At 71.3% G+C, this 53534-nt stretch carries 63 protein-coding genes (1 of these 63 running past the window's edge); 24 read left to right on the forward strand and 39 right to left on the reverse strand.

Going from position 1 to position 53534, the window contains the following annotated elements; all coding sequences use genetic code 11:
• Positions 1 to 216 precede the first annotated feature (216 nt).
• The 25 genes from AB5J73_RS47635 to AB5J73_RS47755 all read right to left on the reverse strand — a co-directional run bounded on the left by AB5J73_RS47635 (position 217) and on the right by AB5J73_RS47755 (position 22552).
• On the reverse strand, positions 217 to 504 hold the full coding sequence (locus AB5J73_RS47635; protein ID WP_370973602.1) for a hypothetical protein: 288 nt from the start codon (positions 502 to 504) through the stop codon (positions 217 to 219).
• A 93-nt stretch (positions 505 to 597) separates the two neighbouring features.
• Positions 598 to 1230, reverse strand: a complete 633-nt coding sequence (locus tag AB5J73_RS47640) for a hypothetical protein (protein ID WP_370973603.1) — start codon at positions 1228 to 1230, stop codon at positions 598 to 600.
• Positions 1231 to 1616: 386 nt separating this feature from the next.
• Entirely contained in the window at positions 1617 to 1922 is a 306-nt protein-coding gene (locus AB5J73_RS47645) for a hypothetical protein (RefSeq protein WP_370973605.1), read from the reverse strand.
• Between the two features lie 207 nt (positions 1923 to 2129).
• Positions 2130 to 3206 carry an AAA family ATPase gene (locus tag AB5J73_RS47650; RefSeq protein ID WP_370973607.1) on the reverse strand — a complete coding sequence of 359 codons (1077 nt, stop codon included), beginning with the start codon at positions 3204 to 3206 and terminating at the stop codon, positions 2130 to 2132.
• 128 nt (positions 3207 to 3334) lie between these two features.
• Positions 3335 to 3985 carry a hypothetical protein gene (locus tag AB5J73_RS47655; protein WP_370973609.1) on the reverse strand — a complete coding sequence of 217 codons (651 nt, stop codon included), beginning with the start codon at positions 3983 to 3985 and terminating at the stop codon, positions 3335 to 3337.
• A gap of 28 nt (positions 3986 to 4013) precedes the next feature.
• The gene (locus AB5J73_RS47660) at positions 4014 to 4865 is read right to left on the reverse strand and encodes a hypothetical protein (protein ID WP_370973611.1); all 852 of its coding nucleotides are present in this window, start codon (positions 4863 to 4865) and stop codon (positions 4014 to 4016) included.
• 129 nt (positions 4866 to 4994) lie between these two features.
• Positions 4995 to 5732, reverse strand: a complete 738-nt coding sequence (locus AB5J73_RS47665; RefSeq protein ID WP_370973613.1) for a hypothetical protein — start codon at positions 5730 to 5732, stop codon at positions 4995 to 4997.
• 313 nt (positions 5733 to 6045) lie between these two features.
• Positions 6046 to 6375, reverse strand: coding sequence for a DUF4326 domain-containing protein (locus AB5J73_RS47670; RefSeq protein WP_370973615.1), 330 nt, complete (start codon positions 6373 to 6375; stop codon positions 6046 to 6048).
• A 272-nt stretch (positions 6376 to 6647) separates the two neighbouring features.
• A complete protein-coding gene (locus tag AB5J73_RS47675; protein WP_370973617.1) occupies positions 6648 to 7307 on the reverse strand; it encodes a hypothetical protein in 660 nt (219 codons plus the stop codon).
• Between the two features lie 229 nt (positions 7308 to 7536).
• Positions 7537 to 8091, reverse strand: coding sequence for a hypothetical protein (locus AB5J73_RS47680; RefSeq protein ID WP_370973619.1), 555 nt, complete (start codon positions 8089 to 8091; stop codon positions 7537 to 7539).
• The gene (locus AB5J73_RS47685; RefSeq protein WP_370973621.1) at positions 8091 to 9572 is read right to left on the reverse strand and encodes an ATP-binding protein; all 1482 of its coding nucleotides are present in this window, start codon (positions 9570 to 9572) and stop codon (positions 8091 to 8093) included. Before AB5J73_RS47685 ends, AB5J73_RS47680 begins: the two co-directional genes overlap by 1 nt.
• 52 nt (positions 9573 to 9624) lie before the next feature.
• Positions 9625 to 9939 (reverse strand): hypothetical protein, encoded by a 315-nt coding sequence (locus AB5J73_RS47690; protein WP_370973623.1) that lies wholly within the window; start codon positions 9937 to 9939, stop codon positions 9625 to 9627.
• Between the two features lie 89 nt (positions 9940 to 10028).
• Positions 10029 to 10421, reverse strand: coding sequence for a hypothetical protein (locus AB5J73_RS47695; RefSeq protein WP_370973625.1), 393 nt, complete (start codon positions 10419 to 10421; stop codon positions 10029 to 10031).
• Positions 10422 to 10625: 204 nt separating this feature from the next.
• On the reverse strand, positions 10626 to 11303 hold the full coding sequence (locus tag AB5J73_RS47700; protein ID WP_370973626.1) for a hypothetical protein: 678 nt from the start codon (positions 11301 to 11303) through the stop codon (positions 10626 to 10628).
• Between the two features lie 101 nt (positions 11304 to 11404).
• A complete protein-coding gene (locus tag AB5J73_RS47705) occupies positions 11405 to 13279 on the reverse strand; it encodes a hypothetical protein (protein WP_370973628.1) in 1875 nt (624 codons plus the stop codon).
• A 242-nt stretch (positions 13280 to 13521) separates the two neighbouring features.
• Entirely contained in the window at positions 13522 to 14415 is an 894-nt protein-coding gene (locus AB5J73_RS47710) for a hypothetical protein (RefSeq protein ID WP_370973630.1), read from the reverse strand.
• 98 nt (positions 14416 to 14513) lie between these two features.
• Positions 14514 to 15212 carry a DUF3145 family protein gene (locus AB5J73_RS47715; RefSeq protein ID WP_370973632.1) on the reverse strand — a complete coding sequence of 233 codons (699 nt, stop codon included), beginning with the start codon at positions 15210 to 15212 and terminating at the stop codon, positions 14514 to 14516.
• Positions 15213 to 15259: 47 nt separating this feature from the next.
• A complete protein-coding gene (locus AB5J73_RS47720; protein WP_370973633.1) occupies positions 15260 to 16663 on the reverse strand; it encodes a hypothetical protein in 1404 nt (467 codons plus the stop codon).
• Between the two features lie 176 nt (positions 16664 to 16839).
• Positions 16840 to 17721: a hypothetical protein gene (locus AB5J73_RS47725; protein WP_370973634.1), complete on the reverse strand. Its 882-nt coding sequence runs from the start codon at positions 17719 to 17721 to the stop codon at positions 16840 to 16842.
• Between the two features lie 136 nt (positions 17722 to 17857).
• On the reverse strand, positions 17858 to 18235 hold the full coding sequence (locus AB5J73_RS47730) for a hypothetical protein (RefSeq protein WP_370973636.1): 378 nt from the start codon (positions 18233 to 18235) through the stop codon (positions 17858 to 17860).
• Between the two features lie 107 nt (positions 18236 to 18342).
• A complete protein-coding gene (locus AB5J73_RS47735; RefSeq protein WP_370973637.1) occupies positions 18343 to 18771 on the reverse strand; it encodes a hypothetical protein in 429 nt (142 codons plus the stop codon).
• A 363-nt stretch (positions 18772 to 19134) separates the two neighbouring features.
• A complete protein-coding gene (locus tag AB5J73_RS47740) occupies positions 19135 to 20331 on the reverse strand; it encodes an MFS transporter (RefSeq protein WP_370973975.1) in 1197 nt (398 codons plus the stop codon).
• A 14-nt stretch (positions 20332 to 20345) separates the two neighbouring features.
• A complete protein-coding gene (locus AB5J73_RS47745; RefSeq protein ID WP_370973639.1) occupies positions 20346 to 21068 on the reverse strand; it encodes a L,D-transpeptidase family protein in 723 nt (240 codons plus the stop codon).
• Positions 21069 to 21134: 66 nt separating this feature from the next.
• Positions 21135 to 22295 (reverse strand): hypothetical protein, encoded by a 1161-nt coding sequence (locus AB5J73_RS47750; protein ID WP_370973641.1) that lies wholly within the window; start codon positions 22293 to 22295, stop codon positions 21135 to 21137.
• Positions 22296 to 22297: 2 nt separating this feature from the next.
• Positions 22298 to 22552, reverse strand: a complete 255-nt coding sequence (locus AB5J73_RS47755; RefSeq protein WP_370973642.1) for a hypothetical protein — start codon at positions 22550 to 22552, stop codon at positions 22298 to 22300.
• A 229-nt stretch (positions 22553 to 22781) separates the two neighbouring features.
• Between AB5J73_RS47755 and AB5J73_RS47760 the strand changes: the two genes are divergently transcribed.
• A complete protein-coding gene (locus AB5J73_RS47760) occupies positions 22782 to 23360 on the forward strand; it encodes a DUF3307 domain-containing protein (protein ID WP_370973644.1) in 579 nt (192 codons plus the stop codon).
• Here AB5J73_RS47760 and AB5J73_RS47765 read toward each other — a convergent pair.
• From AB5J73_RS47765 to AB5J73_RS47775, 3 genes are all read right to left on the reverse strand, one after another.
• Positions 23321 to 24514, reverse strand: coding sequence for a hypothetical protein (locus tag AB5J73_RS47765; protein WP_370973646.1), 1194 nt, complete (start codon positions 24512 to 24514; stop codon positions 23321 to 23323). The genes AB5J73_RS47760 and AB5J73_RS47765 overlap by 40 nt on opposite strands.
• 202 nt (positions 24515 to 24716) lie before the next feature.
• Positions 24717 to 25013 (reverse strand): hypothetical protein, encoded by a 297-nt coding sequence (locus tag AB5J73_RS47770; protein ID WP_370973648.1) that lies wholly within the window; start codon positions 25011 to 25013, stop codon positions 24717 to 24719.
• Complete coding sequence (locus AB5J73_RS47775) at positions 25010 to 25420, reverse strand: hypothetical protein (protein WP_370973649.1); 411 nt, start codon at positions 25418 to 25420, stop codon at positions 25010 to 25012. The genes AB5J73_RS47770 and AB5J73_RS47775 overlap by 4 nt, the downstream gene beginning before the upstream one ends.
• A gap of 299 nt (positions 25421 to 25719) precedes the next feature.
• On the opposite strand from AB5J73_RS47775, the gene AB5J73_RS47780 reads away from it, so the two are divergent.
• The 3 genes from AB5J73_RS47780 to AB5J73_RS47790 are packed head-to-tail and all read left to right on the forward strand — an operon-like array spanning position 25720 to position 27658.
• The gene (locus AB5J73_RS47780; protein WP_370973651.1) at positions 25720 to 26088 is read left to right on the forward strand and encodes a hypothetical protein; all 369 of its coding nucleotides are present in this window, start codon (positions 25720 to 25722) and stop codon (positions 26086 to 26088) included.
• Complete coding sequence (locus AB5J73_RS47785; protein WP_370973653.1) at positions 26085 to 26654, forward strand: bifunctional DNA primase/polymerase; 570 nt, start codon at positions 26085 to 26087, stop codon at positions 26652 to 26654. The genes AB5J73_RS47780 and AB5J73_RS47785 overlap by 4 nt, the downstream gene beginning before the upstream one ends.
• A complete protein-coding gene (locus AB5J73_RS47790; protein WP_370973655.1) occupies positions 26651 to 27658 on the forward strand; it encodes a hypothetical protein in 1008 nt (335 codons plus the stop codon). The genes AB5J73_RS47785 and AB5J73_RS47790 overlap by 4 nt, the downstream gene beginning before the upstream one ends.
• Before the next feature lie 45 nt (positions 27659 to 27703).
• Here AB5J73_RS47790 and AB5J73_RS47795 read toward each other — a convergent pair whose 3' ends face one another.
• The 3 genes from AB5J73_RS47795 to AB5J73_RS47805 all read right to left on the reverse strand — a co-directional run bounded on the left by AB5J73_RS47795 (position 27704) and on the right by AB5J73_RS47805 (position 29700).
• Positions 27704 to 28696, reverse strand: a complete 993-nt coding sequence (locus tag AB5J73_RS47795) for a helix-turn-helix domain-containing protein (protein WP_370973656.1) — start codon at positions 28694 to 28696, stop codon at positions 27704 to 27706.
• A 112-nt stretch (positions 28697 to 28808) separates the two neighbouring features.
• On the reverse strand, positions 28809 to 29117 hold the full coding sequence (locus AB5J73_RS47800; protein ID WP_370973658.1) for a hypothetical protein: 309 nt from the start codon (positions 29115 to 29117) through the stop codon (positions 28809 to 28811).
• Positions 29110 to 29700, reverse strand: coding sequence for a hypothetical protein (locus tag AB5J73_RS47805; protein WP_370973660.1), 591 nt, complete (start codon positions 29698 to 29700; stop codon positions 29110 to 29112). The genes AB5J73_RS47800 and AB5J73_RS47805 overlap by 8 nt, the downstream gene beginning before the upstream one ends.
• 260 nt (positions 29701 to 29960) lie before the next feature.
• On the opposite strand from AB5J73_RS47805, the gene AB5J73_RS47810 reads away from it, so the two are divergent.
• Positions 29961 to 31205, forward strand: a complete 1245-nt coding sequence (locus tag AB5J73_RS47810) for an MFS transporter (RefSeq protein WP_370973662.1) — start codon at positions 29961 to 29963, stop codon at positions 31203 to 31205.
• A 488-nt stretch (positions 31206 to 31693) separates the two neighbouring features.
• The gene (locus AB5J73_RS47815) at positions 31694 to 33034 is read left to right on the forward strand and encodes a GGDEF domain-containing protein (RefSeq protein WP_370973663.1); all 1341 of its coding nucleotides are present in this window, start codon (positions 31694 to 31696) and stop codon (positions 33032 to 33034) included.
• Between the two features lie 49 nt (positions 33035 to 33083).
• Here AB5J73_RS47815 and AB5J73_RS47820 read toward each other — a convergent pair whose 3' ends face one another.
• Both AB5J73_RS47820 and AB5J73_RS47825 read right to left on the reverse strand, forming a co-directional pair.
• The gene (locus tag AB5J73_RS47820) at positions 33084 to 34013 is read right to left on the reverse strand and encodes a replication protein RepA (RefSeq protein ID WP_370973665.1); all 930 of its coding nucleotides are present in this window, start codon (positions 34011 to 34013) and stop codon (positions 33084 to 33086) included.
• Positions 34014 to 34834: 821 nt separating this feature from the next.
• Complete coding sequence (locus tag AB5J73_RS47825; protein ID WP_370973667.1) at positions 34835 to 36025, reverse strand: amidohydrolase; 1191 nt, start codon at positions 36023 to 36025, stop codon at positions 34835 to 34837.
• Between the two features lie 168 nt (positions 36026 to 36193).
• On the opposite strand from AB5J73_RS47825, the gene AB5J73_RS47830 reads away from it, so the two are divergent.
• The 3 genes from AB5J73_RS47830 (at position 36194) to AB5J73_RS47840 (ending at position 38684) form a co-directional block, all read left to right on the forward strand.
• Positions 36194 to 37585 carry a hypothetical protein gene (locus AB5J73_RS47830; RefSeq protein ID WP_370973669.1) on the forward strand — a complete coding sequence of 464 codons (1392 nt, stop codon included), beginning with the start codon at positions 36194 to 36196 and terminating at the stop codon, positions 37583 to 37585.
• Positions 37585 to 37797 (forward strand): hypothetical protein, encoded by a 213-nt coding sequence (locus AB5J73_RS47835; protein WP_370973671.1) that lies wholly within the window; start codon positions 37585 to 37587, stop codon positions 37795 to 37797. The genes AB5J73_RS47830 and AB5J73_RS47835 overlap by 1 nt, the downstream gene beginning before the upstream one ends.
• 119 nt (positions 37798 to 37916) lie before the next feature.
• Positions 37917 to 38684, forward strand: a complete 768-nt coding sequence (locus tag AB5J73_RS47840) for a hypothetical protein (protein ID WP_370973673.1) — start codon at positions 37917 to 37919, stop codon at positions 38682 to 38684.
• Between the two features lie 25 nt (positions 38685 to 38709).
• Here the strand turns inward: AB5J73_RS47840 and AB5J73_RS47845 are convergent, their stop codons facing one another.
• From AB5J73_RS47845 to AB5J73_RS47870, 6 genes are all read right to left on the reverse strand, one after another.
• Positions 38710 to 38961, reverse strand: coding sequence for a hypothetical protein (locus AB5J73_RS47845; protein ID WP_370973675.1), 252 nt, complete (start codon positions 38959 to 38961; stop codon positions 38710 to 38712).
• Between the two features lie 56 nt (positions 38962 to 39017).
• The gene (locus AB5J73_RS47850) at positions 39018 to 39644 is read right to left on the reverse strand and encodes a hypothetical protein (RefSeq protein ID WP_370973677.1); all 627 of its coding nucleotides are present in this window, start codon (positions 39642 to 39644) and stop codon (positions 39018 to 39020) included.
• 114 nt (positions 39645 to 39758) lie between these two features.
• Positions 39759 to 40511 carry a hypothetical protein gene (locus tag AB5J73_RS47855; RefSeq protein WP_370973679.1) on the reverse strand — a complete coding sequence of 251 codons (753 nt, stop codon included), beginning with the start codon at positions 40509 to 40511 and terminating at the stop codon, positions 39759 to 39761.
• Entirely contained in the window at positions 40499 to 40702 is a 204-nt protein-coding gene (locus AB5J73_RS47860; protein WP_370973680.1) for a hypothetical protein, read from the reverse strand. Before AB5J73_RS47860 ends, AB5J73_RS47855 begins: the two co-directional genes overlap by 13 nt.
• A gap of 44 nt (positions 40703 to 40746) precedes the next feature.
• The gene (locus tag AB5J73_RS47865) at positions 40747 to 41061 is read right to left on the reverse strand and encodes a hypothetical protein (protein WP_370973682.1); all 315 of its coding nucleotides are present in this window, start codon (positions 41059 to 41061) and stop codon (positions 40747 to 40749) included.
• Between the two features lie 157 nt (positions 41062 to 41218).
• Positions 41219 to 42775: a hypothetical protein gene (locus AB5J73_RS47870; RefSeq protein ID WP_370973683.1), complete on the reverse strand. Its 1557-nt coding sequence runs from the start codon at positions 42773 to 42775 to the stop codon at positions 41219 to 41221.
• A 139-nt stretch (positions 42776 to 42914) separates the two neighbouring features.
• Between AB5J73_RS47870 and AB5J73_RS47875 the strand changes: the two genes are divergently transcribed.
• The 15 genes from AB5J73_RS47875 to AB5J73_RS47945 all read left to right on the forward strand — a co-directional run.
• Positions 42915 to 43259, forward strand: coding sequence for a hypothetical protein (locus tag AB5J73_RS47875; protein WP_370973684.1), 345 nt, complete (start codon positions 42915 to 42917; stop codon positions 43257 to 43259).
• On the forward strand, positions 43256 to 43615 hold the full coding sequence (locus AB5J73_RS47880) for a hypothetical protein (RefSeq protein WP_370973686.1): 360 nt from the start codon (positions 43256 to 43258) through the stop codon (positions 43613 to 43615). The genes AB5J73_RS47875 and AB5J73_RS47880 overlap by 4 nt, the downstream gene beginning before the upstream one ends.
• Entirely contained in the window at positions 43612 to 43881 is a 270-nt protein-coding gene (locus tag AB5J73_RS47885) for a hypothetical protein (RefSeq protein WP_370973687.1), read from the forward strand. The genes AB5J73_RS47880 and AB5J73_RS47885 overlap by 4 nt, the downstream gene beginning before the upstream one ends.
• A gap of 6 nt (positions 43882 to 43887) precedes the next feature.
• The gene (locus AB5J73_RS47890) at positions 43888 to 44238 is read left to right on the forward strand and encodes a hypothetical protein (protein ID WP_370973689.1); all 351 of its coding nucleotides are present in this window, start codon (positions 43888 to 43890) and stop codon (positions 44236 to 44238) included.
• A complete protein-coding gene (locus AB5J73_RS47895) occupies positions 44235 to 44981 on the forward strand; it encodes a hypothetical protein (RefSeq protein ID WP_370973690.1) in 747 nt (248 codons plus the stop codon). The genes AB5J73_RS47890 and AB5J73_RS47895 overlap by 4 nt, the downstream gene beginning before the upstream one ends.
• Before the next feature lie 94 nt (positions 44982 to 45075).
• The gene (locus AB5J73_RS47900; RefSeq protein WP_370973691.1) at positions 45076 to 45330 is read left to right on the forward strand and encodes a hypothetical protein; all 255 of its coding nucleotides are present in this window, start codon (positions 45076 to 45078) and stop codon (positions 45328 to 45330) included.
• 73 nt (positions 45331 to 45403) lie between these two features.
• Positions 45404 to 45850 (forward strand): hypothetical protein, encoded by a 447-nt coding sequence (locus AB5J73_RS47905; RefSeq protein ID WP_370973693.1) that lies wholly within the window; start codon positions 45404 to 45406, stop codon positions 45848 to 45850.
• Complete coding sequence (locus AB5J73_RS47910) at positions 45847 to 46293, forward strand: hypothetical protein (protein ID WP_370973694.1); 447 nt, start codon at positions 45847 to 45849, stop codon at positions 46291 to 46293. Before AB5J73_RS47905 ends, AB5J73_RS47910 begins: the two co-directional genes overlap by 4 nt.
• The gene (locus AB5J73_RS47915) at positions 46290 to 46928 is read left to right on the forward strand and encodes a hypothetical protein (protein WP_370973696.1); all 639 of its coding nucleotides are present in this window, start codon (positions 46290 to 46292) and stop codon (positions 46926 to 46928) included. Before AB5J73_RS47910 ends, AB5J73_RS47915 begins: the two co-directional genes overlap by 4 nt.
• The gene (locus AB5J73_RS47920; protein WP_370973697.1) at positions 46921 to 47223 is read left to right on the forward strand and encodes a hypothetical protein; all 303 of its coding nucleotides are present in this window, start codon (positions 46921 to 46923) and stop codon (positions 47221 to 47223) included. The genes AB5J73_RS47915 and AB5J73_RS47920 overlap by 8 nt, the downstream gene beginning before the upstream one ends.
• A gap of 35 nt (positions 47224 to 47258) precedes the next feature.
• Positions 47259 to 47489 (forward strand): hypothetical protein, encoded by a 231-nt coding sequence (locus AB5J73_RS47925; RefSeq protein WP_370973699.1) that lies wholly within the window; start codon positions 47259 to 47261, stop codon positions 47487 to 47489.
• Complete coding sequence (locus tag AB5J73_RS47930; protein WP_370973701.1) at positions 47486 to 48601, forward strand: tyrosine-type recombinase/integrase; 1116 nt, start codon at positions 47486 to 47488, stop codon at positions 48599 to 48601. Before AB5J73_RS47925 ends, AB5J73_RS47930 begins: the two co-directional genes overlap by 4 nt.
• A 291-nt stretch (positions 48602 to 48892) precedes the next feature.
• Positions 48893 to 50461 (forward strand): hypothetical protein, encoded by a 1569-nt coding sequence (locus tag AB5J73_RS47935; protein WP_370973703.1) that lies wholly within the window; start codon positions 48893 to 48895, stop codon positions 50459 to 50461.
• Positions 50462 to 51447: 986 nt separating this feature from the next.
• Positions 51448 to 52551, forward strand: coding sequence for a ParA family protein (locus AB5J73_RS47940; RefSeq protein WP_370973705.1), 1104 nt, complete (start codon positions 51448 to 51450; stop codon positions 52549 to 52551).
• On the forward strand, positions 52548 to 53534 hold the 5' portion of the coding sequence (locus tag AB5J73_RS47945; RefSeq protein ID WP_370973706.1) for a hypothetical protein. 105 nt of this gene lie beyond the right edge of the window; only the first 987 of its 1092 coding nucleotides appear in the window; the start codon lies at positions 52548 to 52550; its stop codon lies off the right edge, out of view. Before AB5J73_RS47940 ends, AB5J73_RS47945 begins: the two co-directional genes overlap by 4 nt.

Below are 53534 nucleotides of genomic sequence, written 5' to 3' on the forward strand. Positions count from 1 at the left end.
GGGCGGCGGCCAGCAGCTGCTCGGCCACGACGTTGTCCGGTTTGGCCTCGGCGAGCGCGGCCAGTGCGAGCCAGGCCCGGTCGGCCAGCACGCCCACTTGGCGGCGGAAGTCGGCGCGCGAGCGCGCCGACAGGGTCGTTGGAGGCATAGGTGCTCCCGTTCACTCGGTTTCGGTGGGCCGCGCACCGGGGGTGGTCAGTCCCCGGTGCGCGTGGATCACCGCCCGGCGGGCGGCCCGCAGTGCGTGCGTTCGGCGATGCGGTCGCCGATGCGGTCGCCGATGTGGTCGACGGCGTGGACGACGGCCTCGTTGACGTCGTGCTGCACCGCCCGGCCGACGTTGTTGAGGGCGGTGACCAGCACGAACGCCGCGGCGACGACGGCCGCGGACACGAGCACGGTCAGCAGGCCGGCGACGACGCGGCGGCGGCGCGGCGGCGGGGAGAACAGCTCCGGGTAGCGCGGCGGGTAGTGCGGCGTGTCGTCGCGGTCGGTTTCGGGCATGACGGCGTCCTTGTCGTGAGCTGGGACAGGGGAAGAGGCGGCGGGTGTGCCCGGCTGCGCGGGTTGCGGCCAGACCGGGCACACCCGCGGGGATCAGCCGAGAGAGACGACGGCGATGCGGTCCCGCAGCTCGGGCGGGAGACCGAGCGCGCGCACGACGGCCTCCGTCAGGGCCTCCGCCCTGATCTGGGCGAGTTGATCGAGCAGGTGGGTGAACCAGCTCTGGAAGTTCTCGCCCAGGGGCGCCGGCGTGTCGTCGTCGTCCGCGACGCCGGTGATCAGGCAATGACCGTGGATCTCCGGCAGGGTGCCGGCGGCGAGCAGGACGCGCGCGTGGTCGCGTTCGGTGTCGCTGGCGATGTAGTGGCCGTCGCGGACGTCGGCGAGCAGGTGGTGCAGGAACTTGGTCGCCCCGACGTTGAGCGGCTGGTGGGCGACGCTGTTGCCGCCGACCCAGAAGCTCACCCGGCGCAGGTGGCTGATCCGGTCGACGAACGGGTCGCCGATCCGATCGGCGATCGCGGTGTACGGGTCGGTGGCGCTGATCGCGATCGGGCCGGGACCGGTCATGGTCAGCTCGACCGCGGTCATGGCGCCGGGCGAGGGCTTGACCCACCAGGGGTGGGCGGGTTCGCCGGTGGCGCTCCAGCTGGCCGCGTCCGCGGTGAGGGCGTCGATCTGCTCGATGACGTCGTCGACGCGGTCGTGATGGCCGTGCTCGTTCATGCGGTGTCCCTCCGTGAGATCCCTGGCCAAGGCCGGGAATCGCCGTGAACTGGCTGCGCCCCTGCGGATCCCGGAGGTGGTGTCGTGCTCCGGGCGGGGCGCTTGCCGTTCGGCCGGCGCAGGTGGCCGGGTCAAACCGCGGTGGCGGGGACGGGCCGCTGCCCGACCGGAGGGAGGGGTGGCAGCGGCCCGTTCCCGCGCGGTTTGACGCGGACGCCGGAGTCGGCCAGCGTGCGCCCGCGCCGCCCGGTGCACGGCGCCCCGATCGACTCCTCTCTCGTCTCGACCCACCCGGATGTGGTGGTCGTTTCTGGCGCGGGACAACAAAAAACCCCGTGCCGCGAGCGCGACCGGGGACGTGGGGATGCTGTTGGACGGGCGAGAGGTCAGTCGTCGAGCAGGGAGCCCAGCACCGTGGCGGCGGCCTTGGCCTGGAGCAGCTGGCGCGAGAGCAGTCGCTTCGCGCGGAACTCCTCGGCGATCCACTCGGCGAACCGCTGTGGGCAGTGCTCGGCCGCGGCTTCCATCCAGCCGTAGCGGTCGCCGTCGCCGGTGGCGTCCTGGACTTCCTCGTGCAACAGCGCGTGGAACTGCGCCGGGTCGCCGTAGCTGCTCAGCGGCTGGCTCCAGCCGGTGATGCAGTCGGTGCAGCCGCAGCCGACCGGGTCGATGCGGTGCGGATTGCCGATCATCGACACATACCTCCTGACCTGCGAGGGGAGTAATCGGGAACTGAACCCGCACGGCGCGCGCGAGTAATCGGGAACTGAACTGCGGGGGCGGGGAGTAATCGGCGAGTGAACGCGGGCCGTGGGTTCAGCGGTGCCGCGTCGCGTTCGCCGCCGCAGCGAGCGGGCGGGAACGCCGGGGGCTCGCCCGGTGGCCGGGTGCCGGGGTGATCAGAAGTCGATCTGCGGTTTCCTGGCCCGGTTGAGCACGACGGAGGTGATGGCGGGCAGTTCGCCGTCCTGGGCTTTCTGGCTGTCGCTGCGCATGTCGACGACCTCGAACTTCTGGAGGCGGTAGCCGCCGCTGCTCGATACGGCATCCCGCATGTGGAAGCGGAGGCTCACGTCGAGGTCGTAGTCGTTGATCGCCTGCAAGCTGTCGCTGTCGAACAGGTCGACGGGACCGGTGATGACGTCGGCGTCGCCGTCCTCCCAGGTGATCCGGGCTTCGACGACGGAGTTGCGGCGGTCGGTGCGCTTGATGTTGAGGTCGCCGATGAACTGGGCGAACGGTTCTCCGCGACGTAGCTCGAACGCGATGCTCCTCAGGTGATCGAAGTTCAGGTCGTACTTCCTGGCGAACTCGATGACCTCGTCGACCTGGTCGTCGGCGATACCGGGCACCTGGTCGCGCAGGTAGGTGGCGACGGTCTCGGGGTCGGGGTAGGCGAATCGCATGTGGTAGTGGGCGCGGCCGGGACGGTTGAGCATGAACTCCGAGACCCGGTTCAAGTGGTTCACCGACAGGACGTAGAGCCGTTTGGTCGTGCTGGTTCCGTCGAACAGGGACAGGAACTGGTTCTGCGCGTCGTCGTCGCCGTTGTTGCCGAAGACCTTCTCGAACTCGTCGAACACGAGGAGGGCGCCGCCGAGTTCGTCCAGGAAGGACGCCAGCCCTGGCGTCGAGTGCTGGACGAGGACCGTCGGCAGCTCCAGCACCTCGCGGGCCTGTTCGGCGAGCATGCGGATCATCAACGACTTGCCCATGCCCTTGTCCCCGGACAAGATCACGCCCAGGGACCGGTCCATGTCCTTGTAGGCCCGCACGATGCGATCCACGCGCTGCGCGTGGGAGCCGTAGACGGTTTCCCCGCCGGAGGTGAGCGGAGCGACCTCGCGAAGGCTGTATCCGGACAGCTTGTCGAACACGATGGAGTAGGTCGCCACCGGCAACTCGGTGTAGGTCTGCACGGAGCTGCCGTAGAAGCGGAACTGGCCGCCCGAGGCGACGATGGTGGACGCGGGCATGGGGTGCTCACTTTCGCTGGAGTGGTGAACGGTTGGTGGTGCAGCGGAAACACCGCGACCCGGCCTCCGCCCGGCAGAACAGCGGACAGTGACCGGGTCGCGGACATGGGCGATCCGAGTGCCGGTAATCAGCTCGGCGCCGGGCCGGGAGCTGGGCGGCTGGCCGGTTCGGGCCAGCGGTAAGGGCGGCGGTGCGCGGAGTCGCGCCGGCACACCCAGCCGACCGGGGCCAGCCTCATCGGCCAGGCGCAGCAGGACGGCAGGTCGAAAGGGCCGGGGGACGGGCAGGACGGCCGCCGGTGCAACGAGTCGGCGGGGTGGGGTTCTCCGCTGGTCAGCGTGTCGGCCCAGTCCAGGCCGCGGGCGACGGTGATGGTCTGGCGGCCGCAGGCCGGGCAGGCGCAGCCGCGGCCGCAGCGGCAGGACGGCATCCGGGCGATGCCGCCGTTGCCGTCCGGCTCGGCGACGGCGGCGTACTGCGAGGGAAGCGGGTAGGGGCTCGGGTCGCGGGGCGGCAGCTGGTAGGTGTCGGCCCACAGCTGGCCGGTCGCTGGGGTGGTGAAGATCGACGCCTCGGTCAGCGCGACCGCGGGGACGGTGCGTCCGTCGAAGCGGTAGCGGGCGCCGTCCTCGTCGTAGATGAGCGCGCGCCGGTCGGCGGTGACCTCGACGGTGCGCAGCTTGCCGATCAGCGGCCGCAGCACGGGCCGGTCGCTGTAGCCGATCTCGACGGTCACCCGGTCTCCGGGCGTGATCGTCGTGCGGGTCCACGCGGGCATGGCGACGTCCTCCTCGATCGGTCGTGGGTCAGGGAATCGGCGGGAGCGGGAGCGGTCGGTCGGGCTTGGGGTAGCGGCGGGGGGCCATGCCGATGGCGGTGCGGGTGCGCTCGCCGCGGGTCCGGCCGATGCGCAGGGCGTAGCGGTGGTTGCCGGGATGGCGGACGCGGTGGCAGCCGATCTCCCGCAGCGCGACGCGCAGCCAGTGGCGGGGATCGGCGTCGGGTTCCGGCGGGGTGGCGCCGAGACCGACCAGGCGGGCGATGACGCCGGCGGCGCCGGTCTCGCGGCCGGTGACCTTGGCCTGGGCGCGGGCGGTGAGCACCGTCGCGTCGGGCAGCAGGGTGAGGGTGCGCGGGGTGGATCGGCCCAGGTACGCGAAATTCAGGGCCTGGTAGACGATTCCGCAGTGGCCGGGCTTGATCAGCTCCGATCCGCGCCACCGCTCGACCGGATCGGAGAAGGCGACCAGGCCGCGCACGCCACGTTCGGCGGCGAGGTCGAACGACCGTGCGCAGAACCAGGATTCGCCGTTGCTCGGCACCGAGTCGGCCAGGCACAGCCGGGAGATCTCGATGGACTCGTAGTGCGGGGTCAGCGCGGGGAACACGCCGGTGAGGACCCGGTTGCTCATCGGCACGCCCATGGCGAGCACGCCGACCAGTTGGGGTTCACCGGTAGGCGTGCGGGTGTCGAACAGCCCGGTGCGCAGCCGCACCACGGGCCAGGTGGACGAGTAGTGGTGGCGCAGTGTCCAGGCGCGGGCGCGATCCTCGGTCAGCTCGTCGACGACGTAGCGGTCGGGATCGAAGCCGCCGTCGGCGACCGGACGCCAGCGGGGCAGGCCATCGCGCCACCGCTGGGTCACGGTGATGGCCATGACGGGTGGTCTCCTACGAAATCGCAGTTCAAGGTGGGTTTCCGGGCATCGCCGGGAGCGCAGCGGACTGGGATGTCTGGTCCGCTGCGCGGTGGCGGGGTAGGCCAGGACGGTGCGGCGTCCGAGGGGCTACTCGGGCGCGGACTGGGGCGCCGCGGCGGTCCGCAGGTGGGGTTGGAGCAGAGCGCGGACCAGCGCGGCGGCCGGCGGAGTCAGCCGGGCCTCGGCCTGTTCGATCACGTCGTAGACGCCGTCCGGATCGGTGAGCGCGCCGGACGGCAGGGTGATGCAGCGGTCGGTGGACACCGGACGTCCGTTGACGAACACCGCGACCCCGATGCTCTGCTCGGCTCCGGGGTCGGTGACGACGTCCACGATCGGGTCGGCGGTTCGCCGGTCGGCGTAGTCGGCCAGGGCTCGGCGGATGCCGCGGATGTGGCAGTCCGGGTCGAAGTCGCGGTGCGCATGCCCGAGCAGGAGGTAGTCGGTGATCGTGGCCGGGACGTCCGGGCCGGGCTCGGTGGCGGCCAGCTCGTCGAGCACGGCCGCGTGCGCGGCCAGCCACTCCGTCGCCTGCTCGTCGGTCAGGGCGGTCCAGCAGTTCGTGAGCGCGTAGCGGCCCTGCTCGTCGGGGTAGACCAGGCGCGGCTGTCCCTGCGGGTCCTCGTCCCACGGGTCGTCCTCGATGGCCAGCGTCGGGAGGCCGTTCGGGTCGGCGTGCCAGGTGAACTTGACCTGCGCGCTGCCGTAGTGGGCTTCCAGGACGACGCCAATCCACCGGGCGATGGCGAAGCTGACCACGAACGGCTGCTCGACCAGGAGTCCGATCTTGTCCGCCCACGCAACGCTGTCGGGGTCGGGGTCCATCAGGATTCCGGGGAACGCTGGCCCGAAACCCAAGTGGGCCAGTGCTTCCTTCCCTTCCGCGGCGTGGGGCTCGTTGCGGGCGGGTTCGTCTTCACTGTGGGAGGTAAGGGAAATTGCCACGTGCGCTCCTGGTGGGCCGAGGTGCTGCTCCGCCGGGCGGTGGAGCGCGGCCCGTGGGCGCGGCCAGGCGCGTGGGGGCAAGCCTGCTGTTGGCTTGCCCCCACGCGGCTGGCCGTGCAGGGTCGTCGCGTTCCACCGCCGGGCAGAGCGCGGCGGGCTGGAGCTCCGTCTGGTCCCGCCGCGCCCTGCGCGCTCAGAACGGCGCCATGGCGGCGGTACGGCCGCCGTCGAGCCGCGGCGCGTTGCCCCAGGGGCTGGGTACGGGCACGCGAGCCGCCAGCCGCGCCAGGACCTCGCCGTGGCAGGAGCGCGGGGCGCACCAGCAGCCGAGCGTCTTGTCGGCCAGCTCGCCGAGCGCGGACATCAGGTGCGGTTGGTCGAGCAGCCACTGCTCGTAGAGGTCGATCACCTCGTCGCGGCTGCCGTCGATGCCGATCTGGAAGGGGTTGCCCCACTTCGAGCCGCGGCCGATGTAGACGTCGTAGCGGGCCTGCTTGCAGTGGACGACCAGCGGATGTGCCACGTGCGCTCCTTCTCGTGAGACCTCGGATCGCTCGCCTGGCGCCGGAACATCGCCGGGCGGGTTCAGCCGCGGGGGCTGGTGATCCGCGTGCCGGGGATCAGGCCGCGGCCGGGCCCGAAGGGGCGGCGGGGGTGGCGGCCCGTGCTGTTCGGGCCGCCACCATCGGCGCGGACCCGGCCTGGGTCTGATCGGCTTCGCGCGGATCGACGGGCCCTGGCTGGACTCGGTCGGCACGTCACGCGCGTCGGCGCGTGCGGTGGATCATTCGGTGGTCAGACCTCGATGAGGAGCTGTCCGGCCGGGGCGTAGACGCAGTCGACCTCGTTGCCGTGGTGGCGGCCGTCGCAGTCGATGGCGCCCAGGCGGCGGTCGGGCATGGCGAGCTTGCTGCGGAGGAACTGCTCGTGCTCGTCCATGGCCCGCTTCTTCAGGGCTTCGTAGTGCGTGCGCGCTTCGGCGAAGTCGTCGATGTCGGGCAGGCCCGCGGTGTTCCACAGCCGCAGGTACAGCCCGGCGCCGGCGGAGGTGAGTGGCGCCACCAGGCTCGTGTTGCGCAGCGCGCAGCAGCCTTCGGCGGCGGTGCCCGGCCGGGTGTCCTCGCCGGCGGCGACGCGGTCGAGGATTTCGCGGCAGTGCGACCGGTAGATCATCTCGCTGGCCATCCGCTCCAGGCCGGGGTTGGGCTGGAGCAGCGAGAAGCTGTGCCAGATCCGGTCGGCCTGCTGCGGGTGTCGGGCCTGTGCGGCGGCGATTTCCTCTTCGGCCCACTCCATGCGCTCGAACGCGCCGGCCATGACCGCGAAGATCCCCTTGGCATCTTCACCGAGGAGGCGTTCGGCGGCGGTGATCAGGTCGGGGGACAGGGTGGTGTCCGGCTCGGCGGGCACGGCGACGGTGGTGTCGGCGCTGGGGACGAGGTCGGTCGCGGTCATCGCGGAAGGTCCTTCCGGTGCGGGAATGGGTCTGCCCGCCGCCCGGTCCGGTCGGTGCCGTACGCCCCGGGCGGTGGGGCGCACTCGTTGCGCGCCGGCCGCGGGGAAAGGGGTCCAGCCGGTGCTTTTCCGGCTGGACCCCGGCCCGCGGCCGGGGCAGAGTGCGGCCGCCCCACCGCCCGGGGTACGGCGCCGTGTTCTCTCGTTCTTCCTGTTCAGCGCCGTTTCGTCAGCGCAGGCGCCACTGCTGGTCGTCGGTGTCGGTGATCTCGTCGTCGTAGAGCCAGGCCGCGAGCAGCGGCCGCAGCGGCTCGGCGATCGCCCGGTCGATCTGGGCCAGCGGCACCCCGCTGTGGCGCTGGCTCTTGTGGTGGGCCCAGGCGGTGAGCACGCCGGTCAGCGCGTCGACCAGCGCGCGGGTGGGCGTGCCCGGCTGGTAGTCGGCTTCGAGCTCGGCCAGGAGCCGTTCGGTGTCCGTCAGCGGCGTCCGCACCTGGTAGCGGTGCAGGTAGGGCAGGGTGATCTCGACGGTCGTTCCTGGCTGCCGTCCGGCGAGCACGACCCGGTTGTTGCCGCCGTCGCCGCCGCACTGCACGACCCAGGCGGTGCTCCAGCGGGTCCAGACGCGGGTGATGCCCTTCATCAGCAGCTCGGGCCGGACCCGGACTTCTCGTTCGAACTCCTTGCGCAGGCCGTGCCCGATGAGGGCGTCGCCGAGGTCGCCGGTGTCGCGCACGTACAGCTCGCTGTAGGGCGGGATGAACGCCGACTGCGGTCCGGGCATCACCGCACCTCCGCTTCGGTGGGGCCGATGTCGACCGCGTTGCGCAGGGCCAGGGCCTGCTCGATGTGGTGGCGGCCGGGTTCGTCGGCGCCGTCGAGGTCGGCGACGGTCCACGCCAGCCTCAGAGCGATGTCCGCGCCGCGGCCGGACAGAGCCCCGGTGTCCTGCGCGTGGCGGACCCGGTCGGCCACCGCGGCGGTGCCCGCGACGGCGTGCAGCACCGCGTGCGGCACGCTCGCGTTGGTCACGCCCGGTCCCTGTCCGGCCCGGCTCCAGCGGGCCGCGGCGCGGGCGCGGGCGGTGGCGACGTCGGCGCGGGCCCGCTTCAGCAGCCGGGTGACGCGGGCGTGGTCATGGGCGTCGGGCTTCGGGTGCAGGGCGGTGTGGCGGGCGATGGTCTGGATGTCGATCGCGTCGCGCAACGCCGGTGCCATCTGCCATCGCCGCGGGGCCGAGGTGCGGATGCTCGTGGCGATCAGCTGGAGCCCGGACGGGAAGCGGTGGGTGCGCCCGTCGTGGGAGAGGCGGACTTCCCGCTCGATCAGCACGCCGCGCAGCGCTTCCTGTGCGGCGGCGCCGAACTCGTCGAGCTCGGGGGCGAACAGCACGCCGTGGTGGGCCTGGCTCAGCAGGCCGGGCTGGGGGCCTCCCAGCAGCGACGCGATCGGGTCGCTGTGATGGGTGACGACCAGCGGCGGTGTGGACACCAGGGCGGCGCCGTCCTCGCGCGGGCCGAGCAGGGACTGGATCGCGGCCAGCTCGAGCTGCTGCTGCGGGGTGAGGTCGGGTACCAAGGCGTGCAGCCAGGAGGCGACGGCCGCGGTGCCCGCGTCGGTGCCGAAGCCGCACAGCAGGTGGTGGCCGCCGGCGGCGGCGATCGTGACCACGCGCTGGGCAGTCGCGGTCAGCGCGCTCATCGGCGCGGGCTGACGTGCGGCAACCGGTCCGGCCGGCACGCTCAGCCGGTGCAGGGCCGCGTCGTCGCCACGCAGCCAGTCGGCGATCTCGGCGAGGGTGTGGGCGCCGAGCACGTCGAGCCCGTCGACCAGTGCAGCCTGGCCGAGCGAGGCCGCGGGCACGATGACCCGGCGGATGCCGTGGGCGTAGGCGGCCTGCGCGGCGGGCAGCACGCCCAAAGTCGGGCGGAGGCTGCCGTCCAGGCCGACCTCGCCGAGCACCGCGGTGCTGGCCAGCCGCTGCGGCACGACGTCGAGGGTGGCGGCCAGCACGGCGACGGCCACGGCGGCGGCCTCGGGCTGCGCGGACGCCGGCGGGATCCGCACCTCGACGTGGGGGCGCGGGTCGCCGTGGCGCGGGCGGGAGTTGGCCAGGGCCGCGTGGACCCGGTCGTGCAGCTCCCGGTTGGCACTCTGGTGCCCGGTGACCAGGGTGATTCCGGGCGGTCCGTCGACGGCGGCGGCGGTGAGGGTGAGCGGGTGGCCGGTCAGGCCGTGCACGGCCACGGTCGAGATGGTGGTCATGGCGAGGCTCCCTTCGGGGGCGACGATGGGGTGCTGAACAGCGCAGTCGGGGTCAGGCGCGGGCGATGGCGAGGAAGCCGGGCCCGCCGTACTTGCCGTCGACCGGGCGGTAGCAGCCGCGGCACACGACGCCGGTGGGCGACTCGGAGCCCTTGCCGCTGGCGTGGCAGCACGGGGTGAGCGGGATCAGGTACTCGGAGCCGTCGTCGTGCCGGATCGGGTTCTCGGTGTCGCCGAGCGGGACCAGCAGGTCGCCGTCGGCGTCGATGCCGCGTACGCGGCCGGCGATCACGGCGTGGACCGTCACGTGCTGGCCGTCGGCGAGGGTGAGCTCGACGGTGTCGGCGGGATTGGTGGGGCGGGGCATGGGGTCGTCACCTTTCGGGCCTGGGTGTGCGGGAACAGCGCGGCCGCCGGTCACCGTGGGTCGGGTGACCGGCGGCCGCGGGATCGTGGTCAGCCGGGGAGGGAGGCGGCGTAGCGCATGGCGGCGACGTCGATGTCGATGCCGCCCCCGTTCATGGCGACGGGCTGGATGCCGCGTCCGGCGAGCAGGCCGGCTTCTTGGGGATCAGCGGCGTAGTCCCAGCCCTCGCGGGCGCGGACCTCGGCGTGGATGTGGTCGTGGCCGTGTTCGCAGGTGTAGCCGCGGCCGTCGGGCAGGGCCCAGGCCAGCCCGCCGCATTCGAGGGCGTACTGCTCGCCGTCGTCGGGGTGGACGTGCATGGTCAGCCAGTCGCAGGCCCAGACCTCCTCGGCCAGGAAGCAGGCGCGGACCGCGGCGACGCTGGCGTGCGCGACCGGCTCTCCGTCGGAGTGACGGCGGCGGTTTCCGCAGATCACAGACATGGACTCTCCCGTCGGGGGTGGCGCGTGGACGGGTTGGTCGCAGCGGGAGCGGCACCGGGCGGAGGGGGCGGAGCTCGCGCAGCGACGCCGTAGGCGCCCCGGAGCCCGGTGCTGCTTCTGCTGGCATGGACCCGTCCGCGCGGCACCGGCGGGCAGTCCCAAGCCGGAGCAGGACGTTGAAGCAGGGCCGGGTCTGCGGCGGTCCTACGCGGGCGTCCCCGAGTCGACGATCTGGCCGCGCCGAATCCGCTCGGGCCTGTCACTGGGCCAGCCGGGAGCGTCACGCCACACCTCGTCGCGCACCAGCTGGCGAACCGGCCGGCGCAACCGGACCGGCACGGTGTCCGGGCCGTACGACGCTTCCTCGCGGAGCTGGTACCGCGCTAGGTACATCACTTCGACGCGGCAGTTGTTGAAGAACGTGCGGTGTTCGGTGGCGAACAGACGGGCGGCGTCGAGGTCGGTGAAGGCTTCGACGAAGCCGCCACCGCCGCGGCATTCGTAGTCGGACTTGGACGACCGTGTCGGGGCCTGGGTGATGACGTTGCGGACGTAGACCTCGACTCGGCCGTGTTCACGGACCGCCTCCTGGGCCGGCCGCTCGGCGGCCGGGTCCGGCGTCGGAAGGCGCGGTTCGCCGTCCGCAGGCGGCGGTGAGTGGAATTCGGGCCCGGTCGTCGGGGCGGCGACTGGTCCCTGGCTGTCGTCGCCGGGGACTGGGCGGAGAAGCCAGTCGAGCAGTTCGTCGGTGGTGCCGGCAGCTGGCTGCATCCGGGCGGTGTCCTTTCTGGCTGAGAGGTGAGGTCGGCAGCCGCGCGGCGAGGTGAATATTCGGCTTGCGGGCGGAGGAAACTTGAATATTCGAATGCCGCGCAGGTTCACGAGGCTCTGTCTGGCCTTACGCGGGCTGATGGGCCGCGGGCAGGAGGCCGGGCCCGCGCTGGGGAACGTCCGCGCGGGCCCGGCCAGGCACGAGGCGGCGTTTACGCCGCGCCGCTGTCGACTTCGGGGGCGTCCTGGTCGACGTCGCCGGAGTCGGCGCCGGCGGGGGCGAGGTGCGGCCACCGCTCGTGGTCGAGTTCTGGGTTGTTGATCAGCTGTTCGATGTGGGAGAGCGGGTAACCCAGCGCTTCCAGCAGCTCGAAGTAGAAGCGTGTGTCGTCGCTGGGGCGCCGCCAGCTCGCGTCGGCGTTGTCGGTGTAGCTCCGGTTCCAGTGCTCCTCGCACGCGCCGATGACCTGGGCGAGGCGGATGAACACGGCCTGGGCCTCGCTGGTGGTCTTCTTGCGCAGCTGTGCCACGAGGGGGTTGGCCTCGCGCTTGTTGCCCTGGGGTTCGGCGAGTTTGAGCAGGGTGCAGGCGTAGCGGTGCGCCGGCGCGGCCTCCTCGAGGAAGTCGGAGGCCAGCACCGGGGCCAGTGCCAGCCAGTGGTGCACGCGGGCCGGGAGGTCGGCGGGCTTCTTCTTCCGCCACCCGGTGAAGAACTTGACCAGCCACTCCCGGCGGCCTGCCTTGGCGTCGCGCCACAGCTTGTTGTTCTCGCCCGCGCGTTTGACCTCCGCGGCCTTGAACGCGGCGCTTTGCTCCGGCCGGGCCACCAGCGCGGCGCGCTGCACGTGTCCGTGCCCGGCGGGGTCGGTGCAGACGTAGACGACGTCGACCGACAGGTCGTAGGGGTCGTTCTCGACGTAGGCGGCGTGGCCGGGGCAGCCGGCGTGCTCCTCGGCGGTCATCGTCTGCTCGGCCTGCTCGTCGGCGAACAGGTCGTCCACGGCGACGACGTCGTCGGCGTCGGGGTCGGCGAGCGGGATTCCGCGGGCCCGAAGCTGCTCCTGCGCGGCTGCGGTCTTCACCGCGACGATGGCGTGGTGGCCGTGTGCCGCGTAGTCCAGGCAGAACTCGGTGACCTCGACCTCCATCCAGTGGTCGACGTCGACGGCCACCGCCCGGCCGGGGCAGTCGGCGTGGGCGGCGGTCTCCAGCGGAGTCGGGTCGTCGCCGATGCAGAGCTCGTCGAGTCGGAGGCTGCCCTCGGGCGGGTTCTGCTCGTCGTCGATGAGGGCGTAGCCCTGCTCGGCGAGCTGCTGTGCCTGCTCGGCCCGCATCGCGCGCCGCCGGCGGTCCTTGCGGACCTGCTCGGCCTTCCACTCGAAGTTGCGCGGGTTGTTGGTCAGGAAGTCCAGCAGTACCTGGTGGTCGTGTTCGTTGTCGGCGAACTCGATCAGCTGACCGAGCTCCAGCAGGTCGAGGTCGGGAAGGGCTTCGCTGGCGGCGCGGATCCGCGGCTGCGCGGCGACTGCGCGTCCGACGCGGACGCGCTCGACCGGGCGGGCCAGTGCCTGGGCGATCTTCTCGTCGTCGTCCATGCCGGCCAGTGCCAGCTGCTCGTAGAGACCGGCCTCCTCGGCCTGGGTGTAGCCCTCGCGGTGGATGTTCTCGATGCCCTGGGCCACCAGCACGTCCTTGCGACTGGTGCCTGGCGCGTGCACGAGGAGCGAGACGGTCAGGTCGGGGTTCTCCACCTCCTTCACCGCGACCGCGGCAGCGCTGCGGTGGAACCCCACCAGGACGTCGGGCTCACCGTCGGGGTCGAGGACGACGTTGATGATCGAGACCTTCGGGTCGACGCCGTGCTCGGCGATCGAGGCCACCAGGTCGGGGCGGCGTTCGCGGATGTTGCCGACGACGCGGGAGTTGCCGCCGGTGCGCAGCCTGCGCGGGTCGACGCCGTGCAGGACGTACGGGTAGGTGACCTGCTCGGCGACGTCGCCGGTTGTCCCGGCGACGTCCACGGTCGTGGTCGTCGCGTCGGTGGCGCCGTCGACGGCGGTGTCGCGTTCGGCGAGGGTCGTGGTCATCGAGTGCCCCAATCGAGGTTTTCGGGCATGGCTCTGCCCTGGCGTGATTGCGGAATGTGTTGGTGCGAAGGGAAAAGCGGCCGTGGCCGGGGCGCTGGGCCGTCGACCTGGTCCGGTGGTGCGCTCGCTGTCGGGCGCTGCCGGGGCCCGGGGTGTCCAGCGCTTTTTGCTGGACACCCCGGGTTCGGTGGCGCACGCTGTGCGGCGCACACCGGGCCCGGCGGCGGGTGCTCGGCCGGTTTTCAGGCGCGGACGAGGGCGGGGGTGTAGTTCTCCGAGGCGCGGATCGCGGCGATGACGTCTTCGCGCCAGCGGATGGCCCAGCGCGGGCAGTTGTTGCAGGGCCCGGCGTGCCGGCAGCCGGGCAGCCGCAGGTCGGTGACCCTCGCCTGCTGGGACCAGGCCAGGCTGTCGGCGGAGACGAAGTGCTGGGCGTAGAGGCGCAGCGCCGAGGTCTTCAGGCCGAAGCCGTGCAGCCGGTATCCGCGGCGGGCGAAGTGGGCGGCGATGACGCCGACCGGTTTCACCGAGCCCCTGCGGCACACCGAGCCAAGCCCGACCTGGCGCTGGGCGGCGAGGTCGACGCCGGCCTTGCGGTACATCGCGTCGTGGCGTTCGTAGTCCTGCGGCGTCCAGCCCTGAAGGACCGGCATCCAGGGTGCGTGCGGGAATTCGCGGGCCAGGTAGAGGTAGGACTCCAGGGTCCATTCCTGGTGCTCGAGCACTGTCGCTCCGGAGCGGGCGACCACGTCCGGTTCGCAGGGATAGTCAAGGGGCGCAACGAATTCCGGGTATCCGCAGTCGGACATGAGCCGGTAGACCATGCCGCCGTAGGTGTCCTCGTTCCAGCGCCAGGTGCCGTGGTCGCGGATCTCGGTGTAGGCGCCGCTGTCGATGGCGTACGGGATGCCGGCGATCGGCATGCCGGGTCCACCGGGGACGTAGGCGGAAAGGGTGTGCGCGGACACGCACAGCGGGACCGGGCTGTGGGCCAGCCACCAGGGGCGATGCGTGCCCAGGAAGAACATGAGCCGCCGTGCCGGGTCGCGCAGCCGCTGCGACTGCGTCCAGGGCGTGATCGTGATGTCGTGCAGCGACGGCCAGCGTCCGCGGGCGGTGGGAGCGTGGACGGGCATCCGGGATCTCCTTCCTGATCAGGGCCGTGGCCGGGCGGCGCGGCCGGACACGGGCGGCAGCCCGGTCGGGCCGCCCGGCCACGGCAGGAAGGGCGGGGTCAGAACTGGAGGTGGATCTGCGCGGTGTCGTCGGTTCCGTCCGCGGGCCGGTAGACGTCGGCGCGCCAGAGCTGGGCGGTCTCGTCCAGCGCCGACCAGTCGTCGACGCGCTGGAATCCGCGCTCGGCCAGCGCCTTGTCGACGTCGGCTGGCGTGGCGGGGGCGGGGAACGCAAGGTCACCGCCGTCCTGGGCGGCCGCGACGACGACCACGTCGCCGTGGCGGCGATCCCAGTGCGTGGCGAACCGCGGCGGCTCGACCACGGGCCCGGCCGGCATGTCGGCGATCGCGGTCAGCCACGGCACGCCGAGCCCCTGCTGGCGGACGTCGTCGGGTTTGCCTTCGAGCTCCAGCACGTGTTTCTGGGGGAGCAGCGGATCGCCGTCGGTGTCGCAGCCCGCGGTGAACAGGCCGAGTTCCGGCACGTAGGTGCAGGTCGTGCCGATCCACTCGTAGGCCGGTTCCTCGTAGACGGTGAACGCGACCTCGGGGGCGTGATTGATCAGCTGGTGCGCCACGTCGGTGGCGCTCGCGCACCGGAATTCGGTGGCGGTGTACCACTCGCCCACGTGCAGGGTCGTGTTGTCCTCGGCGTCGTCGTAGGCCAGGTCGTACTCGGCGAGGGTGTCGAGCACAGTGCGCACGCGGTGCGGTGGGCAGGCGTGGATGGTGGCGGCTCCGGAAGTCCAGTCGCCCATGGCGGGTCATCTCCTCTCGCAGGTTTCTGCGCAGGTCAAAGGGGGTTTCAGGCGGTGAGGTGAAGCTGGGAGGCAGCGGTCCAGGCAGCCGGGAACGCCGGGCCGGTCTTGCTGAGCGCGGTCGCCGGGGCGACGGTGAGGAACTGCTCGGCGGTCGGGGCGCCCTGAGCGAGGCGGTGCGGCTCGCGGCGGCGCAGCCAGGCGCGGGGATGGGCGTCGTCGGCGAACGCCGGATCGCCGACGGTCACGGGCACGCCCGCGCAGCGGGCGCGCTGGTCGAGCCGGGTGTGCATCTGCTCAGCCGGTCCGATGTCGAGGACCCGGACCGAGCGAGCGTGGTTGGCCTTGCCGTCGGTGCGCGGCGAGAGCGTGCGGCGCACGTCGTAGACCGCCCACGGCAGCGCGGCCAGCTGCCGTTCGAACGCGGTGAGGACCGCGGCGGTGCCAGCGGAGGCCCGCAGCAGCGACAGCAGCCGCTGCCCCTTGATCAGGCCCTGCGTGGCGTTCAGGGCGGTGGCGACCCACTCCATCACCAGGGCGAGCACGCCGGCGTCCGGCTCGTCGACGAACCGGGCCACGGTCTCGGCCTGGCCGGCCTTAGTCGCCAGCGCGAACGGGCAGTAGGTGCAGGCGGACTTGACCCAGGACTCGACGCCGAACGTCGCGCGCAGGAACGCTTGGGCGCGGGCGCGGTCCCAGCCGCCGTCCCATTCGCGCAGCGGGTATTCGCCGGTGCGCAGCGCGGTGTTGTAGCGCGCGTCGCGTTCGGCGCGGCGGGCCTCGCCGAGCTCGTAGCCCATGACGTGCCGGTAGGGCCGGCCCTGGGTGAGTTCGCCGATGACCGTGTCCAGCGGCCACGCCTTGAAGTGCTGGCTGCACAGGCGATCGCCGGTGGTCTGCGGAACGAGGGCGCCGTCGAACAGTTCGTGCGCCAGGGTCCAGGCGCCGACCAGGTGCAGCCGGTCGGGACTGCGGGTGTCGGACAGGATGTCGACGCCGTCGGCTTGGCGCGGCCCCCGGCGGGCGACCTGGAGGTAACGCACGCCGTTGGCCGCCATCAGCGGCAGCAGGTGCTGCTCGACCAGGCGGCGGGTGGCCGGCCACTCCTGCCCGGTCATGCCGGTGATCACCGCGAGCTCGTGCAGTTCGAAGTCGCGGCTGGCGGGGTCGGTGAGCCAGCGGGCGAGAATCGCCGAGGAGTCGCAGCCGAGCCCGAACCCCAGCACCACCCGCGGCGGAGGCTCGCCCCGCACCGATGCCAGCGGCTTCGCTGTCGGCGGCGGGGTAGCCGGGCGGAGCAGGCCGAGCGCGGCCTGCGCCTGGTGGACGGCCCGCCGCGCGACTGGTTCGGGAACGCGGTCGCCGAGCGGGTCGCGCAGCGGCGGCAGCAGCGCATCCGGCGAGCCGGTGGACTGCACCGGTGGGCCGGGGCTGATGGTGGACGTGCTCATGGTCGGGTGGCCTCTCGTGCGCGGTTTCGGGGCGCCAGGCACGGCTGGTCGGTCCATGCGGGGCGCGGGAAGGGGCCGGACAGCGCGAAGGCCCGGCGCCGGTTCGCGGAGAACCAGGGCCGGGCCTTCAGGCGCGGTGCGGATGGCCACGGCGGGCCGGAGCCGCAGCGGCGGGGTTAGTCGAGGCGGACGAGGCGGCGGCAGCGGGTGGCCGCGTGCACGGTGCCGGACTCCTCGAGGGAGCCGCGGTTCCACCGCTCGAAGGCCACGACCTTCTGCCGGCGGCGGCAGGTGCACCACCTGGTGCTCTCGACCGCGCCGACGTGGTCGCCGACGAGGATGAAGCTGGCGGTGGGCGTGCCGAACAGGTTCAGGCCGTCGCTGAACGGCACGTCGATGTTGCGGATGTCGGGCGAGTCGAGCTCGGCGGCGAGCCGGGTCCACCGCCGGAGCCGGTCGGTGACCTGGTGCGGTGTGAGCGGGGAGGGCCCGGTCAGGGACACCCACTCCTCGCCGTTGAACATCTGCCAGGAAGCACCCTCGTCGAGGCCGCGGGCGTCGGCGGTGAGCTTGGCGGCCAGCCGCTCGCGATCGGCGCGGCGGGCGATGATCCGGTTCCACATCAGCGGCGCGCCGCGGTACGGCCCCCAGCTGGCGGCCTCGCGCGAGAGGTAGCTGCGGACGAGGAACTGGCCCTTGGTGCGCATCTCGGCGACCAGCTGCGCGGTCTCGGACTCGTTGATGATCTCGTCGAGCACGGTCTCCATGCCCATGAAGCCGGTGTCCATCGGCTCGCCGTCCTGGAGGCTGCGCTGGAGGAACTGCTCGAGCTGGCGGTCGCCGAACCTGGTGTGGTCGTAGGCGTAGAAGGTCGTGGGGCCGCCGCAGCCTTCGTTGGCGATGCGGCCGACGACACCGAGTTCGGGGTGCACGAGTTCGGCGCTGTAGGCGACGCCGCGGCCGGTCTCCAACTCGTTGAACCCGCTGACGGTGAACGCGTACGGGGCTTCGATTCCGGTGTGCGGCCAGCGGATGCGGGATTCGATGATGGTGGGCACAGGTGGTCCTCCGGTGTTCAGGAGACGTCGGGCCGCTGGGTGAAGGGCCCTGGACAGCGCGAAGGCCCGGCGCCGGTTCGCGGGGAACCGGGGCCGGGCCTTCGCCTGGGTGGAAGAGGTGGCGGCGGATGCCAGCTCAGGAGTGGGTGACCTTGCAGGAGCTCAGCGGCACGCCGGGCAGGTCGTAGCTGTCGCGGCCAGCCAGGTGGCCGAACTTCTCCGAGGAGAACGCCAGCGTGTTCGTCGACCCCTTGTCGAGGGTGACGGTGGCGCGCCGCTGACCGCGGCCGCCGCTGGTGATCGTCGTGACGACGCCGGTCAGGCCGTTGAGGTACTGCGGCGAGAGATCCACCAGGGTGACCTTCGCCTGCTCGGTCACCTCGGCCGCGACCTTCTCGCGCAGGACACCGCGGCGCGACTTCGTCGCCTTGGTGATGGCGTCGAGGTCGTTTTCCTCGGCGTGCTCGAGAACGAAGGCGACGACGGCGCGCAGCTCCAGGGTTGCTGTGGACATGCGGAACTCCTTGCGGGACTGGGGGAATCGGGTGCGGTGGTGCCGCGATCACGCGGCACCACCAGCGGTGTCGAGGGCCTTGCTGGGCGGCGACGGCGGCATTGCAGTCAGCAGCTGGCCCAGCCGAAGAACAGCCAGCCGGTCACCTCGGGGCTCGCGGTGATGGAGCTGTTCCCGCCGGCGGCGGGGTCGCCGTGAGCGGCTTCGATCTCGGCGGGCTTGTCGAGCCGCTGTGCGGTGGCGCGGATCGGCGCGCTGGGTGTGTCGCGGGATCCGCCGCACACCGGGATGGCCCCGGCGGGGCCCCACTTGTCGCAGATGCGCTCGTCGTTGTCGCGGATCAGCTTGTCCGCCAGGGCCTCGGCGTCGCTTTCCGAGAGCGGCGGACCGTCGATGACGATGTACTCGTCCTTCTCGGCGACGCTGCCGGTGTAGCCGCCGTGGCCGTAGTCGTACTGGGCCTGCTCGACGGCCGCGCGGAATGCGGCGTCGACGTCGGCGCCTTCGGAGTAGGTGGTGAAGGCTTCTGCGCCCATGGGCGGGTTTCTCCTCGGCTGCTGGTCGTCCAGCGGCAGCCCCGAAGTCCCTGTTCACCGAAGGTGCAGGCGGGTTTGTGCTGCCGCGCCCCGCGGTTCGGCGGGACGCGCTCGGTCGGCGCCGGCGGCGGGAAGGGGGTCAAGCTCGCGGGTGCTGTTCCCGCGGGCTTGACGCCCGACCGGCGGCGGCGCAGCGTGCGCGACGTCCCGCCGGACCGCGGGCGTGGCAGGAGGAGATAGGGAGAGTGGATCGAGGCGCCCGTCGCTTCTGGTCCACAACAGCGGGAGTTCGTGCTGGCTACGCACTTCTGCTGTTCAGCGCCTTGACCTGTGCGGTGTTGGCGACGCGGGATGGGTCCCGATTCAGTGGGACCGGATGGCCGGGCTCGTGCGGGCGGCGCTGAGCGGCAGGCAGCCGGCGAGTGCCAGGGCCGCGGCGGCCATGGGCAGCCAGGTGGGGCCGGCGTGGTCGGTGAGGGCGCCGCCGAGGACACCGCCGATGCCCATGCCGAGGTAGACGATGCCGCCGCCGAGGGACAGCAACAGCGGCGTGGTCCGGTTGTCGCCGAGGTCGGACAGCCATGCGTTCAGCGGCGGGGCCGCCGACCACGCCGCCGCTCCCCACGCGGCAACGACGAGCAGCGTGGTGACGGGATTGGCGGTGGCGGGGTCGAGCAGGAACAGCGCCGCGGCCGCGCTGCCGCTGCCACCGAGCAGGACGGCACGGGGGCCGAACCGGTCGATCAGGTGACCGGCGGCGAGGGTTCCGATGACCGCGCCGAGGCCGTAGGCGGCCAGGTAGACGCCGATCGGCACGCCGCTGCCGCGGTGAGTTCCCAGCAGCAGCGCGAGGTAGGGGTAGACCGCGCCGGTGCTGGTCCAGGTGAGGATGCCGCCGCCCAGGACGCCGGCGACGCCGGGCCTCGCGGCGGCGGCCAGCCGCTCACGCAGGCCCTGCTCGGGCGGGGCGGCGGCGGTCGGGGCGGTGGCCGCGACGACGACCGCCGCGCCGGCGCACAGCGCGGCGATCAGTGCCATGGCGATCCGGAACCCGGCGACGCTGGCGACCGCGGCGGCGCCGGGAACCCCGAGCAGCAGCGACAGGGTCAGCCCGGTCAAGGTGCGGGCGATCGCGGGGGAGCTCCGGGTGGGTGCGACTGTGCGTGCGGCCAGGCCCACCGCGGTGGCGGTGGTCAGCGCCGCGCCCAGAGCGGTCAGCACCCGGCCTGCGACCAGGAGCGTGTAGGTCGGCGCGGCGGCCACGAGGAGGTCTCCGGCGCTGAGGGTGAGCAGGCAGACGGCCAGGAGTTGACGCCGTTCCCAACTGCCGGTGGCGACGGCGAGCAGGGGGCCAGCCAGTCCGCAGATGGCGGCGAACACGGTGGCCAGCTGGGCCGCGACCACGCCGGAGGTGTGCAGTTCGGCGATGAGGGAGGGCAGGAGCCCGGCGACGGCGTGCCCGCTCGTGCCCACGCAGAAGGTGGCCAGAATGGGGCCGGTCAGCGGCGGGATCCGGTGGGCTGCCGTTGCCAGGCCGCGTCGCGTGGGCGCGGTGATCATGGAGATCACGGGCGCTACCGGATGAGCACGGCGGTGCCGGGGGTAGCGCACACGGCCAGCACCGGGACGGCGTCGGGCGGCACAACCACCGATCCGTCGGTGGAGGACAGTCCCTGGGCCGCGCCCGGCCAGGTGTGCAGCCCGACCGCAGCCATCCGGGCACCCCAAGCCAGGTGGGTGCTCATGTGGCTGGCCAGCAGCACAGCGCGATCGACCAAGCCGCGGTCGGGCCGAATCTCGCCGAGGACGAAGGTGCGACCACGTGGGGTCGGGCTGGTGGGGCGTCCGACTCCGGCGGGCCAGGTCACCAGGTTGCGGCCGTGGTGCAGGGTGACCGAGCGCGCTGCGGTGTCGACCGTGATGTGGGTCGGGTGATCGACCGTCTCGACACGGTCGTCCAGGCGCAGCCAGCCGACGGCGCCGTCCGGGCGGACCGGCAGCAGCACTTGTGCCCAGCCGTGTCGCTCGTCGACGACCGGCAGCCAGGTGGGCATGCCGGGATGGGCCTGCACCGGGAGCACGGCGAACGCTTCGCCGCCGGGCACGCGGTGGACCGGGATGGGCGTGCGTGGCCGGAGGCGGACGGGCAGCGGGCGGTCGGGCAGCGCCTGGTCGCGGGGCGCGGACGCGATGGTGGACGACCAGGTCGCCACGGGCAACGCGGGCGGTTGCCGGTCGTCGGGGCGCGGCACGCCCGGCGGGGTGGAGTGTTCGGCCAGGCGCAGGGTTTGGCTCACGGTGGTTCCCCCGGAAGCAGATGGACGCGGTCCGGCGCGGGCCGCGGCGTGTGGTGGATGTGGTGGTTACGGCGTGGTCGGGACGGGCGCGGCGGAGAGCTGCCAGGCCAGCGCGATGTTGGCTTCGGCCTCCTCTGGGGTGCGACGGCCCAGGCCGCAGGCGGCGGCGACCGCGTCGACGGGCCGGCCGAGGGCCTGCTCGACGAGTTCGAGGGCGCGGGCGGAGGCGTGCGGGTGGTGCTCGTCCACCAGACCCGCGTACAGCTGGACATCGGCGCGCAGGCGGCGCAGGACCTCGTAGTCGGACGGCCTGGTCGACGGCGCGGTCTCGCCGTCGCACAAGGCGATGTGCAGCGGCGGCATCGGGTAGCCCGCGCGGTCCAACCGGGCGGCGAGGGCGTTGGTAAAGGCGACCAGCGGTGCCAGGTCCCGCATGCCGGAGATCGGTTTGTGCTCGAGGTCGCCGCGGCACCAACCGTGCAGGACGAGCAGGGTCTGCGGGGGCAGGGCGGTGATGACGCCAGCGAGCTGGCGGGTCAGCATCCGGGTCACCAGGGGCCACGCCGCGCGGGGCGCCCGGTCGTAGGCGACCATGACCGCGGGGCTTTCCAGCTGGATGACGATGTCCTCGCTCCACCGGTCGGCGAGCTGCCGGATCTGGTCGACCTCGGCCACGATCGCGGCGGTGAACGTCGGCAGGTGTGCGAGCGCGCTGCGGATCGCGCGCAGCGCGGCGGCCGCGGGCAGCAGACGCATCGTCGCGGCGGGCACGCCGAAGGCGAACAGGCTCAGGTCCAGCGGCGCGGGCATCGAGACCTGGTACGGCGGCAGGTCCGCGGCACTGAGCTGGCGGCGGGCGGCGATCGCGGCCGAGACCTCCTGGGCGCGGCGCGGGCCGACGTCGCCGGGTGCGAGGGTGTCGCCGGGCCGCAGCCGGTAGGCCGGCATCCGGGTGTAGCCGGAGGAGTCGCCGTCCAGTACGAGTTCGAACGGGCCGCGATCGCGCAGGCTCTCCAGCCAGTCGATGATCCAGCGCGGGTCGCGGTCGCAGGGCAGCGTGGTCAGCCGCATGGCGCCGGCGTGGTCGAGCAGCCACTGCATGCCTGCCCGGTCGGTTGGCGCCACCGCGGGCGGCAGCGATCCGACGAAGTGCACTTGGCGTCGTGCCTCCGGGTCGCCGGAGTCGGCGGATGCTTCTGCTGAGCTGCGGTGATCCAGCAGTGACATGGTCAGTCTCCCTCCCGCGCCGAGTCAGCGGCGTCCTCGTCCTGGGGCTCGCCGGGGATCTCGTCCGGGACGCTGGAGGAAACTTCGTCGGGCACCTTGCCGGTGACCAGCTGCCAGGCTGAGCATGATCCGCACCAGCCGTAGGGCGACTGGGGGCCACCCTCGTCTTGTTCCTCGACCTCGGCCGGCACCGTGTACGAGTGCCCGCAGAGCAGGTCGTAGCGGACCTTGCGGTGGTCCACGCTCGGCGTGCTCATAGCCACTCGCCTCCTCCCCGACGATTCCGCCAACTAGACGTCCATATGAGTTGACGTACAGGCAGACGGTAACCCTGCAAGGGGTGGTGATGTCAACTGGTGTGGACGTATTGCCCAGCGCGTTGACGTGGCACAGCTGCGGCACTGGTGATCATCCGATGAGGGGTGATCGGCGAGATCCCGCCTCGTGACGAGGTTTGATCAGCTCCCCGGCGCGAGTTTGTGGATCATGAGCACTTCGACAGATCGGGCGGTCGTCCTGCTGCTGAGCTGGCTGGGCGGCCTCGCCGGTCACTACAGCGGCGACTACCTCGTCCAGCGCGACTGCGACGCGCAGCGCAAGCAGGAGCGCAACGCGGCCGGGCGGCGGGCGCTCCTGCGGCACGTGGTCACGTACGCGCTGAGCCTGGCCGGCACCCGCGCCGTGGCGTATCGGGTGGCCCGAACGCGGGTGCCGTTGCGCGCGCAGGTGATCGCCGCGGTCGTCGAGGCGGTGCTGCACGCGCTCATCGACGACGGCCGGCTGCTGCGCCGCTACGCCGAGCTCGTCGGCAAGACGCGGTTCCACGAGCTCGCCGACCAGGGGATCAACGGACGATCATTGCTCGACCAGGCGGCTCATCTCGGTGTGCAGCTGCCGATCGGCGCGGCCATGACCGCGGTGGTGGCCGGGCTGGCGACGTCGTCAGCCGGACCGCTGGACCTCGTCCCAGCTCCAGAGCCCGCGGGAGGGGATCGGAGCCGGAACGGGGAGACTGCTGCGCTGGGTCAGATCAGATCGGTGTCGAAGTGCGCGGACCTCGAGTAGAGCAGGCGGTAGCAGGCGGAGAAGTTCTCCACGGCCATGCCGCCGGGCTGGAGCCACTGGTCGGCAATCTTCTTCCAGCCCTCGGCGCCGTACTTCTCATCGGCATAGGAGGAGATGAAGCCGGCCAGGGTCTCGGCGACCTCGGTGTAGCGGTCGGGGCCGGCGGTCCAGCGGCGCAGCACCGCCGCGATCTGGTCGCGGGCCTCCTTGTGCACCCGGCGGGGGCTGGGCCCGCTCTGGCGGCGTTGTTCCACCGACAGGCTCTGCTTGTTCGGGTACAGATTCAGCTCGTTGCCGAACCAGACGATCGGCATGATCAGCTCGGCTTCCCAGGAGCCGGGTCGTCCGGCGGTCAGGGACCGCTGGGCGTAGTTGGCGGTCTTGCTGACGTCGCTGTCCCACGGGCCGAACCGCTCACGAGCCTCGTGGTGCAGTTGTTCCAGCGCCGAGGCGAGGCTGCCGATCAGTTTGCGGCCGGCCAGGTCGAACGCGGCGCGCAGGTCGGCTTCGTCTTGGTCGGTCATCGGCAGAACCGGCCGCCACGGGCCGAAGTGCTTGTCGATTTCCGCCAGCGGGCGTGCCTCCAGCAGCCGGCGACCGAGGTCGAACCTCTTCGCCTGGTAGCCGTGGCGGTCGGTGGTGGTGTTCTCGATCCTGTCGATGATCAGCTCGACGCGCTCGGCGGTGATCGCGTCGTCGTCCAGCCGCTCGGCCAGGGCCTGCGCGGTCGAGACCCACCGCAGTCCCAGTGGAAGGAGTTCAACGATGGCCGCGACCTGCTCGATGCTCAGGGTCGGGTGGCCGGGCTGTTCGGCCAGCTCCGCAAGCTGTTCGTCGGTGAGGGGTCGCGGACAGGAGGCAGTCGGGTCGTATCCGTGGAAGTTGCCGTTACCGCAGGTGAGCCAGCCGAAGTTCTCACTGTCGGCGATGCGGTACAGGTCGTGGTCCTCGCCCGCGGCGGAGTCGGCGGCGGGGGTCGCGTCCGCGGTCCCGGTGAGCGTGGCGTGGGCCGCGACGTAGCTGAGTCCGTGCTGGGCGGCGTAGTCGCGCACCTTGGTGCGCAAGCTGGCGCTGCTGTTCTTGGGCATGATCGTCCGTTCCGGCTCGGTCCCCACGCCACCGGCCTCGACGATGTCCGCACAGGCCGAACTCACCGCGGGCCCCGGGGGACCATTGGCCGACAACATCGCCTCCCGGCGTGGGCGGGGCGAATGCGGCTCCAGCGTGCGCGTCCTGACTAGCCGATGACGATACCGGTCGCCAGGGCACGTGGCTGACGTCGTTCTCGGATCGGCGCGCCGGTCTGGCCGCAGGGCGACGCAGTTCTTCTCGTTACTCTTCGTCTGCGTGAGCGCGTTAGTCGTCGGCGTCCCGTTCGTAGGTGCCGGCGGGGAAGTCGCCTTCGAGGTACAGCACGGTGGTCCGTTCACCGATGCGGCCGGTGAGGTTGGCTTCGGCGGCGGTCTCGATGCCGATCACGATCTGCTCGCCGTTCAGGTCGCCGCCGGGCTGGTCCAGCGTGTCGATGACGACGAGGCGGTCGTCGGGAACGTTCAGTGGCACGGTGTCGGGCACGCCCAGGGCGCGGACAAGATCGCGTGCGGTCCGCGGGCTGTGCGCGGGCTTGTACTCGTATTCCTCAAGACGCGTCATCGGAGCCCTTCCTCGGGATGAGCCGAGCTTCGGTGCGAGCTCGCCGCGGTGCCGGCCGGATCGTCGAAGTAGGCCACGGAGTTGCGGGAGGGGTGCGGCGTGGTGGTGGGCTGCCCGACGCGGGCGTCGCCGAGCAGCAGGTCGCCTTCCAGGGCGTAGCGCCCGCCGCACTTGGTGATGCCGGTGATCCTCGCGACGGCCAGGACCGTCCCGTCCAGATCGACGACCTGCACCTCGTCCTGTTGGAGGGCCCGGTCGGTCCTGAGCACCCATACGCCCCGGCCGGCTTCCCAGGCTTCCTGCTCGGACATCCCCGGCCAGCTGCCGATGCGCGAGCGCCCCAGCCAGTCGTTTGCCGGCGCGGCCCGCTCCTGGCCGAGCTGAATCTGCAACACACCAACCTCCATGCAAGCTTTGTAACTTGTTGCAAAGCTAACCTGAAGTCGGCTAACTTTGCAACAAGTTACAAAGCTTGCGAACTCCGGGAGGTGGCTGAGCGTGTACCGCTGGAAACTGTCGGTGCCGACCGGTATGGTTCTCCTCGGCCGCGCGCCGGCCCGTCCGAGTTCCCCCGCCCACGCTGGGGTGAGCGTCCCCACGGACGAAGACGTCGCAGACTCAGCGCAGTGCACTTTCCCTTGTCGTGGCTTGATTTCTGCCTGCGGTGAGGACGGCGTGGGCGTACTTCACCGGGGAAGCGACAGTCATGCCACGTGATTCCAGGGCCCTGACGCGCGCCGCGCGCAAGCGCTCCAGCGAGCGGGAACTGCCCTACCAGACGGCCCGGACCGACGTGCTGGCCATCCGCCAGCTGATGGACGACGGCGAGCTGACCTTCGACGAGGCCGAGGCGGTCTACGACGATCCCGCCAACAAGCTGCTGTGCGAGACGTGCGGCTGGACCGTCGGCATGGTGTGCCCCGAGTGCGTCCCGGGGTGCGGCTGCAACAACGGCCGGTGCAGCGGGTGGCGGCACGAGGAATACATGAGCGACGACGAGCGGGACGAGTTGAACGCCTGTCCCGACTGCGGCGGAGACGTCACCAGCCCGTACGGCTGCGAGTGCGGCGAATGAACGACGTCCAGGCAAGCCTGGCCGCGCCCGACCCGGCCGCGCTCATCGAGCGCGGCCTGGCGGTCTTCCCCTTGCCGCCCGGCGGCAAGGCGGCCCCGAAGGGCTGGCAGCACACGGTTACCCGCGACCTCAGGCAGGTTCGCGCGACCTGGCCGGCCGGATCGAACATCGGCATCGCCTGCCGCGCTTCGAACATCGTGGGTATCGACCTTGACCGGCACACCGGCGGAGGCGCCAACGCCGGCGTCGACGGCGTCGAGGTCTTCACCGCGTTGTGCGCGCGCTGGGGCATGAAACGGCCCGTGACACTGGAAACCCGCACCGGCAACAACGGCCGGCACCTGTTGTTGCGGGTCCCGCGCGGCCTGATCGTTCCCTCAGTGTCGGGAGGCCGCTCCCGGCTCGGACCGGGCATCGACATCCGCGGCCCGGGTCTCAGGATCGGCGGCTACCTGGTCGGTCCCGGCTCGATCGTCGACGGCCGCGAGTACGCCGTCGAGGTGGACTCGCCGATCGCGATGCTGCCCGGTTGGATAGCCGCGCTGATCGGCAGGAGGACGCGGTGAAGCGGCTGGTGCTCTGGCTCCGATCCGGTGGCTGGCGACGCGCCGAGCCCGCGCCGCCGCGGCCGGACGAGCATCCCGGGCAGGACCTGGCCAGGCCGATCGTGCACGTGGTGGATGCGCGCAACCCCAACCGCGCCGGCGTTCCCGAAGGCGGGTTGATCTACGGCTACGCCCGGCCGACCCCGTGGGGCTTCCTGGTGGTGCAGACCGGCTGGCTGGGCGAGGCAGTCCGGCGCGCCGAGCAGGTGGGGCCGATCGAGATCCGGTACAACGACCGGTCGACCGGCGCGCCCACCTCCCGGCGGATCCGCGCGATCGTCGCCTGCCCGCACGGGCAGTGGCAGTGGTTGGACACAGGCTGGGCGATCGACGATCCCGGCCAGCTCGCCCCCGCCCATCACCTGGAGCCACCGACTCCGGAACTGCTCTACGACGTGCGATGGCACTGGGGACCGGACAACTTCGGCATGAACTACCGGGCCGAGATGCCGCACTGGAAGCTCCTCGCCTGGTGCGCCACCGAGGACTGGGCCACACGGATCGCCGAGGCTGCGATGGCCTGGGACGACGAGCGCCTGCTCGCCGCCCAGGTCCAGCGGCCCGGACCCAGCGGTCGCGAGCTCGTGCTGACCTACGTCCCCGAACCCCACCGCACTCGACCGCAGCGTTCGTACGCTCCTGCCTCCGACGCGCGCGACTGGCCGCCCTCGACACCACCGACCGCGATGCCGCTCGGCGCCCCCGACGACCGCGGCAAGTGGCCGCTGCACGAACTGCGCGTACACACCGGTGCCGCGGACGCGTCCTGGGAAACGGTGTGCTGGTGCTACGACCCCTTCGCCGCGCTCGGGGTGGCGGCCGACCTCGGCGTCGGACTGGCCGGATACCCGTACCGCTTCGCCGAGGTCTGGGGCGCGAACGAACGCACCGCCGGCGGCCGGTGGGCACTTGACTCCCGCGTGCCCGCACCGTCGCAACACGATCTACCTGCTAGTTCAGGGTAAAAGGCACGTTCCACGTGGACCGTCTCGACATTGCGGCGACCCGATCTACTGATCGCCGGGATCGAGCAGGAACGGGAACGTGGCGGATCCGCCGGTCAAGGCGTTGTTCGCCTTCGCGGCCTGGACCGCGGCCTGCATCTTCAACGTGTGGCCGTACCGGACGTGGCTGGCGACGTTGGCCAGCTGCGGATCGACGAGGGCAGCGGGGCCCGGTGGGCACAGGCCGCAGTGCTCGCAGACGACCTCGACCGCTTCAGCCGGCACCTGGGTGACCTTGCCGCAGGTGGCTCGCGGGCAGGTGATCTCGCTGTCGTGCGGCAGCAGGTCGAACGGCGTCACCTGGTGCTCGGTGCCGCATTGGGAGCAGCGCAGGGTCGCCGGCACGGTCCAGTCCACGCTGCGGTCGAGGTTCATTCGGTAGGAGACCGAGGTCGGCGAGGCCACCAGCTCGCAGGACGGGCACCGGGCGTACCAGGTGTCCACAGCGCTTTTGACCAGCGGGTAGGCGACGACCGCCTGCGGCTCGATCGTCGTCGGCACCGCGGCGGCCGCTGGGGCGGCTGGCAGTACGGCCTCGATCCGGTCGGCGGGCTGGTCGTAGGCGGCGGCCAGGGCGGCCGCGACGCGGGCGCGGCTTTCCGGCGAGCTCCAGGTCGTCGGAAGGCGTCCGGCTTCGGTTTCGGCGAGCAGCCAGCTCGAGACGCGCAGCTGCGGGCGGGTGAGCAGCGGCCGCAGGCGCGTCACGGCGGCCCGCTGGGTGAGGCCAGCGCCGCGGCGAAGAGCGGCGAGGTCGGCCGCGGCGGTCTCGCCGATGGTCAGGTCCCGGATCTCGCACCCGAGCGCGGCGGCCAGCTGCGCGATGCGCGCCGGCTCCGGAGTCGCGGCGCCCTGCTCGTACTTGATGAGCTGGCGCCGGGTGGTGCCGACTCCGGCGGCGAGCTCGTCGAGCGAAAGCCCAGGGCGCTCGCGGTCGTGCCGCGGTGCCGCCTCGCGGATGCGCTTCATCGCTTCGCCGTCGAAACTGGCCTGCCCTCGCATCCAACCAGTCTAAAGGACACGTGTCTTTTAGCTTGATTGTGCTGGTGATGATCAGTTCCGAAATGCTCCCCTGCCGGTGCGACCGAAGCAGGACGACCCGGCTGGCGACCGCCTACTCCGTGGGCTCCTCATCCAGGCCCATTCGGTGTCGGAAGCCCGGATCGCCGACGACCTCGCCCGCGTCGATCCGCATCGCGGCGGTGTCGAATTCTCGGCCGCCGCCGACGTGTTCGATGAAGTTGGCTTGGTCGAGCTGATCGACGGGCGCGAACCGCCATCCAACGGGGAACGGGTCATTCGGCGCGTCGTTCGTCACGAACCACAGCCGCCACGTGCGTCCGCGGCTGTCGTCGCCCTCGTAGATGTAGGTGTCACCGGCCCAGATCGGCGTCCATACCGGCAATTTCGTCCGGTCACTCATGGCCGTAGCCCGTCGGCGTAGGCACGCGCGCCCGGTCGCTAAGCGCGCTGACGTCGATCGTGGCCGAGGTCTTGGTGATGCCACCCGGCCTGATCCCTCCAGCGTTGTCGCTGTCCTCGGGCAGGGAGCGCACGCTGACGGTGCGGCCGGCCGGTGCGAGCACGGTGGCGTTTCCGTCGGGGTGCACGCACAGCGTGTACCCGGCGAGTTCGACGTGCTCCTTGCCCTCGAAGTCGGCCAGGTCGCCGGGCAGTTCGTCCAACGGAATGGCGATCACCGGGTACCGCTCGCCCCGCTGCCAGATGTGCGGAGAGGTCTGGCCTTCCAGGTGAGACAGCCGGAGCCGGGCCTGGAACCGGACACGAGGCTCGGGATAGCCGGGCACGGTCTGCGGGTTGGTGACGGCGAACGCGGCCACGATCCGCTTCTGATGGGCGGCGTAGACGCAGACGACCCGGCCGGGGTCGATCTTGCGGGTCTCCAGGTTCCAATCGCCAAGCGCGACGTCCTGGGCGGTCGCCTCCCCGCGTTGCACTTCAGGCCAGCGGTTGCGGACGTTCACCACGAGCGCCAACTCTTCCACTGCCACACCTCCGATCCCCTATATAAGCCACTATAGAAGATAGTGACCCATAAAGGCTAGTAGCCCCTGGTGACCACCGACCCGGAACCGGCGAAGCCCAGAGAAGCGCCCCTGTGACGTGATGACAACAACCATGATCAGCGAAATTCGTTATTGCTGGTCAGGGCGCATCAGCGGTGGCAAATACGGTGGTCGGGTCATGGGCGACCAGCGCCATGAGTGCTTGCTCTGCGTACCGCGTCAGCGACACTCTGGGGCCCATGACGACCGAGGCGGCGGGCTACCGGAGTGTGTTCGCGGTGGCGCAGTTCCGCCGGTTGTGGGTCGCGCACGTGCTGTCGGTGGCCGGGGACCAGCTGGCTCGGGTCGCGCTCACGGTGCTCGTGTACGACAGGACCCGGTCGTCGGGCCTGGCCGCACTCACCTACGCGTTGACGTACTTGCCCGATCTCGTCGGCGGCGCGGCGCTGGGTGGACTGGCCGACCACTTCCCGCGCCGGACCGTGATGGTTTGCGCCGATCTCGGGCGCGGCGTCATGGTCGCGCTCATGGCGGTGCCGGGTGTGCCGCTGCTGGTGCAGGTCGCGCTGCTCGCCGTCGTGCAGTTGCTGGCCGTGCCGTTCTCGAGCGCGCGGCAGGCAGTGCTGCCGGACATCCTGACCGGAGACGAGCTCGCCGTCGGGATCGGCGTGCTGTCGATGACCTACCAGGCTGGGCTCGTGCTGGGGTTCGGCGGTGGCGCCGCGGTGGTCGCCGGGCTGGGGACGTCCGGGGCGTTGTGGGTCGACGCGGCTACGTTCGCCGTCTCCGCCGCGGTGATCCGGTTCGGGCTGACCGCGCACGCGCCGCCGCGCGAGCACGCGGCCGGCGAGGGGCAGTGGGCGAAGATCCGGGCCGGTTGGCGGGTGGTGGCCAGAGACGCCCGGCTGCGGTCGTTGCTGACGTTGGCATGTTGCTCGGGCTGGTACGTCGTGCCGGAGGGCCTGGCCGTGCCCTACGCCGCGCAGCTGGGCGTCGGCTCCGCCGCGATCGGGTGGCTGCTCGCGGCCAACCCGCTGGGGATGGTGGCCGGCATGCTGCTGTTGAAGCGGCTGGCTCCGGATCGCCGGCTGCGACTGCTCGGCCCGTTGGCGGTGGCGACCAGCCTGGTGCTGCTGCCGACCGGCTGGGGCCCGGGAGTCGTGGTCAGCGTCGTGCTGTGGGCGGTGTCGGGCGCGTGCTCGGCGCACAACATCATCATCCAGTCCACCTACGTGGCGACCGCGCCGGCGGAGATGCGCGGGCGCGCGGTCGGGCTGGCGATGGCCGCCCTGCGGGCAGCGCAGGGCGTGGCCATCGTGCTGGCCGGGCTACTGGCCCAGCTGCTGCCGCCCTCGCTGGTGATCGCCGCGGCCGCGGCCGCCGGCGTGCTCATGGCCGCCGCGGCCGCGGCGGCGTGGAGACGTGCGGCCTCGTCCGCGCCGTCACTCCCGGCGCGGAACGAGGCCGACGACCTCGGGCAGTGAATGCTCTCGAAGGACAGATTGGGCATGCAGGGGAGCTGCCCCTGTCCTACTTGGTCGTCCAGTTCACGTCGCGCATGAGGTTCACCTCCTCGAGGGATGCCGTGCGGCCTGTTCACGGCCGACGACGGGTTGACCTGAGCTGTCGGACCGACCGACCTGGTCGGCCGGGGTCACCAGTTCACGTCCTTGCGCATGGCAGGGCACCTCCTCGACAGGCGTCATCCAGCCCAGACGGGGCTGTTCAGCGGTGTGGGGCAGCGGAACCGACGTCAGGGCCTGGTCGGCCGCGTCGGGGCTGGGGTCACCAGTTCACGTCGCGCATGGCGGGCACCTCCTCCGGCAGGAAGAGCTTGTCCGTTGGGCTATCCGGGTGCATTCCCGGCGGCGTAGACCATCGTCCCTGGTCGCAGCGGGGACGCCGCGTACAGATTCGGTTACGGTGGCCTGGGGGTGCAGACACGCTGCGCTCTTTATGCAGGTGGGGACTAGTGCAGGGGCGGATCGGAAGACCATACAGATGGGTCACGGGCCTAGCCCTGTGGCAGGTCCCGTCGCACGTGCGCACCTACGTCCTGGCCGTCTACGGCGTCGCCATCGCGGCGGCCACTTCGACGGCCTTCCTGATGCCGGTCACCCGCCTCGACCTGCTGCGCTTCGGCGTGCTGGCCCTGTGCGCCGTGGTCTACATCGAGTTCACCCGCCGCATTGAACGCCAACGCGAGTACTGGCGCGGGAGCACCGCGCCGTACCTGGACACCAAGAGCGTGTGGAGCTTCGCCGCGGTGCTGGTGCTGCCGCCGGTGATGGCGTCGGCGATGGTCGTGCTGACCTACGCGGTCGCGTGGTGGCGGATCTGGCCGCACGAGCGCCCGGTCCCGCTCTACCGCTGGGCGTTCAGCGGCGCCACCGTCGTGTGCGGCACCCAGGCCGCCGTCGCGGTCCTCGCGCTCGGGATGCACCACTACCCCGGCGTCCCGGACGCCGCGGTGCCGGCCGGGCTGATCGACCTCGTCGTGGTCGCCGCGGCCGCCGCGCTGCGCTGGCTGGTCAACGCGTCGATGGTGATGGCCGCGATCCTGATCAGCAACGCGAAAGCCGACATCCGCGACCTGTTCCGCAACTTCGCCGAGCACCTGTCCGAGGCCGGCACGATGGGCCTCGGCGTGGTGGCGGCCACCCTGGTCGTCGGTCACCCGGTCGTGCTGGCCGGCGTTGTCGTCGCCCTGGTCGCCATGCACCGCAGCCTGTTGCTGCACCAGTTCCAGCACAAGGCGCGCACCGACACGAAGACCGGGCTGGCGACCGCCGGCTGGTGGCGCGAGCTCGCCGAACAGGCGCTCGCCCGCGCTCAGGACCGCGACGGCACGCTGGGCGTGATGCTGGTTGACCTGGACCACTTCAAGACCATCAACGACAAGCGCGGCGGACACCTCGTCGGCGACCAGGTCCTCGCCGCGGTTGGCGACGCATTGCGCGAGGAAACCCGTGAACAGGACATTTGCGGCCGTTTCGGCGGTGACGAGCTCGCGATCGTGATCCCCGATGTCAGCTCGCCGCGCAACCTGCTCGCGGTCGCCGAACGCATCCGGCGCCGTATCCACTCGGTGGTCGTGGAGATCCCCGGCGAGGACGGCCAGGGCCCGCTCGAGCTCACCGGTCTGACGGTGTCGATCGGCGCCACCCTGTTTCCCGCGCCCGACGTCGAGGACATCGACGATCTGCTGCGGCGAGCCGACACCGCGCTCTACGAGGCCAAGGAGGGCGGCCGGGACCGCACCTGCCTCAGCCCGTCTCCGACGCCGATTCCGACCCAGGCGGCCGGAAGCTGATCCAGGCCGCGGCCCTGGGAGCTGGCTGGCTTTCAGATATGCGCCGGGCCTACGCCCCGGCCGTGATGGCGCGCAGTCCGCGGAGCGGGACCGATGTGCGGCTCGGTGTGAGGAGCAGGCCGTCCTTGGTGACCCTGACGCTGGCCTCCGGGTAGATCGCGCGCACCGAGGCCATGGCGGCGACGACCGCTTTGCGGAAGTTCGCCATGCCCTTCACGTCGTCGGCGTAGTCGCTGCCGAGCTGGGCGCGCAGAGCCAGCCACGGCACCAGGGACGGTTCTTGCAGGTAGCTGAACCGGTAGGTCAGCCACACGTAGAGGTCCATAGCCATCGCCGCGCCGAGCCATCGCATGATCGCCCAGTCGACGGGCACCGGGCTCGCGCGAACGTACCGGTAGAACTCGTCCGAGAGCACGATGGTCGAGGGCATCATCGCGATCTGGCCGTCCGGGCCGGGTTTTCCCCAGTACAGGTCCCAATGCGAGGCCACCAGGAACCGGTGCCCCTCGTCGTGCCCGGCCCGGGTGACGTTGATGGTGAACGACGACTCGAGCAGGTTCAACGCTTGCTCGCGGAACCGGCCGGCCGGGCCGCTGGAGCCGCCGGTGTTGCCGATGCCGAGTTCGGACAGGAACCCCTTCGCGGTGTCGCCGAGGGGAATCACCGCCCCGTTCGTGCGCACGGCCTGAGTGGCCAGCCAGGCGACGAGGAGCCGCGGGTAGGACCCGAAGGGGAACATCGGCGTTCCGGCCTTGCCGTTCGGACCGTCGGTGACGATGCGCGGGGTCAGCAGGAGTTCGGTGTCGCCGTTGCGTCGGCTCCACACCAGCGTCCCGGGCTTGGGCCGGTTGTAGGGCAACGACACCTGCGCCATGACCCGCGGCAGGTACCCGATGTCCTGGTGGCCTTGTTGGTTGGCCTCCCAGATGGCAGCAGCTTCTCGCGCCCGTTCCAGGTCGGTGGTTTTGCTGCGCGCCACCGGGACAGCCTATGAGTCGGACGTCCAACGCCCGCAGACCTGGGTCTCGCACGGCGCGTCGCCGGGGGCGACCGAACGCATATCTGCAAGCGCTCACGCTCTGAACAGGGCGAACTCCAGGGCGGTCGCCCCGAGAAGGGGTCGTTGCTCCCACCCCAGCCCACGACGCGGCGGCGCATATCTGGAAGACCATCGCCGGCGGAAGAGCACGACGCTGTCGACGCATATCTGCAATCCGGCTGCTCAGGATGCCTTCCGACGCCAGCGGACGTGGTCGCTCGAGCCCAGCCACCGAGGCACCGCAGCGACACCTGGTCATGGCCGACGACGTCTCGCCCCCGGACGCATATCTGCAAGCGACGCATCCGAGCCGTTTTATCCCAAATGCGCTATTCAGAGCGGGCGGGACGCGCATCCCGTGCGGCTCAGGCACCGGCGCGCGCATATCCAGAAGCGCACGCTGGGTCCGCGTCGGCCGCCTCGGCATGATGACGGGGAGCGGGATTCACCCTGCCGGGGACGGTGGCGACGGTTGTCCACGCATACTTGGAAGCCCACGGACAGGTTGTCCACAGAGGACCGTCCGCCGTCGAGGTTGTCCACGCATATTCGTGAGCGACCATGATCCGAAATCGCCAGGTCGCGACGCATACTTGCAAGACAGCGACGCATACCCGAAAGACGCCACGGGCACGTTGCCGCAGGTCAGAGGCCGGTTTTTGCCGGTCCCCTGTAGTTCTTTTCCTGTAGATCTTTACCTGTAGTAGTAGGCGGTCGAACCTGTGGATGACTTCGGCCGCAACGCTGTCCCAGGTGGGTGTTCACCCGGCGGCGAGGTCTGGGCCTCGCGTAGCGAACTCGTCCCGCACCTGGGCGAACAGGTCTGGATCGGCGAGTAGGTCAGCGCCGGCGCAGGCCAGCGCGGTGGCCATCTGCGTCATCGCGGTGTGGGCGCGTGGCTGGATGACGGCCTCGGCCATCGCGCGGGAGTGCGTCGGCGTCCCGGCATCCATGACCTGGATGTACGGGTGGATCGCGGGCAGGGCGAGCGAGACGTTGCCGATGTCGGAGGAACCGGTGCCGCCACGCAGCACGGGCTGATCGACGGTGACGCCTTGGCGACGCAGGTGGTGAGCGACGCGGTCGGCGATGGTGTGGTTGTTCTTGCGCTCGCGGTAGACCAGGCCGGCGGTGATGCTGACGGTGGTCCCGGTCGCCGCGGCCGCGGCGTGGGCGACGGCGATGACGCGCTCGCGCAGGTCGTCGAGCTCGGCCGTGGTGGCGGCGCGGACGGTGAACTCGGCGCGGGTGTAGTCGGGGATGACGTTGGCGGCCTGGCCGCCGTCGGCGATGATGCCGTGCATCCGGCTGGTCTCCGGGACGAACTGGCGCAGGGCGTCGACGCCGGTGAAGAACTGGATCACCGCGGCGAGCGCTGATCGGCCGTCTTGCGGGCTGCCGGCGGCGTGGGCGGCGACGCCGTGCCATTCCAGGGTCAGGTGCACCGAGGCGGTGGCGTGCCGGATCGGCCAGGTCCGGTCGGAGGGGTGGAACATCAGGGCCGCGTCGATGTCGGCGAACGCTCCGGCTTCGAGCAGGAGCACCTTGCCGCCGGCGCCTTCTTCGCCGGGCGTACCGATGCACGCGACGGTGCCCGGTATCTCGGGCGCTGCGCGGCGTAGCGCTGTGGCCGCACCGACCGCGCCGGCGGCGATCAGGTTGTGTCCGCAGCCGTGGCCGATGCCCGGCAGCGCGTCGTACTCGGCGAGGAAGGCGATCACCGGGGTCGCGTCGCCGGCGTCGGCGCGGAAAGCGGTGTTCAGGCCACCGTAGGGCTGAGTCACCTCGAAGTCGTCGGCGAGGAACGTGAGCAGCCGCTGGACCGCGCGGGTTTCCTGCATCGCCAGCTCGGGATGTGCGTGCAGGTCGCGGCTGAGGTCGATCAGCGCGGCGGACATCCGCGCGACTTCGGTGTCGATGCGCTGGTGTACCTCGGTCGGGGCGCCGGCCATCGAGGTGTCCTCCTTGTGGTCGGGTGCGAAGCGGGGTGCTCCGGCCGGGCCGGAGCCCCTTCATCCTCCCTGCGGCCACGGTCGTGCAGGACTTGCGCTTCGCCTGCCGGTGCGGGCTCGTAGGGTGGTACGTCTGCTCGCACGTGGCGGAAGTGGAAGGGGTTGAGCGTGGCGGCCGATCTGGAAACGCTGGTGGCGCAGGTGTGGAGCCCGGATGTGCGGCCGCTCGCCGAAGAAGCGTGGCGCTGCTACAACGCCGGTGCGATCCGCGCGAGCATCGCCGCGACCTGGTCGGCGGTGAGCGCGGACATCATCGTGAAGCTGATCCGCCTGGCCGATGAAGGCGACAAGGGCGCCCAGGCGTTCCGCCGGCAGGTCACCGACGCGCAGGAGAAGGGGCTCAAGCCCGAGGGTGTGCGCGCCATGCAGGCGATCGAAGCCTCCCTGGTCGACAAGGCCGTGGAGTTCGAGCTGATCGACACCATCGGCAAACGCGAACTGGACCGCATCCGGGAGGACCGGCACCTCTGCTCGCACCCGTCGCTGCGGATGGAGGGCGAGGTGTACAACCCTCGGCCCGAGGCCGCCCGCGGCCACCTGGCCATCGCGCTGGCCACGTTGCTGGTCCACCCGCCCACGCAGGGCCGCAAGCTGGTGGAGGAGTTCAAGAACTTCATCTGCGACCCGCTGTTCGCCTCGTCCGCGGCTCACATCCGCGCCGCGTTCCATGACCGCGTCCGGGCCGCCACCCGCAAGAGCATCATCAAGATCGCCGCGTTGGCCGCGATGCTCGAGCTCGACCCGGACGGCCGGATGCCGGCGGACGTGCACGCCGACCGGATGGCGTTCGCGTTGCGCGCCTTCTCCGAGGTAGCTCGCGACACCGTTCGCGACGCCGTGGGCGAGACCCGCGAGCGGTTTCAGGTTCTCGACGGCGCGGTCCAGCTGCGGGCCTTGGTCCGCATGGCCGACGACGACTACTTCTGGATCTCGGTGGATCCGGCGCTGGCGACGCGGTTCCAAGCGCTGCTCAACGCTCCTGTCACGGTGGGCCAGTGGGATCCGCTGCCGCCGGAGGTCGCGTCGTGGCTGGCGCTGGTGGGCAGCACCTACGCCCGCGGTCGCTTGCCCGGCCTGACGGTTCGCTTCGACCAGCTCGGCGACTTCCACCGCCAGCAGGTCATCGCCGCCCGGCCGTGCGAGTTCTTCCTGCCGAAGGTGATCGAGATGCTGCGGACCGCGGGCAGCTGGCGCACCGGCGAGCAGGTGGGTCGTCTGCTGGTGCAGCACGCGGCGTTCCTCTCGCTCGACACGCTCGCGGAAGCGCTCACCGTCTGGTGCGGCAACAGCCAGTGCCGAGACGCGGCAGAGATGCCGGGCCTGGCCGTGCAGCTGCTGCACGCGACCGCTCATCTCGGCGTCGCCCGTGGGCCGCTGTTCAGCGACTTCGTCGCCAAGTGCGAGTTCGCCGCCGGGGAAGGCGAGTACTACAGCTACCCGGACCTGAAATCGGCGCTGCGCAACCTGGTGCTCCTGGCGCCCGCAGCTACGATGCCGTGATGACCGATCAGCCGGCCAGCGAGGAACCAGCGCCTGCGATGATCCTGCCGCGGGTGCTCATCCTCGACTTCGTCGCCCCCTCGGCCTATGCCGAGGACGGCGCATCACCCCGATCGAGCGGTAGGCCAACCTCGACTCTGCCACCGATCCTCGGGCCCGGCGCCATCACCAAGACGACCATGACGGCACGGCTGCCGTTCGTGACGCGCTGAACGTGGCGAGCGGTAAGCCCAGGCCGGGGGACCAGACCACGAGGCTGTTGTTCGGTAGCGCGAACCGGTGCGCGTTCCCGAACTGCCCCGAACTGCTGGTGCAGCGCTACGAGGGGATCATGACGGTCACCGTCGAGGTCGCGCACATCCGTTCGGAGAAGCCGCGGGGTCCTCGGCATGTACCCGGTTACCAACCGGTCCACGAGTTCGAGAACCTGCTTTTGCTATGCCTGAAGCACCACAAGATGGTCGACGACAACCCCGACGTCTTCCCGATCGAGTTGCTGGAGGAGTGGAAGGAGATCCAGGTCGGGCAGGTCGGAACCGCTCTGGACGAGGACGTCGTGGCCGCGTTGCGCCAGCAGGTCTCCACCTTGAGCGAGACGGTCGCCGCGCTGACTGGCTCCGCGTCCGCGCGGACCGCGAAGGTACAGCTGCTCGCCGGGCGCGGGAGTGACCGCGAAGCGGCGATGATGCCGCTGGATGTGTACCGGCGGGTCACCTTCGAGAACGTCCCGTCGATCGTCTACCTCGGCGTGGAGGTCAGCGACCACGGCCTGCTCCGGGTCCGGCAGGCCGGCCTCGAGTTCGACTTCGGTGAAGCCAGTGCGGAGGCGATGGCGATCTACCTGCTGCCGTCGGAGATCCTGAGCCGGGACGAGCAGCACGAAGTGCGGCTGGTCGACCAGGATCGGCTGCGGGCCAGCATGCTCAAGCTCGGCCGGGCCACCAAGCGGCTGCCGCTGCGGTTCCGCGGATTCGTGCAGCTCGACGACGGCCGCCAGGTCAGCGGGGTGTGGACGCCGATGCTGGAGCTGCCGATCTGGCGCGACGAGATCACCGAGGAAGACGTACAGCGCTTGATGCGCCGCCCCTCGACGTCCTGATGAGCGGAGGACGCGGACGTCGCGGCTAACTGACCTGCGGTGCGGCTTGTTCTCGCAGCTGGGCCGCCATGCGTTGTGCCGTGGTGTTGAGGATGCCTTCCGCGCCGGTCGGGTCGTCGGCTGGCCGCGCGGCCAGCAACTCCAGCAGATCGGCCAGGGCGACGGTGGCGGTGCGGCCGAGTTCGACCTGCGTGAGGCCGTCGGGGGCGAAGATGTCGCTGGCGAGGTTCGCGGCGTGTTCCCGGCGGCGTTCCGGGGTCAGGTCGGCGAAGTTCATGATCCGGAGCGTAGGGGAGTCCGCGCCGGCAGGAACGGCAAGCGCTGGTGATGACCTCATCGGGGAAGTTCTTCCCGGTCGGTGCCGTACACCAGGCTGACGACGTTCACGGTGGTCACAGCACCGGCCGCCTGCTCGACGACACCCAGTACGTCGGCGACGTGGGCACGCACCTGCTCGGACAGCAGCTGCGTCTCGTTGTCGGCGGACCAGCGGGACGCGGTCACCGTGACATCCACGCGCAGGGCCATCGCGGTGTCCGCGAGCTGCGGAGCTTCCTGGGGGCGGTCCGTCAGGCTCACCACGACCGCCCCGCCGGCGGCGCGGACCTTCTCCGAACGGACGATCGCCTGCTCGATCCGGTCCGTCAGCTCGGCGATGGACGGACTGGCCGCGGGGTCCTGCGTCTCTGGCCGGCGATGCGGGTACGTTGCGACGTCGACCCGCAGGCCGACCGTGACCGGCTGTCTGGGAGCTGGGGGTCGCCCGCCGAGCGCTTCCAGGTATGCGCACAGCTGGTCCCGGACCTCGGTGTCCCCCCATCCCCATTCCCGGGCCAGGGCAACCAGGTGCGGATCGTCGCGCCGCACCTGGAGCAGCTGCTCGTCGGTGACGTCGAAGGCGACGTTCCCGACGGTTTCGTCGCGCATGCGCGCGAGGTCGTCGGCGCTGGGCTGGTCCATCGCGGTGCTCTCCTTGGCGTCGGGTCGCTGTGGTCTCGGATGCCCGGCGGAATCAGGGAATTCAGGTTCCCATGGAATTCGATGATCAGCGGCGGTGTGGCGGGTTGTAGCTGTTCAGCGGGCGGGGACGGCGGAGGTGTCGGTGGTGGTGACCACGAGGGCCAGGCGGTGACGGCGGGGCAGGAACCGGACGTCGCTGGTGGGCCAGTCGTCGCGGCAGAGTCCGGCGGGCGGCGGGGTCCAGCCCGGCCTGGCCCACCGGTACAGCCGTTGCAAGGGGTCGAGGGCGAAGTAGCGCGGGAGCCAGCCGCCGGTGTTGGGGATCGGCGGGTCCAGTGGTTCGCCGCGGGCGTCGAGCTGGAGGCGTACGCGGTCGGCGTCGTCGTGGTGGCGGCGGCAGAAGGTGTGCAGGGCAACGATGTGGCCGGTGGCTAGGTCCCGCTCCTCGACGCTGATCGTGGCGTGGTTGCCGCACACCAACCGCGTGCCGGGCGGCGACTGCGGGACGCTGGCCGCCACGGCGCTGCGCGGGCGGTACGGGCGCACGCGCGGGCCCTGGCAGGTCATGCCGGAGCGCAGCTGGTGCTCGCGGCCGGGTTCGTAGCGCGGAGCGTCGGCGGCGAGGGCCAGCTTGTGCCGCCACCGGCCGAGCTCGTCGCGGCCGAGCAGCAGGGCTGCTCGGGTGAGGCTGCTCGCGGCGTCGGGAGCGTGCCGGGCCGGGTCGCGCAGGTTCACCCATGCCAGGGCCAGGGCGAGCTCGCGGACCTCGGTCGGGAGCTGGTCGGCGTAGATCCGGGCGACCAGGTCGTCGTGGTGCTGGAGGTCGGCGAATTCCCGCTGGGCGTCGCGCTGGGTCAGTTCGGCCATCGGGTCACCTCCTCCAGCATCAGGCAGGACTCCAGGTCCGCGTCCGCGATGGTGTAGAGCGGCACCGGCCAGTCGTCGGCCACGCGGACGGTGCCCTGCACTGCGAGGAGGGTGACCATCTGCTCGGCGTCCGGGCCCTGAACAGCGACAATGTCGAGGACCCAGGGCGGCTGCCCGAGCGGGTTGCGCACGGTCGTCCCCGGTCGCAGTTGCCCGGCTCGGGGATCGGCGCCGGTCACGCGCCCGCGTTCTGGGCCTGGCGGACGGGGCCGGCGACCGCGGCGTGGGCGCCGTAGGTCGGGACGTAGGTGCCCAGCCGCTGCCAGTCGTCGGTGAGGGTGAAGCCTCGCTCGGCCAGCAGCTGCGCGGCCGCGGCGGTCAGCACGGCGGCGCTGGCCCGCTCCTGCTCGGTACCCAGCTCGGTGAGGCTGGTGCGCGGCGCCGGCTGGTGCTCGATGCGCTGTTCCAGGGGCAGGGCGCCGCCGGGGCCGTCGACGCGCACGGTGGAGGTCTCGTCGGTGATGCGGGTGATCGTGGCGTAGAGCGACATCGTGGTCCTCCTGGTCGAGTGTTGGTGGCCGTCGGCCGGTGGCGGTGGAGCGCGTCCCGGTGGCGCGGGCGGCGCCGGGCTGGTCAAGCGGGGTGTGCTTGACCAGCCCGGCGTGGCTCGCGCAGGGTCCGCGCGGTCCACCGCCACCTGGTGCCGGTTACTCGACCTCCTCCAACAGGGCGCGGAACTCGCGACGCAGCTCCGCCAGCCGGCCCGCGCGGTCCTCGACGTCGTCCTCGCCGGCCAGCGTGATGGTTCGGGCCAGGGCGGCGCGCAACGCGCGGACCAGACCGGCCTGCTCGCGCCGCGCGGTCTCGGCGGTTTCGGCGCGCTGGGTGAGCCCGCCGAGCTGTTGGTGCAGCTGGCCGATTTGGTCGGCGTGTGCCCGCCGCTCGGCATCGCGGGCGGATTCGGCCTGTTCACGGACCTGCTCGACGGCGGCGTTGAACTCGCGGCGCGCCTGTTCGAGTCGCTGGTCGAAGTCGGCGCGGGCATCGTCGAGGGCGCGCTGCTGCTCGCCGGCGCGGCGCTCCAGCTCAGCGGCGAACTCCTCGCGCAGCGTGCGTTCCAGCTCGGCGGCCTGGGCGACGGCGGCGTTGGCGCGTTCCGCCTGAGCCTCGGCGCGCTGCTTCTGCTCCTCGGTCGCGGCGCGGGCTGCGGTCAGCTCGCCTTCGGTGCGGGCGAGGTCGCCGGCGGCCTTCTCGGCCTTTTCGGCCAGGGCCTCGATGCGTTCGTCGGCGCGTTCCAGGTTGTCCTGGAGCTCGGTGACCCGGCCTTCGGCGCGCTCTTCGGCCTTCTCGGCGCGCTCCTTGGCCAGGCGGTCGCGGCGCGCGGCGTCCTCGGCGGTTTCCGCCCGTGTCTCGGCGGCGGCCTTGGCGGCCTCGGCGTCGACGGCGACCTGGCGTGCGGTCGCGGCGTTGCTCTTCTCCGTGGCCGCCTCCTGTAGCGCGGTGTCGCGGGCGGCGTGCGCGGCCGCCACGTCCTGCGCGAGCTGGGCGCGGACGCCGCCCAGGCCGTCGAGCAGGCTGGTGATGGGCCCCAGGACGGCCTGAACAGCGGGGATAGCGGTATCGACGAGTTCGCCCAGTTCGACGACGTCGAGGTCGGGGACGCCGACCGGTCCTTCGGCGTCGGCTCCGGTCTGGAGGCGGATGACCGCGGCGAGATCGCGCTCGGAGCGCGCCATCTGCCCGCAGGTCTTCAGCACGCCGGGCTCGACCTCCCAGGACGTGACGTCCTTCGAGCAGTACTCGGACTTCTTCCCGGCACGCTGCTCGTCGGGCAGCGGCTTGCGGCAGCGGGAAAACCCGCAGCGACGGACGTGCGCCTCGTTGAACGCGACGGCGGAGACCGGATCCAGCCGCGCCGGCCGGGTTCGCGCCGCGACCGCGGCGACCTCCGCGGGCCCCACGTGGCGGGCATAGCCGCGTCGGCCCTCGCCGTCGACGAAGACCCCGGGCTCGGTTGCCCCGGCGGATTCCGCCGCCAGCTCGGCCGCAGGGCGGCCGGTGAGGTCGGCCTGCGCTGCGAAGAACGCGCCCGCCGGGTCGGACGTCGACGGGCCGTCTGCGCCGCCTTCACCAGCGACGGGGCCGCCGGGCCGCTCGCCGCGAGCACCGGAATCGCCGGTCGCCGCGCCGGGATCGGCGGGCGCGCGGTCCGCCGCTGAGCGTTCTTGCTGGTCAGCGGGCTGCTCGCCCTGCTCATCGGTCATGGTCGCTACCCTACCACGATTTGATTCGAGTTCGTAACTGGGTTGATTGTGAATCCGAATCGAATCATGTAACCTTGTGGCAGTGGTAGATAAGCACGGTTATCTACTACTCTGGGTCGGAACGACGGGAGGAGGCGCTGTGAGCGCTCTGGAGGGCACCGAAAACATGGACCCCGACCTCGGCGGCGCCGGACGGCCCGTCGAGGACCAGGCGGACGCACAGCGGGAGTTCGCGCTGACGCTGGAGCACGCCGAGAGCGCCGCCCGGCGGCTCGCGGCCGACCTCGCCGAGATGCAGCGCAACATCGGACGAACTGGCGCCCCCGGGCCGAGCGGCTACGCCACCGCGGCAGAAGGCGCCGCCGTCGCGGTCCGGCTGCTCAGCCAGCTCGCGGTCGACGCCGCGCCCGACCGGATCGTCGCCGCGGCCGCCATCTTCGACAGCTTCCTGCCCAGCCGGGGTGACGGCGCGAGGGCGGCGTGAGCACGCCGGCACCGGGCGAGCACCGGGGAGAGCAGCCGGAGGACCACCCCGGCGAGCCGACCCCCGCGGTAGGCGGCCGCGAGTCGAGCGCCCGCGGCGTCGGGTCGCTGGCCGCGGGCGTCGCCGTCGCCGCCGCGGCGGTCGTCCTGGGTACGGCCCTGTTCTTCGTGGTCACCCCCGCCGAGCACTTCGCCACCGGGATCGGCGTTGTCGCCGCCGTGGTCGCGGCCGCAGCGCTGACGTTCTGGTGGCGGGGTGCGGCCCGGAGCCGACGGCACCGTGGAAATGCGACTCCAAGCCCTCTGAACAGCACGAACGCGAGCCAGCAGACCGACGAGGAAGGAACCGCGCGATGAAGCCGTTCCGCCGGCGCCGCAGGAGCCCGTACGCGCCGGAAGCGGAGGCCGTGATCGCCGGCGCCCAGATGACCGGGCGCGCGCTGGCCGACGCCACCGCGGAGTTCGTACGCATCTACGGCCAGGAACCGTCGCCGGAGACCATCCATGTGCCCTCGGAGCGCGGCGACCTTCCGCAGCTGGAGACCGCGTCGCGTCCCGCTCCGGCCGAGACCGACGCTGAACAGGCGCAACCGACCGCGGGCACGGAATCCGAGGGGCGCTGACCGAGGATGAGCACACCCGACGACTTCACGGTCGGCGACGACGGCCGGATCAACACGCTGCCCGCGCCGGACGTCCTGCTGCGCGATCACGCTGATCTCTGGGGCAGCGACTACGCGGAGTTGGTTCGCCGAGCCGCCGACCTGCAAATCCGGGCCTGGGCAGACGAGACGATGCGCCCGGAGCTCTACCGGCAGCTCGACCCGCTGTGGCACACCGCGAGGGACCTGCTGCTGGCAGCCGGCGCCGAGTCCACGCAGCAGGCGGCGCAGGACAAGGCGGGGCTGGACATCCGCCAGGTCGCGCTGTCCCGGTGGCGCACCGGAGACCGTCCACCGCGTGGCGGTGATCGAGCGTGATCGGGTCGGAGACCAGCGACACCCGCGCTGCCGAGCCCGCCGAGGAGCAGGAGCGCGGCGATGCGGACGTCGAGTCGCGTGTCGCCGCGCTCGAGGACGAGCGGCGCCGCCTGCTGGCGCGGCTGGCGGATATCCGCGCCGAGCTGGCCGACCTGCGTACCCCGCGCACGTGGCAGATCGCCCCGCCGGCGCAGTGGTCGCAGGTGCGGCTGAGCCTGGAGGACGTGGAGGCGGTGCTGCGTAGTGATCCGGAGGCGGAGTGGACTTTCGCGTCGCTGCACCAGCACTTTCCCGATGCCTCGGACGGGCAGCTGCGTCGGCAGCTCGGCCGGCTGGTCAAGCGCGGCCTGGTGCTCGTCCCCGCCCGCGGCCGCTACGTCCTGGCCCGGCTCACGCCGAAGCAGTACCGCGAAGCCCACGCCCCGCACGTGCCGCTTCGCCAGCGGGTGCTGGACGTCGTGCTCGTCGACGAGGCGCGCCCGTGGAAGCTGACCCAACTGCGCGCTCACCTCGACCCGCCACCTCCCGTCGAGAGCCTGCGGGGTGTCCTGGCCGCCCTGATGCGCGAGCACTACGTCATCCGGGACCCGCAGGGCTGGTACCGGGTACTTCCCGCCTCGGCCCGCCAGGCCCTGCGCCAGCGCGGCGACACTGAGATCGTCGGCGCCGTCGTCGCCACCCGCGGCACCACCGCGGCCCGCACTCGCGCGCCGCGCCGAATCGCCCGAACCCAAGGACGGTGACGACCTCATGGGCGACCTGAACAGCACAGACACCACGCCCGGCGGACAAGACGCCGTCTGGGCGTGCACGTGGCACGCCGACACCGGCATGGCAGTGCGGAGGTTCCCTCGCCCGGCGGACCTCATCACCGCGGCCGGGCAGGCCCTGGCTCAGCGCCAGGACACCGGCCCCGCTGACCGGGTGTGGATCGTCCTCACCGAGACCGAGACCACGCAGCTGGCGCCCGAGCTCCGGGACGTGCTGGCCAGGCTCGTGCGCGATGGGCGCCGCGTCGGCCTGGTCGTCGAGGTGCACGGCGGGCCCAGTCCCGCGCCACACCCTGAACGGGCGGCGACGAACCGGCCCTGAACAGCACAAACCGCGCACCACCACGAGATCCACCCATCCTGTTGGACCACCGACACTGAGGGAGTTGACCGGCATGAGCAGCACGCCGACCGAGACCATCGCCCGGTTCGAGCACGTGGGCGTCACCTACGAGCTGGACCACCTCGGGATCGCTCAGCCCGAGCAGTGGGGCCAGCTGGCCATCTACGCCGACGGCGACATGGTCGGCGAGTTCGAGGTGACCTTCCCCGCCTCGGCGTTCGCCGACACCGACCGCCCCGAGCTGCCCGACACCGACGTGCTGGCCGAGCTGGCGCGCCACCAGCTCGCCGTCGACGCCGGCGCCCCGGACCGGATGACCCTGGAGCTGACCAACCGCAGGGTCATGGCGGCCTGGTGCGGCGGGCACGAGCCCGACGACCTGGGTAGCGACGTCCTGCTCGTCGACGTCCCCGCCGGCCGCGCGGTGATCGTGAAGGGCCAGACCGTCGAGCGGACCGAGACCGGCTTCCGCAAGCTCGACACCCGGAGCGAGGCGTGAGCGCCCCGGCCGCCGACCCGGCGGCGGAGGAGATCAGCGAGGACGTGTTCGCGATGGCCGAGCACGTGCTCCGCACCCGCGACGTCGACCACACCCGCTACGGCTGGCGCGGCCTGGGTGAGTTCACCGCCCGCCACGCGGTCGAGGCCCTGGCCGCGGCCGGGCTGCTCAACCCGCGCCCGCAACACGTCGTGCCGCCGGAGCTGACCGCCGACCGGGCCGAACTGCTGGTGCGCCGCGGCCTGGCCGACCGCCAGGACCGCATCGTCGTCGCCGAGGCCGGGGTGCTGCGGCTGGAGTGGTCCACCGCGGTCCGCAGCTACCGGCTCACCGACCACACCGGCGAGCACTTCCGCGGCACCGACGACGCCGCGGCCGCCGCGGCGTTCAACGAGCTCGCCCAGCGCGACGCCGCGGCTGCCGGTGCCGGGGAGACGGCGTGAACACCGACCCGGCCGGCGCCGGGCCGACCGAGACCGAGCTGACCGCGATGCGCGACATGATGCTCGGCGTGATCGACTTCGCGCCCACCGACGCCGAGCTGCGCACGGCCTGGTCCAACCCACGGCTGGCCAGCCTGGCGCGGGAGTGGGGCTGGGGCGACACCGAGCTGCGCGAAGAGCTGGCGGCCGAGCTCGAGGCCATCCACCGCGACGCCCTGTCCACCGCCGTGCAGCTGCGCACGGGCCGCCAGGAGCGACTGCTCGATCCCACCTACGTGCGTCCGGTGCAGCTCGACGAAGCGGCCCTGGCGCGCGGTAACGGGTCCGCGGGCGAGCCCGCCCCGGCCCCGCACTCCCCCACCGGCCCAACGACCGCTGCGGTACCGCCGGCGGTACCGCCGAGGCCGGCTCCGCCGGGCACCGCGGCCACCGTGCTGCTGATCATCGGCGTCGCCGTAGCCGGTGGCGCCGCGATCGTGCTGTTGACCTGGGCGCACCAGCTGCTGGCCGGGCTGGCGTGCGTGGTGGCCGCGGTGGCGCTGATCGTGGTGGCCGACCGGCGGCTGCGGCGCCACGGCGCAGCCCGCCGCGCGGCCCTGAACAGCGACAACGCACAGGAACACCGCGATGGGTGACTACCTGGCCGCGCCCCGGGACGCCTCGTCGTTCGCGCGCCCGGACACGCGCACGACGAAGGTCTACCACGCGAGCGAGGCCGGGCAGGTGCACTCCAGCGGGCAGCCGCTCAGCAGCGGCTACCGGCTGCTCAGCGCGGTCTGCTCGCACCAGGTGCTCGACGACTACTCCGCGGTCGCGCTCGAGGAGGCCCCGGAGGAGCTTCGGTGCCGGCGCCCGGCGTGCGCGAGGATCTGGCGGGAGCACGCCAACGCGGTGAACAGCGGAAACGATTCGCAGGAGGCTTCGCGGTGACGGTCCCACGATCAGTCCCACGGCCGGTCCCCGACGTGGCGCGCCGCTGGCGGCAGTGGACCCACCGGTACTTCACCCTGGCCGCGGTCCTCGCCTGCGCCGGCCTCGTCGGCGCGTTCGTGCTGCCCGCCGGCCGGATCGTCACCATCGCCACGGCGACGGGCATGTGCCTGGTGGCCGGGTTCGTCGCCTCGGGCACCTACTGCCTGGGCCGCGCCCACGTGCTCGACGGCCTGCGCGCGACCGGAACGGACCAGCCCCAGTGAGCACCGAGGTCGAGCTGCGGCGGGACCGCGGGCCGGAGGTCGCCCGGCCGGGCGAGGTCACGCTCGCCAGCGCGGCCAGCCTGGTGCTGCCGCCGCCGGCCCCGGACGAGCGCTACCACCTGCGCGGGCTGACCGAGCTGTGGGCGGCCAAAGTCGCCGGCGCCGAGTCCGCGCACACCCGCCGCTCCTACGAGACCGGGCTGGCGCAGTGGCTGGACTACTGCCTGCGCAGCCGCGTCGACCCGCTCGCGGCCCGCCGCGCCGACGTAGACGACTGGCTGGCCACCCACCTGAACAGCAAGAACCCGCAGACCGTCAACGCACGGCTGGCCGCGGTCGGCTCCTGGTACGGCTACCTGCTCGACAACGACATCGACGTCCGCGACCCCACCGCCCGGGTCAAGCGCCCCAAGCGGCAGCGCGCGAAGTCCAAGACGACGTACCTGGACGAGGACGAGCTCAACGCGCTGCTGGCCGAGGCCGACCGTCGCCTGGAACACGCGAAGCCGCTCGGCGGGCTCGCGCTGGAGATCGCCGCCCGCGACGTCTCGGTGCTGCGCACGCTCTACACGACCGCCGTCCGATCCGGAGCGGTCCAGCTGGCCACCGTCCCGGACGTCCGCCTGGTCCAGGACGGGCACCGGGTCCTTCGCTTCCACGGTAAGGGCGACGGCGGGGAGACCACCGACCGGCTCAAGCCGCTGGTCCCCTACGCGGCCACCGCCGTCGACTTCTACCTCGAGCTCGTCGCCGAACGCCTCGGCGTGCCCGTCGACGAGCTCGACGGCCTGGCCTTCAGCACCACGCCGTATCAAGGCCGGCCCGGCGGCCGCGGACTACGGTCGGACGCGCTCGCCGAGATGATCCGCACTATCGCCGCCGCGGCGGGCATCGCCCCGGCCAAGGCCGCCAAGCTCACCCCGCACTCGCTTCGGCACACCGCGGCTACCCTGCTCGGCAAGACGAAGACGCTGGCCGAGGTACAGGACTTCCTCGACCACGCCGACCCGAGGACAACCCGGACGTACCTGCACACCGACCAGTCGCTCAACGCTTCGCTCGCCTACAGCACGATGTCGTTCATCCACGTCCCGCCTGTTCAGGCGGCGTAACTCCGCGCACGAGCGGCAACGCCATCGCGCTGGAGCCTGTCCTCGAAGCGACGGCAGCGCAGTCACTTCGAGGGCGGGTTCGATGGCCAATTCCGCGCAATCCGTGCGGATCGCCGTCGCAGGCGGGTCGGCCAGGTGTCACAAGGGGCTCCCGAGGTCGCGTGGGCACGGCAGGGGAGGGTAAAGTCCCAGGTCAGCGGCTACGGCGACGGGCTTGAGCTCCGCAAAACGCTCCCTGAGTGGCCCGTCACCCCGGGCCAGCCTCTAGATGGCAGTGAAATAGTGGTCCACATGCTGCCCCCCGTTCGAATCACCCGAACCGAACTCATCGGGTGTATCGGTCGTATCGCCCATAGGCACCAGAACGCTGGCTGCTGCGACCCGGACGACATCCCCTCGCCCGCACGGTCGAACCCCCGCGAAACCCTCGCCTACCTGCGGAAACACCCCGTCCCCACCGTGCCGGGATGGATCAGTCGAGCTGATGCACTGGATGCTCAGCTGCTGGTGATCGCCGGCTCCTGGGACCGGTGGCGCACCGAACGGCACCACCTACGCGGCGGACTGGGCGACGGCCTGTTCTACGACCAGCTCGGCGCGAGGCTCGGCATCGGTCGCGACAGCCACGAGCGAGCTGAAGGCGACACGCGCTCCGTCCGGCGCCGGCGCACCGGCCGTGGCGACCCGCACCAGCCCGCACGCTGGCGGCTGTCCACGCTGACTGACCTGCTGCGCTACGACGAGCCGACGCAGGATCTCGCCCGACGGGCCCGCCGGGACCGCACCGTAGACCACGACGACCCGCGGTGGGACTGGCTGACCAAGCACCGCGACGAGCTCGTCGCCGTCGCGTACGACCTGGCGGCCGCCGCCGAACGCCACGGCGTCACGGCCCGGCGCTGGCTGGACGAACTCCTCGCCGACCTCACCGACGACGCGATCAGCCCGTCAACGCCGGCAGTTCTCGGGCTCGCGATCGCCGAGGTGCGCACCGCCCGACCGGTGGTCGAGCTGACCAGCACTCACGCGGTACACCGCGTGCTGCTCGCCGGCGACGCCTTCCGCTGCGAGTTCTCCGGGATCGGTTGCCATGCGCACTGGCAGTCGGCTCCCCCTCCTGCCGACGCCGCGGCGCTCGTCCGAGCGATCGCTCGACGCCGCGAACGCATGGACGATCCACGGCGCGACCAGATCCCGGCGCCGGACACCGCCGACCCCGCCGACGTGCTGCGCTTCCTGCGCTGCTGCCCGGCGACGAATCGTGGAGTGCGCGCGTTTGACCACCTGGACGCGCTCAGCCTCGTCAACGCGCTGTGGTGGCTGGACCGCAGCGCCGAGCTGGCCGCGCTGCGATTCGGACTCCGGATCGGCCTACCTCGGGACGTCCTGCGCCGGCAAATTGGTGCAAGCTACGCCATTACCCGAGGCCAAGGAGTGCAGGATCGGTTCGATCGCTTGATTAGCCTCACGACTTACGGTCGCCCCGATGAGAAGCGCGCGCGCGACATGCGGACAGCCGGTGAGTCCCAATTGAGCCAGGAACAGGAGTGGATTGGTGCCAACATCGACACTTTGACACACGCCGCCGATGTGATCGTGGCGACTGCCGATGCGCTCATGATGCCGGATGACGAGCGGGAATGGATCGACATGCTCGCCAGCGAACGCAGGCATCGCGAGATCACGACCATGTCGCTGGTGACCTTCGCCTACGCGGCCGACGAGATCCAAGAGGCTCTAGATGATGAGCCTGAGCACGATATGGCTGCCGAAGCCCTATGCGTGTTGGCCGAAGTTGACGACTTCCCCACGGTAAGGAAGCTGCGCGCTGCCACGCGGCCGATGGAGTTCACCTTGTGAGGCGGACGCAGTTAATGCCAGGATTACGGGCATGACATCAGGTGCTTTTCTCCTGGGAGAACCGCGCCGCTTTGACGGAGCTGGGAGAGGCAGCGACACATGCAAGGTTCGGCATATGACCTGGCAGACGACACGAACTAGTCTCTTCGCTAGTCGCCATGTTAGTCGCACTGACAGTCTCCTCCTCAGCCCTCAGATAGCCTCTTGCATGTGTCATTGGCAGTCGATGTCTACATTGTTTGACCAGTCTGGTATTACAGCCGCACACACGGCTGCTGGGAAGCGTCTACAGGTAGCCTGGTCTCCAACCCATGTCAAATCCTGTGATGTTTTCTGTCCAACATCTATTCGTACGACTACTAATACATACTTTCAAAATTTCCTCGTTAAGGTTGCTGCAAAATCCAATAACTTGGATGTGAGGCAGGCCCGTGCCACGCCCTATTGCAACGCCGTTTGTGCGATCCGGTTACTGACACTGTCCGCAAACCCACTTACAAACGAGTGCACATGCGCCAGTACGGTGGGGTGTCAGACAGGCTGTAGGATTTACCTTACGGGTGAACTAACGATCCGCAGCATGATTGCGTTTATGTGTAGCCGTAAGGTCAAGCATAGGAGTAAACACGCAGTCAAGCGGTCGGTTCAACAAACGCATATACTGCGAGATCTTCGAACAGACATATGCACGCACTGGCGTGCAGTGCTGTCTACGAACCAGCTCCCAGCCCCGCCATGGCTTGCACTTTCGCAGGTACGCAAGACCAACATCTCGGACGCTGGTACAGCTCGTGCCCAAGCAAGGCTCACTGATCATCATGCAGACGTAGCCCCAGATGCCGACACGCTCCGCCCCATCGACTCACGAACGAAGCAGGCAGCAGCGGTACCCTCACCCTCGCGCACGCGTGAACAGGCGGAATCACGTGCGATTCGCCTGAGTGCGTACAACACGTTCGTCGTCACGAACAGGAGGGGAGTCCATCGTGGTCTCTACCGAGCTGCCCGCGCTTAGCCAGCTCACGTTGAGAGGGTTCAGCACCAGCACACCGCCGGCGGAACTCGAGGCGTTCATCGACTTGATCCGGCCGGTCCTGGAGCGCGTCATCGCGGTGTTCCAGGGGAAGGGCGGGCAAGGTAAGACCTCGATTGCGACGCACACCGCCGGCCTGTTGGCCGAGGCCGAGGCGGCCAAGGCCGAGGACGGCCAGCCACACGGCCGCGTGCTGCTCATCGAGATGGACCTGCAAGGCAATGCCCACGAGGACTTGGGTACGGGGACCGACCCCCTCAACGACGAGGGCTACGCCCTTCGAGAAGCCATCCTGGGCGGCCACGACCCGATCATCATCCGCGACGTCCGTGGCCGCCAGTGCCTGGACCTGCTCCCGGCTGGTGAGGAGCTGTCGAACCTGCCGGCGGGCATCATGTACGCATCGCAGCAACGTGGCCCGGCGGCCTGGTTGGGGCTTGCGGTCCTGATCGCCAGGCTCGTTGTTCAGTACGGGTACAGCTGGGTGGTCATCGACTGCCCGCCGTCAAGCAAGGAACCCCAGATCCTCGCCCTGGCCGCCGCGCGCTACGCACTAGTGCCCATGTCGGTGGCGGACGCGGGCTCCATCAAGGGCATGGAGGGGGTCAGCAAGCGATTCACGGAAGCTCGCAAGTACAACCCCGACCTGATGCTGCTGGGCGCGGTGCTGTTCAAGTTCGCGCACAAGTACTACACCGACAAGAAGACCGGGGAGAAGCGAGCGGTCGGTGCCTGGGTCGAAGCCCGTCGGGAAGTCGAGGAGATCCTGGCCAAGGCAGGAGTCGACGCCCCGGTGTTCAGGTCGGTCATCCGTGACGCCGAGACCGTGGCGAAGGCATGCCGCGGCCGCGGTCAGCTGTCGTTCGAGATCGCCGAGGCCACAGACGGCGTGAAGTGGTGGGAGAAGCGCCGGGGGAGCCGGGGCAACGTACTGCCTACGGAGCGAGCCGAACAGGTCGGCGAGGACTACCTCGACCTGGTCGAGGAGATCGTCTCAGCCATCGCCGAGATCGAAGCCGAAGACGCTGCTGAGTCTGGAGAGGTACTGCCGGCATGACCGAGACCACCGACACCGGCCCCGCGCGGCCTAAGACCCCGGACGTGTCCGGTCTGGGCGGCGGTCGTCGCCGCGACCGAGCCCGGCGGCTCACCGCAGCGGCTCAAGGCGGACCCGGCGCGGTCCCGGCCGCGCTGGCCGGCCCCGCCGCCCAGGCGCCCAGCGGAGAGCCAGCTGCGGACGTGCCCACGAGCGAGCATCAGGTGCCTGTCCAGCAGGCTGCGGCACCTGCGCCGCCCGCGGCCGCGTCAACGTCCGAGGCGGCGCCCAGCACGCCTCCTGAACAGCAGCCTGAACAGCGCAAAGCCGCCGAGCTGCCAGCCGCGCAGGAACCTGCGGCACCGATCGTTCAACAGGTCGTCGCCGAATCGCCAGCAGCTGCGGCAGCAACGGACGACACACCGGCGTCGCCGGCCGGACAGACCGCCGCACCGCCCGCGAATACCCTCCAGCCTCCGGGCGGCGCGACCGACGAGGGTCCTGAACAGGGCAAACAGCAGGGAATCTCCAGTACGACCGAGCACGCCGTGCAGGATGCGGCCGACGAGGTGACCGCACAGCCGCCGGCTCTTGGTGCTGGTTTGCAGGACGCGGTCGACAGCACGCCGTCCACCGAGCTGGCAGACCTCGAGCAGGACGCGGACCAGGAGGACGACGACGAGCGTGACGACCTGGACGACGAGACGGAGGAGTTCGCCGGAGGCCCGATCACCCTCCAGACCTACGTCCCCGATGTTCTGGCGACGAAGTTCCAGAACATGCAGACGACCGGCCGAACAGCCGAGCTGATCGTCCTCACCGCGGTCCGGGACTGCGTGGAGCGCCTTCCGCAGCTCATCGCAGACGCCCGCGGACCCGTTCACGAGTCCGGGCTCTTCGCCGGGCTGGAGGTCCTGGAGAAGAAGCCCGGCCGGCAGGCCAAGCCGAAGCCGAACAGCTCTCGCGTGCAGTACCAGGTGCGTCCCGCGTTCCTGCCCGACCTC

Source organism: Amycolatopsis sp. cg9 (assembly GCF_041346945.1).
Taxonomy (GTDB): Bacteria; Actinomycetota; Actinomycetes; order Mycobacteriales; family Pseudonocardiaceae; genus Amycolatopsis.

Excerpts from the sequence above, each read along its gene's own strand:
- AB5J73_RS47660 (WP_370973611.1), bottom strand. The coding sequence starts at position 4,865 with ATGGCCATCACCGTGACCCAGCGGTGGCGCGATGGCCTGCCCCGCTGG.
- AB5J73_RS47705 (WP_370973628.1), bottom strand. The coding sequence starts at position 13,279 with ATGACCACGACCCTCGCCGAACGCGACACCGCCGTCGACGGCGCCACC.
- AB5J73_RS47640 (WP_370973603.1), bottom strand. The coding sequence starts at position 1,230 with ATGAACGAGCACGGCCATCACGACCGCGTCGACGACGTCATCGAGCAG.
- AB5J73_RS47850 (WP_370973677.1), bottom strand. The coding sequence starts at position 39,644 with ATGGACCAGCCCAGCGCCGACGACCTCGCGCGCATGCGCGACGAAACC.
- AB5J73_RS47855 (WP_370973679.1), bottom strand. The coding sequence starts at position 40,511 with ATGGCCGAACTGACCCAGCGCGACGCCCAGCGGGAATTCGCCGACCTC.
- AB5J73_RS47920 (WP_370973697.1), top strand. The coding sequence starts at position 46,921 with ATGGGTGACTACCTGGCCGCGCCCCGGGACGCCTCGTCGTTCGCGCGC.
- AB5J73_RS47710 (WP_370973630.1), bottom strand. The coding sequence starts at position 14,415 with ATGCCCGTCCACGCTCCCACCGCCCGCGGACGCTGGCCGTCGCTGCAC.
- AB5J73_RS47680 (WP_370973619.1), bottom strand. The coding sequence starts at position 8,091 with ATGCCCGGACCGCAGTCGGCGTTCATCCCGCCCTACAGCGAGCTGTAC.
- AB5J73_RS47755 (WP_370973642.1), bottom strand. The coding sequence starts at position 22,552 with ATGAGCACGCCGAGCGTGGACCACCGCAAGGTCCGCTACGACCTGCTC.
- AB5J73_RS47780 (WP_370973651.1), top strand. The coding sequence starts at position 25,720 with ATGCCACGTGATTCCAGGGCCCTGACGCGCGCCGCGCGCAAGCGCTCC.
- AB5J73_RS47795 (WP_370973656.1), bottom strand. The coding sequence starts at position 28,696 with ATGCGAGGGCAGGCCAGTTTCGACGGCGAAGCGATGAAGCGCATCCGC.
- AB5J73_RS47730 (WP_370973636.1), bottom strand. The coding sequence starts at position 18,235 with ATGTCCACAGCAACCCTGGAGCTGCGCGCCGTCGTCGCCTTCGTTCTC.
- AB5J73_RS47690 (WP_370973623.1), bottom strand. The coding sequence starts at position 9,939 with ATGCCCCGCCCCACCAATCCCGCCGACACCGTCGAGCTCACCCTCGCC.
- AB5J73_RS47650 (WP_370973607.1), bottom strand. The coding sequence starts at position 3,206 with ATGCCCGCGTCCACCATCGTCGCCTCGGGCGGCCAGTTCCGCTTCTAC.
- AB5J73_RS47770 (WP_370973648.1), bottom strand. The coding sequence starts at position 25,013 with ATGACGCGTCTTGAGGAATACGAGTACAAGCCCGCGCACAGCCCGCGG.
- AB5J73_RS47655 (WP_370973609.1), bottom strand. The coding sequence starts at position 3,985 with ATGCCCGCGTGGACCCGCACGACGATCACGCCCGGAGACCGGGTGACC.
- AB5J73_RS47675 (WP_370973617.1), bottom strand. The coding sequence starts at position 7,307 with ATGACCGCGACCGACCTCGTCCCCAGCGCCGACACCACCGTCGCCGTG.
- AB5J73_RS47715 (WP_370973632.1), bottom strand. The coding sequence starts at position 15,212 with ATGGGCGACTGGACTTCCGGAGCCGCCACCATCCACGCCTGCCCACCG.
- AB5J73_RS47825 (WP_370973667.1), bottom strand. The coding sequence starts at position 36,025 with ATGGCCGGCGCCCCGACCGAGGTACACCAGCGCATCGACACCGAAGTC.
- AB5J73_RS47865 (WP_370973682.1), bottom strand. The coding sequence starts at position 41,061 with ATGTCGCTCTACGCCACGATCACCCGCATCACCGACGAGACCTCCACC.
- AB5J73_RS47890 (WP_370973689.1), top strand. The coding sequence starts at position 43,888 with ATGAGCACACCCGACGACTTCACGGTCGGCGACGACGGCCGGATCAAC.
- AB5J73_RS47905 (WP_370973693.1), top strand. The coding sequence starts at position 45,404 with ATGAGCAGCACGCCGACCGAGACCATCGCCCGGTTCGAGCACGTGGGC.
- AB5J73_RS47885 (WP_370973687.1), top strand. The coding sequence starts at position 43,612 with ATGAAGCCGTTCCGCCGGCGCCGCAGGAGCCCGTACGCGCCGGAAGCG.
- AB5J73_RS47935 (WP_370973703.1), top strand. The coding sequence starts at position 48,893 with ATGCTGCCCCCCGTTCGAATCACCCGAACCGAACTCATCGGGTGTATC.
- AB5J73_RS47635 (WP_370973602.1), bottom strand. The coding sequence starts at position 504 with ATGCCCGAAACCGACCGCGACGACACGCCGCACTACCCGCCGCGCTAC.
- AB5J73_RS47750 (WP_370973641.1), bottom strand. The coding sequence starts at position 22,295 with ATGTCACTGCTGGATCACCGCAGCTCAGCAGAAGCATCCGCCGACTCC.
- AB5J73_RS47810 (WP_370973662.1), top strand. The coding sequence starts at position 29,961 with ATGACGACCGAGGCGGCGGGCTACCGGAGTGTGTTCGCGGTGGCGCAG.
- AB5J73_RS47685 (WP_370973621.1), bottom strand. The coding sequence starts at position 9,572 with ATGACCACCATCTCGACCGTGGCCGTGCACGGCCTGACCGGCCACCCG.
- AB5J73_RS47665 (WP_370973613.1), bottom strand. The coding sequence starts at position 5,732 with ATGGACCCCGACCCCGACAGCGTTGCGTGGGCGGACAAGATCGGACTC.
- AB5J73_RS47740 (WP_370973975.1), bottom strand. The coding sequence starts at position 20,331 with ATGATCACCGCGCCCACGCGACGCGGCCTGGCAACGGCAGCCCACCGG.
- AB5J73_RS47735 (WP_370973637.1), bottom strand. The coding sequence starts at position 18,771 with ATGGGCGCAGAAGCCTTCACCACCTACTCCGAAGGCGCCGACGTCGAC.
- AB5J73_RS47775 (WP_370973649.1), bottom strand. The coding sequence starts at position 25,420 with ATGGAGGTTGGTGTGTTGCAGATTCAGCTCGGCCAGGAGCGGGCCGCG.
- AB5J73_RS47645 (WP_370973605.1), bottom strand. The coding sequence starts at position 1,922 with ATGATCGGCAATCCGCACCGCATCGACCCGGTCGGCTGCGGCTGCACC.
- AB5J73_RS47800 (WP_370973658.1), bottom strand. The coding sequence starts at position 29,117 with ATGAGTGACCGGACGAAATTGCCGGTATGGACGCCGATCTGGGCCGGT.
- AB5J73_RS47760 (WP_370973644.1), top strand. The coding sequence starts at position 22,782 with ATGAGCACTTCGACAGATCGGGCGGTCGTCCTGCTGCTGAGCTGGCTG.
- AB5J73_RS47835 (WP_370973671.1), top strand. The coding sequence starts at position 37,585 with ATGACCGATCAGCCGGCCAGCGAGGAACCAGCGCCTGCGATGATCCTG.
- AB5J73_RS47720 (WP_370973633.1), bottom strand. The coding sequence starts at position 16,663 with ATGAGCACGTCCACCATCAGCCCCGGCCCACCGGTGCAGTCCACCGGC.
- AB5J73_RS47695 (WP_370973625.1), bottom strand. The coding sequence starts at position 10,421 with ATGTCTGTGATCTGCGGAAACCGCCGCCGTCACTCCGACGGAGAGCCG.
- AB5J73_RS47785 (WP_370973653.1), top strand. The coding sequence starts at position 26,085 with ATGAACGACGTCCAGGCAAGCCTGGCCGCGCCCGACCCGGCCGCGCTC.
- AB5J73_RS47840 (WP_370973673.1), top strand. The coding sequence starts at position 37,917 with ATGACGGTCACCGTCGAGGTCGCGCACATCCGTTCGGAGAAGCCGCGG.
- AB5J73_RS47845 (WP_370973675.1), bottom strand. The coding sequence starts at position 38,961 with ATGAACTTCGCCGACCTGACCCCGGAACGCCGCCGGGAACACGCCGCG.
- AB5J73_RS47870 (WP_370973683.1), bottom strand. The coding sequence starts at position 42,775 with ATGACCGATGAGCAGGGCGAGCAGCCCGCTGACCAGCAAGAACGCTCA.